The sequence below is a fragment of the Corynebacterium sp. CCUG 65737 genome (assembly GCF_024454115.1).
Lineage (GTDB): Bacteria > Actinomycetota > Actinomycetes > Mycobacteriales > Mycobacteriaceae > Corynebacterium > Corynebacterium genitalium.
Genome location: NZ_JAGPZB010000015.1, coordinates 1 through 44979, shown reverse-complemented (window position 1 = coordinate 44979; position 44979 = coordinate 1). Strand labels below are relative to the sequence as shown.

Below are 44979 nucleotides of genomic sequence, written 5' to 3'. Positions count from 1 at the left end.
TCCTGCGGAGCGGATGGCGGAGCTGTTAGGTTTAGCTGAAAGCTAGGAAATGTTGCAACGACCCCTAGAATCCGCCCATTGGGGCTTACCGAAGTTCCGCGGGTGGGGTGAGCGGGGGTGGTGTTTGGTGGTGTTTGCACCCGGTATTCCTGTCAATTTTTCCGCGGTCGATCATGGCGCGGACCTCGGCCATCCCGCGTTTGTGCTCAGGTAAATATCAGCTCAGACTTCGTTTCCGCTTACATTCTGTGACATTGATCTTTTACACTTCGGCACCGCTCCGTCGCTGAAACGACGGGCGGGTGGATGCGACATGACGCTTCACCGAGGTACCGACAGAAAAGGAACGTCAATGAGACCCAAGAAAACAGCGGCCGTCGCGGTAGTGCCTGTAAGCCTCGTGCTGTTAGCCGCAGCGCAAATACCGGTTGCAGGGGCGCAAGATGCGCGCATCACCGATGCTCCGAGAATTGACACGCAGGTGCAGGACGATGAGGCTCCGACGCGCTTCATCGTCGAGTTCACAGAGGAGCCAAGTGCTCCTGAGGAGCGCGCCAGCATTCTCAATTCAGCGACGGACGACCCGCTTCCCGAGGTCACTGAAGTTCGTGAGCGTGAAGACGGCACGAGTGTCGTGGCGGCTGACAAGCGCATGAGCGATGAAGAAGTCCAGGAGTTCATCAAGGACACCCAGAATAGCGGGAAGGTCGCGCACATTGAAGAGGATGTGCGGATGTTTCCCATGGCTGTCAATGATCCTCGCATGGGGCAACAGTGGGCGTTGAACGGAATGGCAGGCCCGAGCATCGAAAGCGCGTGGGAGAATGCTCCGAAGCGGGGCGACGGGCAGACGATCGCTGTTCTGGACACCGGCATCACCTCGCACCCTGATTTGGATGAGAACGTGGCCGGGGGATATGACTTCATTTCTTCTTCCAAGCAGGCTCGCGACGGGGATGGCTGGGACCCTGACCCCCGTGATGAGGGCGACTGGGGGGAAGCGGGTATCTGCGGTGGCGGTGGCGGCAGGCCGTCACCATCTTCCTGGCACGGCACTCACGTTGCAGGTACGTCCGCCGCAGTGACGGACAACGGCGAAGGGGTAGCCAGCGTTGCGCCGAATGCAACGCTACAGCCGGTGCGCGTCATGGGACCGTGCGGTGGCTACAGTTCCGACATCTTCGATGCGATGGATTGGGCCTCTGGTGGCACAGTGAGGGGAGCTGAAGACAACCCGAATCCCGCTAGCATTATCAACATGTCGCTGGGTGGCCCGGGCACGTGCTCCCGCTACTACCAGGAAGTCATCGACAGGGTACGCAGCCGCGGCACCGTCGTCGTTGTCGCCGCTGGCAATGAGAACCAGAACGCGGCCAATGTTTCGCCAGCTAGCTGTAGTGGAGTAGTGACGGTGGCCGCTTCAGGCCAGCGGGACGAGAAAGCAAGCTACTCCAACTATGGGGAGCCGGTTGACATCACAGCTCCTGGCGGCGACGCACGCCAAGGCGGCGGGATCCTGTCTACCTATAACTCCGGGAGCAAACAGCCGGAGCAGCCGAACTACGGCTCGCTGCAAGGCACGTCCATGGCGACGCCGTTTGTTTCCGGTGTCGCTGCACTGATCCGTGGAGAGAACCCAGACATGAGCCCGGAGGAGGTTGCAACTCGACTACGGGACACGGCGCGCCCGATCAAGGGCTCGTGCGCAGGCTGCGGCAGCGGCATCGTCGATCCCGCTGCTGCCGCCGCTGGGCAAAGTGGCGAGCCCCCGGCGGTCCCGAAACCCGGTGATTAATCACTGACCTCCGGTGGTGCGCCGAGCGCGCCCTGCTTGTCGACGCCCCGTGCGCCACGGTTCGCAACCTGGCCGCGGGGCGCTCGGCTTACGGAACCTACCTGAGAAGGCTGTTGTGAGTGTAGGTTGAACCCCAGCAGCGAGGTCAGGAGGGTATCGGTATGGCGGTGAGAGTGGGCGGTGCGCCGTCGGAAAGCGCGTGGCGCTTCTTCGACCGTACGCTGAACACGTCGTGGGGAACGTCTGCAAAGCCGCCCAGCGAAGATAAACCGAAGCGCAAGCCGAATCCCGTGGTGAGAGCGATGAAGGATTTCGCGATGCAGCTGATTGGTCTCCACCTGGGGTACTTGCTCCCGGTTGCCGTGGTTCTCACGTTCGGATTGCCGGCGGTGCTGGTCATCGTTTTCTTCCTGAACATTGAGCGGATGAATTCCGGTGTCGGTGGTCTGGTCATGTTCGCAATCTTGATAGCGCTGGGAATCGCGTGGTTCTTCGTCATGAAACGCATCGTGTCTGATCCCGACTTTCCTCATTCGATCTCGAGGAAGGCGCGCGGCGTGCTGACCAATCCGCTTGTGAAGCAAGCGCAGCGCGGCACGTTCAACGGCATCAACGAAGTTCCGCACGCCTTGCCTTACGCGCGAGCGTTGTTTGAACGGCAGCAGCGCGGGCTCGAACTAGAGAACATGCTGCCTTTTGACGTGCAGATCGCTCACGACATCGAGTTGAACCCCGGCCGGAGTTCGAATCTCATTCGCGTCGCGGAAACTGAGGTGCGCGCAGTCAACCCCATTGCGTTTACTCGCGTCGATTCCGCAGCCTCGGCCACGAACCCGGACCCGAACGACCGTTTCCTCCGGGCACTGGCCGACGAAGCCCGATCGACGAGGACCCTTCCCGTTGGGCATATCATTTCCACCCGTGGAGGCGTTGTTGTGGCAGACGTCAAGTACTGGCGCGGCACACTGACTCAGACATCGAAGCACACCTTGGTGGATCATGCCCTCGGTCTCGAGGAGCTGTCGCGCCACCGGTCGGTGACCGCGCTCGCCGAAGCAGGACGGTTCATCAACGGCGGTGACGTAGCTTTGATCCTCGTCATCGTTGTCGGAGGCAAGGTCGAGGGCGGACAGCTGGAGACACGAATGAAGGGGTTTCCGGTTGTCGTCGCTGAGTGGGAGGAAGCAATGTCGGTTCTCCACCACCTCGACGCGCAGAAGAATGTCGAACCGGTCTCTATCGACACCATTCTCGAGAACAGCCCAGTTGCTTAAGCAGGGTGGGTGCGCTGCCATGAAGTAGCTACGCGCTAGGTAGCGGCGTTCACTCGGTACTCTTGGGGGTGTGGCAGAAGTTGTCGAGCTCGACTTCCCGTTCACCGGTTGGTGGCGCGCACGTAATAGCCCCGCCCGCCGGGTGCCCAGTCACGGCTCGCACATGCTGGGGACTACGTACTCAATTGACTTCATCGGTCTGTCCGAAGGTGGTCGCACCGCGCCGTGGAGCTGGTCCACTCCTTTCGGATTGGAGGATCCGGAGTCGTTCCCGTCATTCGGGCGCGACGTGCTCGCTCCCGTTGGCGGGGAGGTGGTGGAGGCATGGGACGGAATTGCAGACCATGAAGCGCGCCGGTCGCCGTTCCGGCTGCTGCCGTACGTGCTTGGCCAGCGGAAACGCTTGCGCACCGGCGGCATCCGGGCAATCACCGGAAATGCCGTGGTGGTGCGGTGCGCAGCAACCGGGTACTACGTTGCTCTTGTGCACCTGAAGCAGGGGAGCGTGACGGTAACAGTCGGGGATAGTCTCCGTGCCGGCGAAGTGATCGGCCAGTGCGGAAATTCGGGGAACAGCACCCAACCACACGTTCACGTGCAGGTGACTGACTCACTGGACTGGATGCACTGCACAGGCATCCCAATGGCTTTTCGTGCGAGCCCGGATGAGACGGCGTGGATGCCGGGGGAGAACGAGATTTTCCATGTTGCCGAAACGCACCGGTGATACGCGGTGGCGGGTACCACGATGACACGGATGCACGCGAAAGCGCTTAGCATCGAAGTCACATTGCACCCGATTCCGGAGGCTGTCGCCTAATGGCTCTCGACTTTTCTGAACCGTTCACCGAACGCACCCCGCGCGTGGTCAACGCCGCCAAGCTGAACCGGGCAGCCGGCCGGAAGAAGGCTGGTCGGTTCCTTGCAGAAGGAGAGAATTCGGTGGAGGCCGCCGTTGCCACGGGCGCGGCAACAGACCTCTTCGTCACTGAAGCCGCTGCCGATCGCTTTTATGACGTAGTGACCACCGCCGCCTACATGGACGTGTTCACTCACGCCATCACGGACAAGGCCGCCCAGTCTCTCACTGACACAGTGCACACAACCGGCATTTTCGCCGTGTGCAAGCCGGTGACCTGGACGCTCGGCTCTGTGCTCACAGGTCGCCCCAAACTCGTCGCGGTGTGCGTGGGCACGAATGATCCGGGCAATGCGGGAACCATCATCAGGCTTGTCGACGCGCTCGGTGCCGACGCCGTCATTTTCGCCGGTGACACAGTCGACCCAGAGTCCCCGAAGGTAGTCCGTTCTTCTGCCGGCTCGCTCTTCCACGTGCCGGTGGCGCGTGAGCGCGACGTGAACGGTGCGATTGGTCAACTCCGAGCAGCGGGTCTGAAACTGGCGGCGACCACAATGGGCGGAGAAGTCTCGCTCGACGACCCCGGCAATGCGCTTGATCAGCCGACTGCCTGGCTGTTCGGCAACGAGGCGCACGGGCTTCCCGACGATGTACTGGCTGCCGCTGACTATCGCGTCTCCATCCCGATTAAGGGCTCGGCCGAGTCGCTGAATCTTTCCACGGCGGCGTCCATCTGCCTGTGGGAATCCGCCAAGATGCTGGGGGATTGAACCTTTAGCCGAGGCACGGTGGAACGGGGCTAGCGCCCGGGCAAGAATGACAGTATGCTGTCATGTATGACCAAGCTGCTAGCTTGCTACGCCACAGACACCATGGCCGACTGGGAGTTTGCCTACCTCACGACGCTGGTTGCTCGGGCGCAGCAAGCGAAACGGGGGACCTGCGAGATCCAATTCGTGGGAGACAGGGTGGAAGACGTTCACACTCTCGGCGGTTTGAACCTCAAGCCAGATGTTGATCTCGACGAGCTTGATCTCAACCAGTTGAGTGTCCTGGTCATTCCAGGAGGGGACACCTATGGCTCGGGTCATGAACCACTCTTAGAGATTGTCCGAGAATGCGAAAGGCAAGGAGTGCCGGTTGCCGCCATCTGCGGCGGCACTCTCGCACTCGCGCGGGCTGGAGTGCTCGATCATCGCAAACACACCTCAAACGCCGCGGAGTTTCTGGTCGGGACCGGTTATCTAGGGGCCGACAACTACTCGGACGCGCCCACGGTAAGCGACAGGGGAGTGATCACAGCGTCTGGCATCTATCCCGTGCAGTTCACGGCCGCTGTTCTGCGTGAGATTGATTTGCTCTCAAACGTCCTCATCGACTCATGGGAGAAGCTCTACTTGGGTGACCCTGAGGCGTTCCAAGAGTTTATGGAGGCTCTAGGTGCCTGGCAGAACGCCTGAGGGGGACGCTCTCACAGACCTCGTTCTGCCCCTCTTTGAGGTCGCCGCTGAACTGGAGAGCGCAGCTATGTCGATCACGGATGGTACGAGTCTGTCGCCAGCGATGTGGAAAGTTCTGGGCTTGGTCATCGATGAGCCATTGACGGTCGCGGAGATCGCCCGCCGATTAGGAAACGCGCGGCAGAGCGTGCAAAGACTGGCTAACGTTGCCGTCGAGACGGGGGCAGCACAGTGGCAAAGCAATCCCGCGCACAGACGTTCGCCTTTGCTCGCACTCACTCCAGTAGGCAAAGCCAACCTTGCTGAACTCCGGCCGCGCCAACACAGGTGGGCGAATGCGGTTGGCGGCAAGATGGGCGAGGAGGACTTGCAATGCCTCTCGAGCCACGCCGAGAAGCTTCTTAGTGCCTTGCGGGATGTGAGCATTGATAGGGCCCAGCTCACGGTAGCCGAATAACTGGGCCTTGCCGCGGGGAAACCGAGGTGCGCAGGTATGCTGGTGACCGTTTTGAAAACGTATGTCTGGAAAGGCGCGGGTGAACGGTAGCGTGGCTGATCAGAGCACTCCCACACCGGAAATCGAATTGACCGAAGAGAGCTTGAATGCCGCTGCAGATGCAGCCATCGCCGCCTTTGAGGCTGCGGAGGATCTCACCGCCCTCGAGGCCGCTAAGCGCGAGCACCTTGGTGAGCAGTCGCCGATCATGCAGTCACGCAAGGCGCTGGGCACGCTACCCAAGGACCAGCGTAAAGATGCCGGACGGTTCGTGAACATGGCCCGCGGCCGGGCTGAGAAACGCTACAGCGAACTGCACTCTGAACGTGAGGCGGAGTACCGCGAGCAGCAGCTGCGCGAGGAGAAGGTCGATGTCACCCTGCCGACGTCCCGTGCACAGGCCGGTGCAATGCACCCAATTACGACTCTCAGCGAGAACATTGCAGACATCTTCATCGGCATGGGTTGGGAGGTTGCCGAGGGGCCGGAGGTTGAAGCTGAGTACTTCAACTTCGACGCGCTCAACTTCATCCCGGACCACCCGGCGCGCACGCTGCAGGACACGTTCTACGTCGGCAGCGAAGGTTCTCGCCAGGTCATGCGCACGCACACCTCACCGGTACAGGTGCGCACGATGCTCGAGCGTGATCTGCCGATTTATATCGCATGCCCGGGCCGTGTGTTCCGTACGGATGAGCTCGATGCGACGCACACGCCGGTCTTTCACCAGGTGGAGGGGCTCGCCGTCGATAAGGGCCTGACCATGGCGCACCTGCGTGGCACCTTGGACCACCTGGCCAAAGTCCTGTTCGGGCCGGAGACGAAGACGCGCATCCGCACCAACTACTTCCCGTTCACGGAGCCGTCCGCGGAGGTGGATGTGTGGTTCCCGAACAAGAAGGGCGGCGCCGGCTGGATCGAGTGGGGCGGCTGCGGCATGGTCAACCCGAACGTGCTGCGTGCGGTCGGCGTTGACCCGGAGGTGTATTCCGGTTTCGCGTTCGGGATGGGTATTGAGCGCACGCTGCAGTTCCGCAATGGACTGACCGATATGCGCGACATGGTTGAAGGCGATGTGCGGTTCACCCAGCCGTTCGGTGTGCAGGCTTAAGGGATAAGGGGAGGAAAAGAAAGATGCTGATTTCCCAGAACTGGTTGACGTCCCTGCTGAACAACGCCGGCAACCCCGGCTGGACCGTGAGCGCTGAGGAGCTCGACGCCGGCTTCGTCCGCGTGGGGTTTGAGACGGAAGGCTTCGAGCCGCTGCCGGAGACCACCGGCCCGCTCGTGGTCGGCCGCGTGAAAGAGATCGAAGAACTCACGGAGTTCAAGAAGCCCATCCGTTACTGCCAGGTCGACGTTGGCCGGGCCAATGGCACTGGCGAACTGCAGGGCATCATCTGCGGCGCCCGCAACTTCAAGGAGGGCGACCTCGTGGTCGTCTCGCTCCCAGGTGCCGTGCTGCCGGGCGGCTTCGAGATCGCCGCGCGTGAGACCTACGGTCACATCTCCAACGGCATGATGGCCTCGGAGGCGGAGCTCGGCTTCACCGCCAAGAGCGACGGCATCATCGTCCTTGAGGAAGGTGCCGGCACCCCGGGCCAGGACGCCCGTGAGGTGCTCGGCGGCCCGGATACGGTCTTCGACGTCAATATCACCCCGGACCGCGGATATGCGCTGTCTGCACGTGGTCTCGGCCGCGAGGTCGCTTCCGCATTCGACCTCGAGTACAAGGACCTTGCCGCAGATCCGTCTATCGCGGGCATCGATGTCAGCGATGTTCCGGCCCCGGCCGGCGATCTCATCCCGATCACTCTTGAGGAGTCCACGAAGGCGCAGCGCTTCGGCCTGCGCATGGTCGAGGGTATTGACCCGAAAGCTCAGGCGCCGTTCTGGCTCAAGCGCGTGCTCATGCTCGGTGGTGTCCGTTCCGTCAACGCCGCGACCGACGTGACCAACTTTGTCATGCTGCTCACCGGCCAGCCAATGCACGCCTTCGACGCTGACAAGATCGCCGGCGGTCTGCGCGTCCACAACGCTCAGGGTGGGGAAGAGTTCGAGACGCTTGATCACGTCAAACGCACCCTCACTGCGAACGATGTGGTCATCTCCGACGACAACGGCATCCAGTCCCTGGCGGCGATCATGGGCGGCACGACATCGGAGATCTCCGACGAGACCACCAATGTCTACTTCGAGGCGGCATCGTGGGACGCGCTCACCGTCGCACGCAGCGCACGCCACCACAAGCTCAGCTCTGAAGCTTCTCGACGTTTCGAGCGCGGCGTTGACCCCGCCATCATCGAAATCTCCCTCGACATTGCCTGCGCACTGCTGGCAGACATCGCTGGCGGAACCATCTCCGACAAGCGCACCCTCGTCGGCGACGTCAAAGACCGCGCGCCGATCGAGATGCGAGTGAGCCGCCCGTCCGAGCTCATCGGTGTCGACTACTCCAAGGAGACAGTCGTACGCCGCCTCGAAGAAGTGGGGTGCGCTGTAACGGGCGACGACGAGACTTTGCGCGTCACCCCACCGACGTGGCGCACTGACCTCAACGAGCCGGTCGAGCTGATCGAGGAGATTGTTCGTCTCGAGGGCTTGGACGATATTCCGCTCGAGCTGCCGACCCCGCGCGGTGGTCGCGGCCTGTCCCCGGTGCAGCGCCGCCGCCGCGCCGTCACGCACGCGCTAGCGTACTCCGGCTATGTGGAGATCATTCCGACGCCGTTCATGCCCAACACGGTTTTGGACACCTGGGGACTCGAGAGTGGCGACAAGCGCCGCAAGACCGTGCAGGTCCAGAACCCGCTTGATGCCGACTACGCCGTACTGGCCACGACGCTGCTGCCGACGATGCTCGAGGCCGTCGGCCGCAACGTCGCTCGGGGCCGCACGGACCTGGCCCTGTACTCGGTCGCGCAGACCGTGTTCAAGACCGCCGACGAATCTCCGATGCCGAGCGTGCTGGAGCGTCCGACTCCGGAGGTGCTTGAGGAGCTCATCGGTTCCCTGCCAGAGCAGCATCTGCACGCCGCTACCGTGGCGATCGGCAACAAGGAGCTTGAGGGCCCCTGGGGCAAGGGTCGTACGTATACGTGGGCGGATGCGATCGAGTCGGCTCAGATCGTCGCTAAGTCCTGCGGTGTGGAACTGGACATCGAGTCTGCCGAACACCTGCCGTGGCACCCCGGACGTTGTGCGCAGCTTTCCGTCGATGGCAGCGTTGTCGGCTACGCGGGTGAACTCCACCCGCAAATTCTCGAAGCCCTCGGTCTGCCCGAGCGCACCTGTGCGATGGAGATCGATCTGACCGCGCTACCGATAAGCGAGAACCTGCCGGCTCCGGTTCTCTCGGCGTTCCCAGCACTGCACCAGGACATTGCGCTCGTTGTCGATGATGACATCCCGGCTGAAACTGTGCGTCGCACGCTCGTCGAGACGGCAGGCGAGCTGCTGGAAACCGTTGAGCTTTTCGACGTCTACCGCTCCGACGCCCTCGGCGACGGTAAGAAGTCGCTCGCATTCGGTTTGGTGTTCCGTGCCTCTGACCGCACTTTGACGGACGAGGAAGCTAATGAGGCTCGCCTGGCTGCTGCGGAAGCGGCTGCTCAACGTCTCGGAGCCCAGATGCGCGCATAAAATGAATATGGTGGAATAGTTTGCAAGTGTCTGGTCAGATGCGTAGCATGACCGCTATGACAGACAACCAGGGCACTGCAACCGGTACTGACACCGTCACCGTGGCTGTTGCCGGCGCCACCGGGTATGCGGGCGGGGAGATCCTCCGCCTGCTGCTCGGACACCCGCGCTATGCCGACGGGACGTTGAAGATCGGGGCGTTGACGGGCAATTCCAATGCAGGTCAGGGCGTCGATACGCTCATGCCGCACCTGCCGCAGCTCGCGGACCGCGTCATTGAGCCGACGTCGCCGGAAACATTGGCCGGCCATGACGTTGTCTTTCTCGGCCTTCCGCACGGATTCTCTGCAGAGATTGGCTCTGCTCTGCCGGAGGAGACCCTCGTGCTTGACTGCGCTGCGGACTTTCGCCTGCGCAATGCCGACGATTGGACAAAATACTACGGCGGCGAACATGCAGGCTCATGGCCGTACGGCATTCCGGAGATCCCGGGTCGCCGCGAGGAGATCGCCGCGGCCAAACGCATTGCGGTCCCGGGCTGCTTCCCGACGGGCGCTACCCTCGCCGCTTTGCCTGCCGTTGCACATGAACTCGTGGAGCCGCGGCTCAACGTCGTCTCCATCACCGGTGTTTCCGGTGCCGGCAAGAAGGCGAATGTTGACCTGCTGGGGGCAGAAACCATGGGATCGCTGAAGGCCTACAACACCGCCGGCAAGCACCGCCACACTCCCGAGATGGTGCAGAACCTGAGCGAGGTCACGGAGAAGGACGTGAAAGTCAGCTTCACGCCGGTGTTGGCACCACTGCCGCGCGGGATTCTCACCACGGTCACTGCTCCTTTGACGGAAGGGATGACCGAGGATGAGGCGCGGGGCGTGTACGCGGAGTACTACGCGGGCGAGCCATTCATCCACCTCCTGCCGAAGGGCGTACAGCCCCAGACACAGAACGTGGTCGGGTCCAACATGTGCCACGTCCAGGTGGAGGTCGATCAGGATGCGGGAATGCTGCTGGCTACCTCGGCGATTGACAACCTGACCAAGGGCACGGGCGGTGCCGCCGTGCAGTGCATGAACATCGCGCTGGCTGAGATGGGGTTCAACGAAACGGACGGACTGCCCCGGGCGGCAGTCGCGCCCTAAGCAGGTGAAGGAGAGACAATGAGCGCATCTGAGAAAACGGGTGTGACAGCACCCGCAGGCTTTAGCGCCGCGGCAACGACGGCCGGAATCAAGCCGTCCGGAAAACCCGACCTGGCGCTGGTGGTCAACCATGGCCCGCGCTTTGACGCCGCCGCAGTGACGACCCGCAACAAAGTCGTCGCATCACCGGTGAAGGTCACTCGTGACGCGATGACGACGGGCTCACTGGCCGCCGTGGTGTTCAACTCCGGTAATGCCAACGCCTGCAATGGCCGTCAAGGCGATGTGGACGCAGTGGAGATGCAGTCGCTGGCAGCCCAGTCGATCGGCGTAGCACCCGAGGATGTCGCGGTGTGCTCCACGGGCCTGATCGGTGAACTCATGCCCATGGACAAGGTCCGCGCAGGCATCGAAACACTCGGTGGCCAGCTCGGCGACAACGGTCATGAGGCTGCTGTGGCCATTCTGACGACTGACACAGTGGAGAAGCAAGCGCTTGTAGAGCGCGACGGGTGGAGCATCGGCGGCATGGCCAAGGGCGTGGGCATGATGGCCCCGTCGCTGGCGACCATGCTGGTGTGCTTGACTACCGATGCTGATGTGTCTGCGGGGGAGTTGGATCAGGTGCTCAAGGAAGCGTCGAAAAGCACCTTCAATACGCTCGACATTGATGGAGCGACCTCGACCAATGACACTGTCATCCTCATGGCGTCGGGAGCTTCTGGTGTCCAGCCCGACAAGAGCGAATTCGCCGGGGCTATCGGTGAGATCTGCGCTTTTCTGGCTGACCAACTCCAGGCGGACGCTGAGGGTGTGACCAAGCGCGTAGCCGTCACTGTCGAGGGCACTGCCGACGATGAGCAGGCTCTCAACGCCGCACGCACGATCGGACGCGACAACCTGTTCAAGTGCGCCATGTTCGGCTCCGATCCGAACTGGGGCCGCGTGCTCGCCGCGGTGGGCATGGCGGATGCGGAAATGGACCCGGACAACATCAGCGTCTACTTCAACGGCCAGCCGGTCTGCGAGGGCAGCACTGGTGCACCTGGTGCGCGCGAAGTCGACCTCAGCGGCATTGACGTTGACGTGCGCGTTGATCTCGGGACTGGCGGACCCGGAACGGCCACGGTGCGCACCACTGATCTGTCCTACGCCTACGTGGAAATCAACTCGGAGTACTCGACGTAAATGGAACCTTCACAGCTCTCCCGGGCTCTCTCCAATCAGGACCGGGCACACGTGCTCGCCGAAGCTCTGCCGTGGCTGCAGCACTTCCGCGACAAGATCGTCGTGGTCAAGTACGGCGGCAACGCCATGATCGACGAGGACCTGAAGTCCGCCTTCGCCGCTGACATGGTCTTCCTGCGCACCGTGGGTGCGAAGCCCGTCGTCGTGCACGGTGGCGGGCCGCAGATCACCGACATGCTGGGGCGTCTGCAGCTCGACGGCGGCGAGTTCGTCGGCGGGTTCCGCGTGACTACACCAGAGATTCTCGATGTGGTGCGCATGGTGCTCTTCGGCCAGGTCGGCCGCGACCTGCTGGGCCGCATCAACTCGCACGGGCCGTACGCGGTGGGCACCTCGGGCGAGGATGCCGGACTGTTCACGGCGGAGAAGCGTCTTGTCGAGGTCGACGGGGAACTGACCGACATCGGTCTCGTCGGTGAGATTGTCGATGTTGACCCGTCTGCAGTGATGGACATTATCGACGCTGGCCGCATTCCGGTGGTCTCCGGCATTGCCCCCGGAGCGGACGGAAACGTCTACAACATCAACGCCGATTCTGCTGCCGGCGCACTCGCTGCCGCGCTCGATGCTGAGCGCCTCGTTGTACTCACCAACGTCGAGGGCCTCTACACCGACTGGCCGAACAAGGACTCGCTCGTGTCCAAGATCGAGCTCGAGCAGCTCGACGAAATCATGCCGTCGCTCGACTCCGGAATGATCCCCAAAATGGAAGCCTGTGTGACCGCTGTGCGTGGGGGCGTCAGCGCCGCCCACGTCATTGACGGACGGATCCCGCATTCCGTGCTGCTGGAGCTGTTCACCATGGGAGGCATTGGCACCATGGTGCTTCCGGACGAATACGACACCGCAAACTATCCCGACGGAACCGTGTTCAGGAAGGATGATCTGCAGTGAGCAACCAGCAAGCTCTCGGGCAGTGGACCGAGGCGCTGATGAATACCTACGGCACCCCGCAACTGCCGCTGGTCAGCGGCCGCGGCGCCACAGTCCGCGATGCCGAGGGCAACAGTTACATCGACATGCTCGCCGGCATCGCAGTGAACTCACTAGGTCACGCCCACCCGAGACTGGTGGAGGCCGTCGACAGCCAGGTCCGCACGCTCGGCCACATCTCCAACTTCTTCGCCTCCGAACCAGCACTGAGCGTGGCTCAGTCGCTCAAGGAGCGTTTCGGTGATCCATCCGCGAAGGTCTTCTTCTGCAACTCCGGTGCAGAGGCGAATGAGACTGCGTTCAAACTCACCCGCTTGACCGGCCGCACGCGCGTGCTGGCGGCGCTCGATGGCTTCCACGGCCGCACTATGGGCTCGCTGTCTTTGACCGGCCAGCCATGCAAGCAAGCGCCCTTCGAGCCGCTCGTGCCTGGGGTGGAGTTCTACCGTTACGGCGACATTGACCACCTGCGCGAACTCGTCGAGCAGAACGCTGGGAACACTGCCGCCGTCTTCCTTGAGCCGATCCAGGGTGAGACCGGTGTCATCCCAGCGCCGGAGGGATTCCTAGAAGCGGTCCGCCAGCTGTGCGATACCCACGGCATCCTCATGGTCGTCGATGAAGTGCAAACCGGTGTCGGACGCACCGGTGCCTTCTTCGCCCACGCAGCCTCCGGGGTGCAGCCGGACATTGTCACCATGGCCAAGGGGCTGGCCGGCGGGCTACCGATCGGCGCTGTCATCGCGCGCGGTGATGTGGCCGATATGTTCACGCCCGGTTCCCACGGGACCACCTTCGGAGGCAATCCGATCTCCTGCGCGGCTGCCCAGGCAGTGCTGGAGATCGTCGATGATCAGTTCTGTGCTCAGGTGAGGCAGAAGGGGGAGGGGTTGGCCCGTGACGTCGATAAGCTTGACGGCGTTGACCACGTGCGTGGCCGCGGGTTGATGCTCGGCGTCGTGCTGGACAGGCCCGTGGCGAAAGAGGCCGTGCAGATTGGGCTGCAGCACGGTGTTATTCTCAACGCCCCCACTGAGTCTGTGCTGCGCTTGACTCCGCCGCTGGTGATCACCGGCGACGAGCTGCGCGCAGCAACGGACGCGATCGCAACTACGCTGGAGGAAGCACTGTCCCGCTTTGCCAGCTCCAACGGAGGACACCAGTGACCACACCACGCCACTTCCTAGCCGACGACGATGTGACCCCCGCTGAGCAGGCGGAGGTTCTGGCTCTCGCGGCCGAGATGAAGCGCGACCGCTATTCCCGCCGCCCGCTCGAGGGACCAAAGTCTGTTGCTGTTCTTTTCGATAAAACGTCGACGCGCACCCGTTTTTCCTTCATGGCGGGCATCGCTGAGCTCGGTGGTTTCCCGATTGTGGCCGAGACCGGCAACTCGCAGATGGGCAAAGGTGAGACTTTCCAGGACACTGGCGCGACCTTGTCGCGTTACGTCTCCGCGATCGTGTGGCGCACGTACGCGCACTTGAACTTCACGGAGATGGCAGAGGGGGCGAGTGTGCCGATCATCAATTCGCTTTCCGACGATCTTCACCCCTGCCAAATCTTGGCCGACCTGCAAACAGTCATCGAGAACCTATGCCCGGAGGAAGGCCCGGCGGGCCTGCGGGGTAAGCATGCCGTTTACCTAGGTGATGGCGACAACAACATGGCGAATTCCTACATGATCGGCTTCGCCACCGCTGGGATGGACATCACCGTCATCTCCCCGGAGGGATTCCAGCCGCGCACGGAATTCGTGGAACGCGCACGGGCCCGCGCTGCAGAGACAGGTGCAACGGTCGCCGTCACGTCCGATGTGGCGGCCGTGGATGGTGCTGATGTGGTCATCACCGACACGTGGGTGTCCATGGGCATGGAAGAAGACGGCAAGGACCGCCGTACTCCGTTCCTGCCGTACCAAGTGGATGCAGCGATGATGGGCCGTGCCAGCGACGGCGCGATCTTCCTGCACTGCCTTCCGGCGTACCGCGGCAGTGAAGTCACGGCTGAAGTCATCGACGGCCCGCAGTCGCGCGTGTTCGACGAGGCAGAAAACCGCCTGCACGCGCAGAAAGCGCTGCTTGCTTGGCTGTTGGAGAACCAGTAGATGAGCGCACCGAATTCACGTACCGCGCGCCAGGCGAAGATCCTGGCGATTCTCGATCACACCCGGGTGTCTTCGCAAGTGCAGCTGTCCGAGCTGCTCCTGGATGAGGGCATCGATATCACCCAGGCCACTTTGTCGCGAGACCTCGACGAACTTGGGGCGCGTAAAGTGCGACCGTCGGGCGGCGGGCGTTCCTACTATGCAGTCGGGGAGGAGGCCCAGTCGTTCCAGGCCTCGCCAAAGGGGCCGCGCGACAAACTCCGCCGGATGCTCGCGGAACTGGTGGTGTCTGTCGACTACACCGGCAACATTGCAGTGCTGCGCACGCCGGCGGGTGCTGCGCAGTATTTGGCCAGCTATATCGACCGGGTCGCGTTGGAGAAAGTCGTGGGCACCATCGCTGGCGATGACACCATCTTCGTGCTGGCACGCGAACCACTCTCCGGCAGGCAACTCGCCGAGGAATTCATGGGCGACCGGGTCGACGGCGCCGAGGACGCTGAAGAGTAGACTTTCTTCGGCTTAGATCTCAAACAGAACCAATTACACAGATAAGCAAAACAAGGAGCTTTGACACCAATGACTAACCGTGTTGTTCTCGCGTACTCCGGTGGACTGGACACCTCTGTGGCCATCCCGTACCTGGCAGAGATGACTGGTGGTGAAGTCGTCGCCGTTTCCCTCGACCTGGGGCAGGGTGGAGAAGACATGGAGTCCGTGCGTCAGCGCGCGCTCGACTGCGGTGCTGTCGAGTCCATTGTGGTGGATGCCCGCGACGAGTTCGCTGAGGAATACTGCCTGCCCACCATCAAGGCGAACGCGCTGTACATGAAGCAGTACCCGCTGGTGTCGGCGATTTCGCGCCCGCTCATTGTGAAGCACCTCGTGGAGGCCGCGCAGGAGCACGGTGGCACACACGTCGCCCACGGCTGTACCGGTAAGGGCAACGACCAGGTCCGCTTCGAGGTCGGCTTTGTCAACCAGGACCCGGACCTGGAGATCATTGCTCCGGCCCGCGACTACGCATGGACCCGCGACAAGGCCATCGAGTACGCAGAGGGCAAGGACCTGCCGATCGAACAATCCGCTGCGTCTCCGTTCTCCATTGACCAGAACGTGTGGGGCCGCGCCGTGGAAACCGGCTTCCTGGAGGACCTGTGGAACCCGCCGACCAAGGATCTGTACTCCTACACTGAGGACCCGGCGCTGGGTAATGCTCCGGACGAGGTCATCATCTCCTTCGAATCCGGTAAGCCGGTGGCTATCGACGGCCGCAAGGTGAGCGTCCTTGAGGCCATCGAGGAGATGAACCGCCGCGCCGGTGCACAAGGTATCGGTCGCTTGGACATGGTGGAGGACCGCCTGGTGGGCATCAAGTCCCGCGAGGTGTACGAGGCACCGGGTGCAGTCGCACTGATCACCGCGCACCAGGCGCTCGAAGACGTCACCGTCGAGCGCGAGCTCGCGCGTTACAAGAGGCTTATCGACGCTCGCTGGTCCGAAGAAGTCTACGACGGCCTCTGGTTTGCACCGCTGAAGCGCTCCCTCGACGCCTTCATCGAGTCCACCCAGGAGCACGTCACCGGCGACATTCGCATGGCTCTGCACGCTGGCACCGCCACGGTCAACGGCCGTCGTTCCAACCACTCCCTGTACGACTTCAACCTGGCTACCTACGACACCGGCGACACCTTCGACCAGTCCCACGCCAAGGGTTTCGTGAAGCTGCACGGCCTGTCTTCTGAGATTGCCAACAAGCGCGACAGGGCAGCCGCTAACGCAACTGCCCAGGAGTCCTAATGGAAAAGCACGGAACCAACCAGGGCGCACTGTGGGGCGGTCGCTTCTCCGGCGGGCCATCGGAAGCGATGTTCGCGCTGTCTGTGTCCACTCACTTCGACTGGATCCTCGCCCCGTATGACGTGCTCGCGTCGAAGGCCCACGCGAAGGTCCTCAACCGGGCGGGACTGCTGACCGATAGCGACCTCGAGGCCATGCTCGCTGGCCTCGATCAGCTTGGCCGTGATGTTGCTGATGGTTCCTTCGGCCCTGAGCCGACCGACGAGGACGTGCATGGCGCGATGGAGCGCGGTCTCATTGATCGCGTCGGCCCCGAACTCGGCGGCCGCCTGCGCGCTGGCCGATCCCGTAATGACCAGGTTGCTGCGATGTTCCGCATGTGGCTTCGTGATGCGGTGCGTGCTGTCGCACAGGACACGACTGACCTGATCGAAGCTCTGTCCACCCAGGCAGCCGCCCACCCTGACGCCGTCATGCCCGGCAAGACCCACTTCCAGGCGGCGCAACCGATCCTGTTGGCCCATTCTCTGCTGGCGCATGCGCAGCCACTGCTGCGCGACATCGAGCGCATCCGCGACCTGGACAAGCGTCTGGCCGTGTCCCCGTACGGCTCCGGCGCTCTGGCTGGTTCGTCGCTGCAGCTCGACCCCGAAGCGATCGCGGAGGAACTCGGGTTCGACTCTGCGGCCGATAACTCCCTCGACGGTACGTCGTCACGCGACTTCGTTTCGGAGGCCGCCTATGTGCTCGCGCAGATCGGTGTAGACATCTCCCGTCTAGCCGAAGAGATCATTGCGTGGTCGACGCCGGAATTCGGCTACGTCACGCTTGCTGACGCGTGGTCAACCGGGTCATCCATCATGCCCCAGAAGAAGAACCCGGATGTTGCGGAGCTGGCCCGCGGTAAATCCGGCCGGTTGATCGGCAACGTGACCGGCCTGCTGGCCACATTCAAAGCGCAGCCGCTTGCCTACAACCGCGACCTGCAGGAGGACAAGGAGCCGATCATCGACTCGATCGACCAGCTCCGCATCCTGTTGCCGGCGATGACCGGGTTGGTGTCCACCCTGACTTTCCACGAGGACCGGATGCGTGAGCTCGCCCCGGCTGGGTTCACGTTGGCCACGGATCTTGCGGAGTGGATGGTCCGCCAAGGCGTGCCGTTCCGTGAAGCGCACGAAGCCTCCGGCGCATGCGTTCGGATCGCCGAGTCTCGCGGGGTGGATTTGATCGATCTGACGGATGAAGAGCTGGCAAGCGTCGATAAGCGACTCACTCCGCAGGTGCGCGACGTGCTCACGATCGATGGTGCTGTGGCATCCCGCGCGACGCGCGGCGGCACCGCCGGAGTGCGTGTCGCGGAGCAGCGTGAACGTGTGGACGCCGCGAACGCCGATGCCCGTCGTTGGGCACAAACCCCGGTGCGTTCTTAAACGTCAAGTGAATCAAATGAATTCTGTATTCATAATTCCTACCTAGCACCGTGGTTCACAGGCGCTTGACGCGTCCTATACATAAACTGTGGCCATGACCACACAACAAGGCGCACAAGAGGGGTTGCGGAAACCACCTCGAGGGTGCGCCATTTTCATTGGTGTCTTGCTGGCCATCATTGCCCTTGTCGCGGTCTTCATCGGACGCGGGGGCTTGGGTGAGGGGTCGTTCATCTCCGGGCGCGGGTCGAAAGAAGTCACCGGTGTGATCGGTTCGGAAAAGCGCGAGTACTTCGAGGACCCGGAGGTCGTTGACCGTCTGACAGAGCTCGGGTTCACGGTGAATTTCACCACCGCCGGTTCCCGCCGCATCGCCAATGAAACGAATTTGGCGCAGCAGGATTTCGTTTTCCCGTCGTCAGGCCCGGCAGCCCAGAAGATCACTGACCAGGACTCCAATTACTCCGTGGAGTACCCGTTCTTCTCGCCGATGGCGGTAGCAACGTTCAAACCAATCGCTCGCATCCTTGAGAAGGAGGGCGTGGCCACGGAAGCTGCCGGAAAGTACACCCTTGACGTCGGCGAGTTCATCACCCTGACGCAGCAGGGGAAGCGCTGGCGTGATTTCGGGAACACGTTCCCGTCGCAACGCAATGTACAGGTGGCCACCACCGACATCCGCACCTCGAACTCTGCAGCGATGTGGCTGGCAATCCTGGCATGGGAGTTTGGGGAGAGCAACCCCGACAAAGCAGATGACATTGGCTGGCTGACCAACCAGATCGCTCCATTCTTCACCGGCCAGGGTTACACCCAGTCGTCGTCCGCCGGCCCGTTCGCCGACTACCTCAGCCAAGGCATGGGAGCGGTGCCCATGGTGTTGGTCTACGAGGCGCAATTTTTAGGCGAACAGATGAAGGAGAGCTCCCGCATCAAAGACGACATGGTCCTGATGCACCTCGAACCGACCGTACTGGCCAACCACGGCATCGTGGGAATCTCGCCAGAAGGCAAGGAGCTGGCCCAAGCGCTGGCCTCGGACCAAGAACTGCAGCAGCTAGCCGCTAGGCACGGTTTCCGGCCGGCCACCGGAGACTATCTCACCACCGCTATGGAGGGCCACGGCCTTGGCTCCCCGGCGCACTACGACAACTCAGTCGACCCGCCCAGCTTCGACAGAATGGAGAAGCTCATCGAGGGTGTGGGCAACCGGTACGGATCCGTCCCCCCACGTAACCGGGAGGAACAGGAGAAATGAAGAAACTTCTAGCGACGCTTGCGGCACTGCTCGCCGGAACCGCCCTCGTAGCATGCAGCGACGATAACGGAGGCGGGGGAGGAGGCTTCGGCGGCCTTGGCGGGGGCTCCAAAGGCCCACTGACTATCGTGGCCGCGACTGAGTTGCAAGACCTGGAGCCGCTGGTGCAGCAGGCGTCGGAGGACCTCGGCTTCGACATCACCCTGCAATTCCCGGACGGTACCCTGCAGAACTCCCAGGAGCTCAAAGCGGGTAACTTCGACGGTCAGGTGGATGCGACGTGGTTTGCCACTAACCGCTACGTCAATCTCATTGATGCCCAGGGCAAGCTGGCCGATGAAACGAAGATTGCCACCAGTCCCGTTGCTTTCGGTGTGCAGCGGGACAAAGCGCAGGAGCTCGGCTGGGACACGAAACAGCCGACGTGGTCGGACTTCGCCGATGCCGCACGCGAGGGCAAGTTCTCCTTCGGTATGACCGACCCGTCGGCCTCCAACTCTGGTTTCTCCGCGCTGGTGTCTGTGGCGACTGCGATGGCGGATACTGGTTCCGCGCTGACCCAGGAAGACATCCAAAAGGTCGGCACACGGTTGACTGAGCTGTTCCAGGCGCAGTCGTTGGTTTCTGGCTCATCGGGCTGGCTCAAGGATGCATTTCTGGAGAGCCCGGAGCGCGCCGACGCGATCATCAACTACGAATCCACTTTGCATGCCATGCGCAACGAGGGTGCAGATATCGAGGTCATTGTTCCGGCCGACGGCGTTATTTCCGCTGATTATCCGCTGTCCACACTCGCTCAACCGAAAAACGAGAACGCGGCCGAACAGGTCCGCCAGCTCGCAGATTGGCTGCTCGAGCACGAAGAACAAATTGCGGACAGCTACCGCCGCCCCGTCAACAACGCTGAGCTGATGCCCGCTGAGATGAGCGATCAGACCGTCATTGAGCTCGCATTCCCAGCCAGCTACGGCACTGTCGAAGCGCTGCTGGACCGCTACAACAACGACTACCGCCAGCGCGGAACCGCGACCTTCGTCCTGGATACTTCTGGCTCCATGGAAGGTGAGCGCATCGCGTCGCTGCAGCAGATCATGACGTCGCTTATCGACGGCTCCGCTGCCACCTCCACGGGCGACGTGGCCCTGCGCGATGGCGAATTGGTGACGTTCCAGTCCTTCTCCACGGCACCACACGAGCCATTGCTGGGCGAGTTCCTGCGCGACGACCGCATCACCAAAGCCAAGTACCAAGGCTACGTGGATGGCCTTGTGGCAGACGGCCAGACCGCGATCTACGACACGTTGTTCGATGCGCTAAGCAATTCGGATCCGGAGGCGGGCATCAGCTCGATCGTGCTCTTGTCTGATGGTGAAGTCACGCACGGCATGGACTACTACGCCTTTGAGAAGCAGTACCAGGGGCTTTCTCCGGAGCAGCGCTCCATCCCGGTCTTCGTGATTCTTTACGGGGAGGCCAATGCGAGCGAAATGAACAACCTGGCAGAATTGACGGGCGGTGCCGTCTTCGACGCGTTGAACGGCGACTTGGATGCAGCTTTCAAGGAGATTCGTGGCTACCAGTAGTACGCCCAGCCCCTACCAGTCAGGGACACCTGCAACGACAGGAGTGGGGGAGGGGAACTTCTTCACCTCCCGCAAGAACAAAGTCGGGATGAGCTTGGCGGCCCTCGTCATCATTCTGCACGTGATCCTGATCATGGCCACCGGAGTCGGCCTGGGGTTCTTGTGGCCTGTTGTGGCCGTGGCTGCATGGGGTGCTGGCGTTGCTCTGACCCCGCCGTCGGCGCCGAAAGCGATTGCGGCGCCCGCGCCGACGGAACCCATCAACGTTCAGTTGAACCGCGACGTGCGCAACACTCTGCGGGAACTCGTGCGTGCAAAACCGCCGGAGCGGGTGCTCAACCAAGCGTCCGAGCTGGAAGACAACATGCGCTTCATTCTGGATGAGTGGGATGAGTTGCAATCCACCCCGGAGCACCAACAAACGGTATGGAACATCGTGAAGATCTACTTGCCGGAAGTGGTGAACACCTACGTCAACGCCCCGCAGTATCACAGCGCTGAGGCGGCTGCGGTCATGGAGGATTCACTGTCAACGCTGACCGGCGCGCTCGAGCGGATCAAGCTAGGCGTGGTCGACCACAGTCTGCGGACGATGGATTCCCAGGCCCGCACACTGCGCGAGACCTTCGGCAATCTTCCGGGGCTGGACCAGACCTAGCCCGAGCCCGAGAATGCCCGAGAATGCGCAGGGGTACGATTGACCAATATGACGGCCGATAAACCCACGCTCGACCCCCAGCTCCTCGAGGTGCTCGCGTGCCCGCAAGACAAGGGTCCGCTCGACTACGACCACGAGGAGCAACTGTTAATCAACCCGCGGATGGGCATTGCCTACCGCATTGATGACGGTATTCCGGTGCTGCTTATCGACGAAGCTCAGCCGCACCCCGCAGACAACGAGGTTTGAAAGGAACTGCTTTATGGCGAACATTATTGATGAACTCCAGTGGCGTGGATTGGTCAACCAGTCCACGGATCTCGAGGCACTCAAGGACCAGACAGCGAACCCGATCACGCTGTACGCGGGCTTCGATCCGACCGGTCCGTCCCTGCACGCGGGCCACTTGGTCCCCCTGCTCATGCTGCGCAGGTTCCAGGAAGCCGGACACCGGCCGATCGTTCTCGCTGGCGGTGCAACGGGTTTGGTTGGCGATCCGCGTGAGGTCGGTGAGCGGTCTATGAACACCGCCGACACTGTCGAGGATTGGGCGCAGCGAATCACCGGCCAACTGCAGCGTTTCGTCTCCTTTGAAGGCGACAATGCCGCCGTACTGGTTAACAACGCCGAGTGGACCAACGACATGTCGGTGATCTCGTTCCTGCGCGACATCGGCAAGCACTTCTCTTTGTCGACGATGCTGTCGCGCGAGACGGTCAAGCGCCGTCTTGAGGGAGACGGTATCTCCTATACGGAGTTTTCTTACATGCTGCTGCAGGCGAACGACTTCGTGCAGCTGCGGCGCCGTCATGATTGCATCCTGCAGATCGGCGGGTCGGACCAGTGGGGCAACCTGGTCGCGGGCGTCGACCTGAATCGCCGTGTCGACGGCGCATCGGTCCATGCTTTGACCGTGCCGCTGGTCACGGACTCGGAGGGCCAGAAGTTCGGTAAGTCCACCGGTGGCGGGTCACTCTGGCTCGATCCCGAGATGACCAGCCCGTACCGCTGGTACCAGTACTTTGTGAACACGGCGGACGCCGATGTGATCCGCTACCTGCGCTGGTTCACGTTCCTCACCCAGGATGAGCTCGCCGAGCTGGAAACTGAGGTGGAGGAGCGCCCGTTCAGGCGCGAGGCCCAGAAGCGTCTCGCCCAGGAGATGACCGACCTTGTTCATGGGCCGGAGGCGACGAAGGCTGTCGAACTGGCGTCTCAGGCCCTGTTCGGCCGTGCGGAGCTGTCTGAGCTGGATGAGCAGACTCTCGCCGCCGCTGTCTCTGAGACGGATGTCTTTGAGGTTGAGGCTGGTGCGCCGCGCACCATTGTTGATCTGCTGGTGGGCACTGGCCTGGTGGACTCGAAGGGTGCCGCTCGCCGGGCTATCAAGGAAGGTGGTGCTTACGCCAACAACGAGCGTATTGAATCTGAGGAGTGGGAACCTACCGCGGAAGATCTGCTGCACGGTTCATGGGTTGTTTTGCGCCGCGGCAAGAAGAACTTTGCCGGCGTGAAGGTGCACGGTTAGAGGAGGACTGAGATGAGCAAAGACGGCCAACCGAGAACGCATGCCAACCGGGGGCGCCGGGACGGACGTGAGGACAAGAAGGTCCGGCACGACCGCTCCAACCCGTACCGCCAGGGCTTCCGCGAGGAGCGCATGGCGCAGAAGGAAAATGAGCCGTCCATTCCGGACGACATCGACCCGTCTGACCTCGACCCATCTGTTCTGCAAGACCTCCGTGTGCTGGCGAAGGACAACGCTGACAAAGTGGCTAAGCACATGATCATGTCTGCTACGTGGATGGCGGATGATCCCCGGCTCGCTTTGGCGCATGCCCGCGCCGCGAAGAACCGTGCAGGTCGCGTTGGTGTCGTGCGTGAAGCAGCAGGCATTGCTGCGTACCACGCTGGGGAGTGGAAGGAAGCGCTGTCTGAGTTGCGAGCAGCACGCAGGATGAGCGGCGGCCCTGGTCTGCTTGCTGTCATGGCCGACTGTGAACGCGGTCTGGGCCGCCCCGACAAGGCGATCGAGATCGGGCGTAGCCAGGAAGCACAGCAGCTCGATCCTGAGTCGCAGGTCGAACTGGCGATCGTTGTTGCGGGGGCGCGCCACGACCTCGGCCAACACGAGGCTGCGCTGGCGACGCTGCAGCAGCTCAATCCCACCATCGATGAGAAGAAGGTGGGGGACTTCGCCCACACCCGTCTTTCCTACGCCTATGCGGATGCTCTTGCCCAGGTCGGCAGGACTGATGAGGCCCGGACGTGGTTCGAGCACGTCAAGAAGGTCGATAGTGATGAGATGACGGATGTCGCACAGCGGTTGAAGGAGTTCAGCTAAGCAATGCTTATCAGCGGTTACGACGCTCTGCTTCTCGACCTCGACGGAACAGTCTGGCACGGTGATGCGCCGATCCCGGGCGCAGTCGATGCGATCAACGCTGCAATCACCTCTGGGCGCCGCGCCGCATACATTACGAACAACGCTTCCAAGGCGCCACGCGACGTCGCAAGCAAGCTGCAGTCCATCGGGCTCAAAGCGACTGAAAAGGACGTGATGACGTCCGCGCAAGCCGCAGTCCAACTCGCGCAGCAGCACGCGGCTCCGGGCGCGGCAGTGCTCGTGGTCGGTGCCGACTCATTCCGTGACCTTGTCCGTGAAGCTGGTTTCACTGTGGTGGACTCCGCTGACGACGCACCGGTGGTCGTACTCCACGGGCACTCGCCTGACAACGGATGGCGGCACCTGTCGGAGGCAGCGCTGGCTATTCAGGCCGGGGCGACGTATCTGGCGAGCAACCTGGACTCGACGTTGCCGATGGACCGGGGGTTCATGGTGGGCAACGGGTCCATGGTCGCAGCTGTCACGAACGCCACCGGTGTCACCCCGCGGGCTGCGGGCAAACCCGGTCCTGCCATGTTCACCCTCACGCGTGACAACCTCGGTGTGAAAGCACCGCTTGTCATTGGTGACCGCCTCGACACGGACATCGCCGGTGGTGTCGCTGCGGGCATGGACACGTTGCACGTGCTCACAGGCGTTTCCGGCCCACGCGCACTCATTTCTGCGCCGGCCGAGCAGCGCCCGGCCTTCATTGCCGAGGACATGTCTGTGCTTGTCGACGCTTCGGTGGAGCCCGACCAGCTACGTCCATGCGCCCAAGGCGGATTCACCGCGGCGGTGGAACGGGACGATGACACTGGGGAACCGGTGGTTGTGCTGGACGGGGGAGATGAGACGTCGACAAGCATGCAGGCTCTGCGCACAGTGTTGAAGGCGGCCTGGAGCCTTGGTGCTGGTGAGGTGCCCGATGTGGAAGCGACATCAGCTGCTGCGCGCCGTGCCGTGGGAAGCTGGTGGTGATAGTGGGTACTCCCGAGCAGCTGACCGAGCGCTTCGAAACGGCGATGGCTCAAGCGCCGGAGGACCTCGCCGGTGAACTAGCCCAGTACGAGGCCGCGTACACGGTCCTCGCCGATGCATTGCAGGACCAGTCCTAATGGGGCAGGGTCCAGGGCGCCGTCGCCTTGACGCAGAGTTGGTGCGCCGCAAGATTGCGCGGTCCCGTGAGCAAGCCGTCGAGTGGATCAAAGCGGGCCGAGTCGAGGTCGGCGGGTTCACCGCGACAAAGCCCGCGACGGTCGTCGAACCTGACGTGTCCATCAAAGTCGCTGAAGCCGACGGTGATGATTGGGCGTCTCGCGGCGCCCACAAGCTGCTCGGTGCCCTTGAGGCATTCGAGCCGCAGGGCCTGTCCATCGCAGGAAAGCGCGCTCTTGATGCTGGCGCCTCCACAGGCGGTTTCACCGATGTCCTGCTGCGCCGCGGTGTTCGCGAGGTCGTGGCTGTTGACGTCGGGTATGGCCAGCTGGTCTGGCGGCTGCAGGACGACGACCGTGTCACTGTGCTGGACCGGACTAACATCCGGCATCTCACCCCTGAACTCATGGGCGGGACAGCGGAGCTGATGGTCGGCGACCTGTCTTTCATCTCGCTCGAGCTGGTGCTGCCTGCTATCGCACAATGCATGGCTGATGGTGCGGATCTGCTGCCCATGGTCAAGCCGCAGTTCGAGGTGGGCAAGGACCGCCTGGGTAGCGGCGGGGTGGTTCGTTCAGCGGAGTTACGCGCGGAAGTCACCCTCGATGTCGCCCGTTTTGCGCTGTCATTGGGGTTGAGTTGCCGCGGTGCGGTGGCGTCACCGCTGCCCGGGCCGAGCGGGAACGTAGAATACTTCCTATGGCTCGTTCACGATGGCGGTGAAAGCGCACCCGATGATGGGGAGCTGACTGCCATGATCACGCGTGCAGTAGAGGAAGGACCGAAGAACTAATGGCACAAAGCGACACCGACCGCTGCGTACTCTTGGTCCCGCACACCCGGCGCGAGGGCAACATTGCTTCTGCGGCGCGTGCGACAGAGCTGCTCATGCAGGCGGGCATCACCGTTCGTCTTGTCGGGGAGGATGAGCTGCCGTTCACGGACAACTATCCGGTTCTCGGCCAGATCGAGCAGGTCGCCCCGAACGATGAGGCGGCTGCCGGATGTGAACTCGTGCTCGTGCTCGGCGGTGACGGCACCTTCCTGCGGGCAGCTGGTATGGCCCGTGCACAGGATGTCCCCGTTTTGGGCATCAATTTGGGCCACATCGGCTTCCTCGCCGAATGGGAGGAAGACAGCCTGGAAACTGCGATCCGGCGCGTGATCGACCGCGAGTACACCGTCGATGACCGCATGACGATCGACGTGACGGTGCACGACTCCAACAACGACCAGATCGGCCAGGGGTGGGCGCTCAATGAGGCAAGCCTGGAAAACCTCGACCGCCGTGGTGTGCTGGACGCGATTCTGGAAGTCGACTTCCGTCCGGTGAGTTCTTTCGGGTGCGATGGCGTGCTCATTTCCACGCCCACGGGTTCGACTGCCTATGCGTTCTCCGCAGGTGGCCCGATCTTGTGGCCGGAGCTCGACGCGATCCTTGTTGTGCCGAACAACGCCCACGCGCTGTTCACCAAACCCCTAGTCGTCTCGCCGCGTTCCAGGGTGGCTGTCGAGTCGCTCATCACCACGACCCCTGCAGACGTGGTGCTCGACGGCTTCCGGCACCTGGACATGCCGCCGGGGTCCCGCCTTGACGTCGTGCGCGGTGTAAAGCCCGTGCGCTTGGTGCGTTTGGACGATTCACCGTTCACTGACCGCCTCGTGCATAAGCTTCAGCTGCCGATCAATGGCTGGCGTGGCCCGGTGCTGAAAGAAGACAAGACGTACGGCGACAACGTGACGCGACGCTAATGCTTCTCGATCTCACTATTGACAACTTGGGCGTCATCCCGCACTCCCATGTCGAATTCGCCCCGGGTTTGACCGTTCTCACTGGTGAAACCGGTGCCGGTAAGACCATGGTGGTTACCGGGCTTCGCTTGCTCACGGGTGGTCGCGCCGACGCTTCGAAGGTGCGCACGGGTGCGGACCATGCGAGTGTGCAGGGATCCTTCAGCACGGAGGGGCTTGTCGACGGCGCCAGCCACGCCGTCGCCACCCTCGCCGAGGACGCGGGCGCTGAGCCTGATGAGAACGGCGATTACCTAGCCGCCCGTTCGGTCAAAGCGACAGGTCGTTCCCGCGCGCATCTGGGCGGCCGCACCGTTCCGGCCGCCACCCTGGCTGACTTCACTGCGCACGTTCTCACCATTCACGGACAGAACGACCAACTCCGTTTGCTCTCACCGGCAGAACAGCTCAGCGCCCTTGACTCTTTCGATCCAGCAATTGCTCCTCTGCGTGAGGCGTATGGGGAATCCTTCTCTGCGTGGCGGGCCGCGGTCAAGGACTTGAAGGAACGCACGGAGAAGCGCCGTGAACTCGCTCAGGAGGTGGACCGCCTGGAGTTCGCCATCGGAGAGATCGACGAAGTCGACCCCCAGGAGGGGGAAGATGCCGAGCTAGTGGAGACCATTAACCGGCTGCAGGACGTCGACGCACTGCGTGAGGCTGCGGAGGAAGCAGTCGTGGCCATTGACGGCGCCGAGGCTGCCGGTGGTTTCGGCGGCAGCGCCGACGGTGACGCCTCCGCATCATCGCTCGTCGGTGCAGCTGGTGCCGCGCTGACTGGTGCGAGCGACGGTCAGCTACGTGAGCTTGGCAACCAACTGGGTGATGTCGCCGCGATACTTTCGGATGTTTCCGGCGAGCTGAACGCGTACTTGTCCAACCTTCCCAGCGACCCGGAAGAGCTCGACCGCCTTCTCCAGCGCCAGCAAGAGCTCAAGGCGCTGACCCGTAAGTACGCTCCCGACGCAGCCGGCATTATTGCGTGGCGCGCGAAAGCAGCGAAGCGTTTGGAGTCCATCGATACGTCCGCGGAGGCGATCGAGGAGCTGAAGAAGGCCGTGGCGTCCCACGAAAAGTCCATGACAGCTGCGGCATCCAAGTTGACGGCAGCGCGGAAGAAGGCTGCGAAGGCGTTCGAGAAAGCGGTCACGGGTGAGCTGCGTGGCCTGGCGATGCCGAAAGCGCGCATTGTCGTCGCCGTGGACTCAGCCAAGGATCCGCAGGACTTCACGCGCGACGGGGCAGACGTCGTGGAGTTGCGGCTTGCACCCAATGACGCGTTGGAACCACAGCCGCTGGCATCGAGCGCATCCGGTGGTGAGCTCTCGCGCGTCATGTTGGCCCTCGAAGTCATTTTGTCTGAACGGCGCAGTGGTGCCACGCTGGTCTTTGACGAGGTTGACGCTGGCGTCGGTGGCCGTGCGGCCGTTGAGATTGGGCGTAGGTTGGCGCGGTTGGCGATGAATAATCAGGTCATCGTCGTCACGCACTTGCCGCAAGTCGCGGCGTACGCCGACTCGCATCTGCATGTGTCCAAGAATGTGGGCGATGAGTCGGTGACTTCTGGCGTGCAGCTGCTCGGCGACGATGACCGCGTCGATGAGCTCGCTCGGATGCTTGCCGGTATGGACGATTCCGCGACCGGTCGAGCGCACGCCGCGGAGCTATTGAGCAAGGCCAAAGCCGACGTGGAGGGCTTTTCCCCGCGCGCCTAACCCGATTTGAGTGCTTGAAACGGCAAGATCTGGGGTTATGAGCTCAATCTTCAACCCCGCCTCCACGAGCACCCCGAGCACTCCCAGCGCAGCAGAGAGTGCTGATCTCACCGGTGCGTTGCGCGACTGCACCCCACAGGGCAAGGGTCTGCGCAAGCTGTCCGAGGGCGACATTGCGATTGTCGACGCCCCGGACATGTCCCGCCGTGAAGCTCAGCTGCTCGTGGAAAAGCGCCCCGCCGCAGTGGTGAACATTGCCCCCTTCTCGTCCGGCAATATCCCGAACTACGGGCCGCAGCTGCTGCTCGACGCCGATATCCGCTTGCTTGAGGGGGCTGGCGCTGCCACCCGCGAAGCGTTCCGCGACGGCAAGAAGGCGACGTTGACTGCTGACGGCGAGATCATCGTCGGCAAGAAAGTCATCGCTCAGGCCGAGCCGCTCGATCAGGCGGCCGTTGAGTCATCCTTCGACAACTCGCAGCGCGAACTCGTCGACCACATGGAAGCCTACTTCGGCAACACCACCGAGTTCATTCACACCGAATCGCCCTTGCTTGTCGACGGCGTAGGCGTCCCCGAACTCGGCGACGTGATGGACGGCAAGAAGGTGCTCGTGGTCAGCCCGACGCTGGACACCCGCGAGAAGATTTCCAATCTGCGTCACTTCATCCGCGAGTTCCAGCCCGTTGTCATCGGTGTCGGCGCTGCGTCTGACACGCTTCTCGACCTCGGCTACTCCTGCGATTTCATTGTCGGTGATCCGGCGGACATCTCGTCCGACAACCTGCGCGGTGATGCCCGCGTGATCCTCCCCGCTGACCCAGATGGCCACGCCGCGGGTCTCGAGCGCATCCAGGATCTCGGTGTCGGTGCCGTGACGTTCCCCGCTGCCACTGATTCGCCGACCGATCTCGCGATTCTCTTGGCGGTCTACCATAACGCAGAGATCATCGTCACGGCCGGCGACTCAGTGGACCTCGACAGGATCTTCGCCGGTGCGGACCACGCTGCGCCACCTGCCATGCTGGCTCGTCTCAAGGCAGGGGACCGCATCGTCGATTCGCAGGTGATTGAGAACCTCTACCGCCCGTCGTCTAGTGGCGGTGTCGCTTGGGCGTGGGCAATCCTCGGCCTGTTGGTGGCTATCGCAACGATCGTCGTCATCGTCGGTGTCATGGGTAACGGCACGTTTGTGGACAACCTCATCGACTCGTGGAACAACTTCGCCCTGGCCGTTCAGAACCTGTTCAAGAACTAGAGGAGAGGAGGGAAACAAACATGCCGAAACAGAATTCCGGGGGTGCTGGCTGGTTCACCAGCGGTGTTACGTGGGGCATTGCCGGGGGCATCGCTCTCGGTGCTCTCGTGGTGGCTCCGGCGATGGCGCCGATCGCGAACAACTCCTTCAACAACATCGGGGGTTCTTCGACCCCTGAAGGCGAGCAAAAGGATAAGGGCCGAGCTGACAATCGTGAAGCGAACGCGGCGAATGCGCTGCTGGCGCAGTCGTCGACACGCATTGTCGAGGGCACGCTGACCGGTCGCCCGTACCTCATCATCCGCACTCCGGACGCGAATGATGATGATGTGAGCACCACGAGCTGGCTTGCTGAAATGGCAGGCGGTACCAAGGCTGGCCAGATCACGCTGACGGACAAGTTCCTCTCCCAGGATGGTGCGGACGAGCTGCGCTCGATCATCGCCAACACTCTCCCTGCCGGCGCTCAGCTGTCGGTGGATAACCAAGCGCCGGGCATTCACGCAGGCGAATCCCTTGGTGCGGCGCTCATGTTCGATCAGGCCACGGGTGCACCGCTGGCTACCGTTGAAGATCGTGCGATGGTTCTGCAGACTCTGCGCGAGGCGGGCTTCATCGAGTACGAAGACGGCACCATCACACCGGCTCAAGGCATCATCGTTGCCACCGGTGAGGCCGAGGGCGGCGAGGAGTTCGCCTCGAATGTCCTTGCAGATCTTGTCCGCGGTCTGGACTCCCGCGGGGATTCTGTTGTCCTCGCCGGGCGCCGGGGCGCCGCAGAGGACAAGGGCCCCATCGCGGTGGTCCGCGACGACCCGAAGGCGAACGAGAGCATCTCCACCGTGGACTCGCTGGAATCCGAAACAGGCCGAATCTCGGCCGTGCTGGCCCTGGCAGAGCAGATCAACGGCGGCTCCGGTTCGTACGGTTCAGCAGACAATGCCCAGGCACCAGCCCCGGAGCGTGGATAGTGCGCCACGAATTCACGGTCACGGATTCTGAGTTGCTTGTTGACGCTCCCATTCTCGCCCTGCGCCGCGATACGGTCACTATGCCCGGTGGAAACACGGCAAAGCGGGAGATTGTCGAGCACTTCGGGGCGGTAGCGGTCGTCGCGCTCGACGATCAACAGCGCATCGCCATGGTCGAGCAGTACCGTCACTCCGTCGGCGCTCGGCTGTGGGAGCTGCCCGCAGGCATTCTCGACTTTGCAGGCGAGGATGAGCTGGACACCGCTAAGCGCGAGCTGGTGGAAGAAGCCGGCCTTGAAGCCGCGGAGTGGTCGCTGCTCGTTGACCTGGTCACCTCGCCCGGTTTCGCCGAGGAAGCCGTCCGCATTTTCTTGGCCGCTGAGCTCTCCCACGTGGAGCGTCCCGAGGCCGAGGATGAGGAAGCTGATATGGACTTTGCGTGGGTGCCGCTGGGCGATGCCCGTGCGGCCGTCATGGACGGGCGCATCACCAACTCGATCGCTATCGCTGGTGTGCTCGCCGCGTCCGAGGTCGTTGCGGGCCGTGCAACAGCGCGCAGCACCGATGTCCCGTTCGCTCTCCGACCAACCCACATGGCAGATAGGCGCCAAAAGCAGGGCATTGTGCCCGATATGAAGAAGAAGCAGTGAGCGCCGAAGCACTCGGCAAGCTGTGGCTCGATCACCTCGCGGTGGAGCGCGGCCTGTCAGCCAACACGCTGAGCAATTACCGGCGTGACGTTGACCGCTACGTCACATGGCTGGAATCAGCAGGAAAAACAGACCTGAATAACGTGACCGCGTCCGACCTCGGGGACTATGTAGCGGATCTGCGTCGTGGGGGACTGGCGTCGTCCTCCGCTGGTCGGGCGCTCGTCGTTGCGCGCGGGCTGCATAAGTTCGCCACCGTGGAAGGCGCCGTCGCCGCCGACGTTGCTGCCGGGGTGTCACCGCCGAAAACAGGGGAGAAGCTTCCGGACACGCTCAGCATTGAGGAAGTGGGCTTGCTTCTCGACGCATGCCCCACTCACACCCCAGCAGACCTCCGGGACAAAGCGTTACTCGAAGTCCTTTACGCCACTGGTGCCCGTGTTTCTGAAGTGCTCGGTCTCGTGGTTGACGATGTGGTCGGTCTCGATGACGGGACGTTCATCAAAGTCACCGGCAAGGGAAATAAGCAGCGCATCGTTCCCGTCGGCAGCGCTGCCCGTGAAGCGGTGGAGGCGTACCTTGTCCGCGGCCGCCCCGCAATGTCGAAGGGCAAGACCCATGCACTGTTTCTGAATAAGCGCGGCGGTGCCCTATCGCGGCAAAGCGCGTGGACGGTGATCAAGGATGCGGCGGGGCGAGCGGGCGTCGATAAGCATATTTCTCCGCACACTCTGCGCCACTCGTTTGCAACGCACCTGCTGGAAGGCGGGGCAGATGTGCGTACGGTGCAGGAGTTGCTCGGGCACGCTTCTGTGACGACGACTCAGATTTACACCCACGTCACCCCGGAGAATTTGCGCGAAGTATGGCGCACGGCGCACCCCCGATCCTAAACGTGGAAAATGACATCTGTGTAAGATAGCCACCATGACGGAGGATGGACTCTTCGATACGCCGGGTATCGGCCTGACGGGCCGCCCTATCCGCGAACTGCCGCAGCCGGAGCGGCTAGATAAGCACGGCCCCGCCACGATCATCTCCATGGTCAACCAGAAAGGCGGCGTGGGCAAGACCACGTCATCCATCAACCTCGGGGCTTGCCTCGCCGAACATGGGCGAAAAGTCCTCCTCGTCGACCTTGACCCGCAGGGCGCGCTCTCTGCGGGTCTGGGGATTACCCAGGACGAAGACCAGGTCACCGTCTACGACTTGATGTTGGACAACACCGCGTCCATCCATGCCTCCATCAAGCACACGAACGTGTCCGGCCTGGACATGGTTCCGGCGAATATCGATCTCTCCGCGGCGGAGATCCAGCTGGTGAACGAAGTCGGTCGCGAGCAAACGCTTGGCCGTGCACTGCGTCCGGTGCGCGGTGAGTATGACTACATCATCATCGACTGCCAGCCGTCCTTGGGGCTGCTTACTGTGAACGCATTGGCGTGCTCGCAGGGCGTGATCATCCCGATGGAGTGCGAGTACTTCTCCCTGCGTGGGCTCGCGCTGCTGACGGACACCGTGGAGAAGGTGCGCGACCGCATTAACTTCGACCTCGACATCGTCGGAATTCTGGTCACAATGTTCGACCGCCGCACCACCCACTCCCGCGAGGTCATGGACCGCGTGGTGGAAGTCTTCGGCGACCGGGTCTTCGACACCGTGATCACCCGCACCGTCCGCTTTCCGGAGACTTCCGTGGCAGGCGAGCCAATCATCACGTGGGCACCGAATTCACCGGGCGCGGAGCAGTACCGCAGTCTTGCGCTCGAGGTCATTGATCGGACAACATGACCGCGAATATTCAAGAGGGCTACCAGCCGGAGATCACCGGCTTCACCTTGGTCCTCAACAACTTCGAGGGCCCGTACGACCTGCTGCTCAACCTCATTGGGGCACGCAAGTTCGATGTCACTGAGGTCGCTCTGGCCGAGGTCACTGATGAGTTCATCGATTATGTGCGTCAACTGGGGGAGACCGCTGAGCTCGACGAGATCACAGAGTTTCTTGTCACCGCCTCCACGCTGCTGAGCCTGAAAGCACAGCGCCTGTTGCCAAAGAGTGGGGAAGAAGACGAGGACGACCTTGAGCTGCTGTCGACCCGAGACCTTCTCTTCGCACGCCTGCTGCAGTACCGCGCCTACCAAAAGGCCGCTGATCAGTTTGAGCGCTGGCAACGCGAAGCTCGCCGCCGCTACCCGCGCGCGGTGGGCATGGAAGAGCAGTTCCTCGACCTCTTGCCGCCGGTGCAGCTGGGGCACACTGCAGGCAGTTTCGCGGAACTGGCTGCGTCAGTCTTCCGGCCTAAACCACCGGAGGAAGTGCGGGTCGACCACCTCCACGCCCCGCCTGTCTCCGTGCCAGAACAGGCAGGCAAGCTGCTGGACACCCTCAAGGTTGCGGGTCCGGACACGTGGCTGACGTTCGCAGCTCTCACCCGGGACTGCACTCGGTCGATGGAAGTAGTTGGCCGGTTCCTCGCCGTGCTGGAGCTCTACAAAGCGCACGCCATTGACACCCAGCAAGAAGAGGCGCTGGGTCCGTTGGACATTGCGTGGACCGGTAAGGACGTTGACCCTGCCGTCATCGCTGCGCAGAACTGGGAGTAGACGTGAACTCATCGCCTGAGCTGCCCATGGTCTCCCAGCTGAGATCGCAGATCGAGTCCATCATCTTGGTCGTGGAAACTCCAGCAACAGCAGAAGATTTGGCTGGTGCGCTGTCTGTCCCGGTGAGCGATGTGCGGGGTGAGCTCGAGGCCTGGGCGGCGGAACTCAACGACCGCGGATCCGGCATGGACCTGCGAGAGACGTTGGAGGGGTGGCGGCTGTATACCCGTCCAGCTAACGCCGAGGTTGTTGAGGCATTCCTGCTCGACGGCACACAGACGAAGCTCTCCCGTGCCGCCATGGAGACGCTCGCCGTTGTCGCTTACCGCCAGCCGGTCACGCGAGCACAAGTGGCAGCAATCCGCGGCGTGAATGTGGACGGTGTCATGCGTACTTTGACGCTGCGCGGGCTCATCGCCGAGGTTGATCCAGATGAATCCTCAGGTGCTCACCGCTACATCACCACCGAGCTTTTCCTCGAGCAGATTGGAATAGACTCGCTGGACCGCCTGCCCGATCTTGCGCCGCTGCTGCCGGATGTGGACGCGATCGAAGAGTCTTGGTAATGGCCCTAACACACTGGTAGCTTGGGTAACCATGACTCCTCCCGCTCGCCGAGAAGGCACACCGGACAAGTTCTATCTCTCCAACGCGAAGCCCGCCAAGCACCAGAACGTCAGCTTGAGCAAGCGCCGAGAGGCCGCTGAGAAAGAACCCCACCCACTCGAAGACAACTGGTGGGACCATCGCGACGACTCAGTTGCCCCCGAAGGCAAAGCCATCAGCGACGATGCAGAAACCGCAGCACGGAAAAAGCGTGGCGACGGCATCCGTCTGCAAAAGGTCCTCGCCCAGGCTGGTGTGGCGTCCCGCCGCCACTCCGAGGTGATGATCGATGAGGGCCGCGTTGAAGTCAACGGCAAGATCGTGCGCCAGCAGGGTGTGCGCGTGGACCCGAACGTTGACATCATTCGCGTCGACGGTGTGCGCGTGAACGTCAATGAAGACCAGCAGTACTTCGCGCTGAACAAGCCGCGCGGCGTGCACACGACCATGGAAGACGAGTTGGGCCGTCCGTGCGTGGGTGATTTCGTCGCGGACCGTGTGGCAGCGGGCCAGCGTCTCTTCCACGTCGGCCGTCTTGATGCCGACACGGAAGGCTTGCTGCTGCTCACCAACGACGGTGAGCTGTCCAACCGTCTCATGCACCCCAAGTACGGCGTGGAGAAGACCTACCTGGCCACAGTTCTCGGCGAGGCCAAGCCTGCGCTTGTGCGCGAGCTCAAGAAGGGCATTGAGCTTGAGGATGGGGTGGCGAAGGCTGACTACGCTCAGATCGTCGATACGCACCAGGGCCAGTCGCTGATCCGCCTGGTCATTCACGAAGGCCGCAAGCACGTCGTGCGCCGCATGCTCAAGGAGGCCGGCTACCCGGTCCAGCGGCTGGTGCGCACGAAGATTCACACGGTGCAGCTTGGCGAGCTCAAGCCCGGCGCGATGCGCGCCCTCAACGATTCCGAGCTGACTGCGCTGTACAAGGCGGTGGAGATGTAATGAGCCAGATTTCCAATATGCCCAACGGGGGCCTCATTCTCGCTGTCGATGGCCCTTCCGGTACCGGCAAGTCCACGACGTGCCGCACGTTGGCGAAGCAGCTCGACGCGAAGTACGTCGATACAGGCGCGATGTACCGAGTGGCGACGCTCGCTGTCCTTCGCGCTGGTGTCGATCCCTCCGATACAGATGCGGTCATCGAAGCCACGCGCGATCTTCCGTTGGAGGTCAGCGACGATCCGGATTCCACCGAGGTGCTTTTCGACGGTGAAAACGTTGCCCGCGAGATCCGTGAACGCGAGGTCACGCAAAACGTTTCTGCTGTGTCCGCCATTCCTGAAGTGCGCGTCAACCTCGTCGAGCTGCAGCGCAAGCTGGCGCATGACGCGCACCGCGCCATTGTTGAAGGCCGCGATATTGGCACCGTCGTGCTTGTCGACGCCCCAGCCAAAGCCTTCCTTACCGCCTCACCCGAGGTGCGGGCCACACGGCGCTACAACCAGGACACCGCAGCCGGCCGCGACGTGGACTACGACACGGTTTTGGCCGATGTAATCCGCCGCGACGAGCTCGACTCTTCCCGCGCGACGAGTCCGCTGCGCCCCGCTGAAGATGCAGCCGTGATCGACACCTCGGAGATGAGCAAGGACGACGTGCTGGACAGCCTGATCGGGCTGATCGAAAGGAGCGCACAGTGACGCACCCACACGATGAAGACGAGATCGGGTTCTTCGAGAGTGATTTCGACGAGGCTGACTTCGATGAGTCGGAGTTCGGTGAAGCTGATTACGGTGAGCCTGAGTCCGATTCCGACTTTTCTGACGATGACCTGACCGAAGAAGAATGGGCGGAAGTAGAGGAAGCCTTCGGTATCACCGCCGATGGCCACCTCGAAGAAGCCTTGCCTACGGTGGCTATTGTCGGCCGGCCAAACGTGGGTAAGTCCACGTTGGTCAACCGGTTCCTTGGGCGCCGTGAAGCTGTTGTGGAGGATCACCCTGGTGTGACCCGTGACCGCGTGAGCTACCTGTCGGACTGGAACGGGCAGCGCTTCTGGGTGCAGGACACCGGTGGCTGGGATCCGGACGCGAAGGGCATTCACGCCTCCATCGCGCACCAGTCCGAAGCGGCAATGGCTGATGCTGACGTCATTGTCATGGTCGTCGACTCCCATGTCGGTGTCACCGAATCGGACGCTGTCATGGCGAACAACCTGCAGCGCTCCGAGGTCCCTGTGATCCTTGTGGCGAACAAGTTCGAGTCTGAGTCCCAGTGGGCGGACGTCGCCGAGTTCTATTCGCTCGGTCTTGGTGACCCATGGCCCGTATCGGCACTGCACGGCCGCGGCGGTGCCGACGTTCTCGATGAGATCGTCAAGTCGTTCCCGGAGGAGCCCAAGTCGGCGAACTCGGTCACGGAAGGACCGCGCAGGGTTGCGCTCGTCGGAAAGCCGAACGTCGGCAAGTCTTCGCTGCTGAACAAGCTGTCGCGGTCGGACCGTGCGGTCGTCGATAATGTCGCGGGCACCACCGTTGACCCCGTCGACGAGCTCATTCAACTTGACCAGAAGCTGTGGCGTTTCATCGACACCGCTGGTCTGCGCAAGAAGGTCAAGAACGCCGAGGGGCACGAGTATTACGCGTCGCTGCGCACGCGAGGCACGATCGATGCCGCCGAAGTGTGCGTTGTGCTTATCGACGCCTCCCAGGAGATCACCGAGCAAGACCAACGCGTCATCAGCATGGTGCTCGACGCCGGTAAAGCAATGGTCATCGCGTTCAACAAGTGGGACTTGATGGACGAGGACCGTCGGTACTACTTCGACCGCGAATTCGACATGCAGCTGGACCACCTGCCGTGGGTGTCCAAGATCAACATTTCTGCGGAGACGGGCCGTGGGCTGCACCGCCTGGAGAAGGAAATGACCACGGCGCTGGAGAACTGGGATAAGCGCATCTCCACCGGCCAGTTGAACAACTGGATGCGGGACGCGATCGCCGCGAACCCGCCGCCGATGAAGAACAACCGCCTGCCCAAGGTGCTCTTCGCCACCATGGTGTCTACGCGCCCGCCGACCATCGTTCTGTTCACCACGGGCTTCCTCGACGGCGGGTACCGCCGATACCTCGAGCGAAAGTTCCGTGAACAATTCGGCTATCACGGCACCCCGGTGCGCATTGCCGTCCGCGTGCGTGAACGCAAGCCCCGTAAATAAGGAGACGCCATGACCGGACAGTCACGCCGTATCACCCGCACCGTCACAGTCGATGGGGTCGACCACACCTACCAGTGCTCTGTTCCGGTCACCTTAGAGGGGGACAAGTTACCGGTCATTCTGGCGATTCACGGTAAGGGTGACAACGGGCATGACTTCCTCGTGGGCACGGGACTCGGTGCCGCCAAAGCGATTGTCGCTGCGCCGACCGGGCGTGGTCTGGCGTGGAGCCCCGCGCCCTACGCCGTGACGACGGTCGAGGAAGACACCGCACTAATTCACGCCATCCGTGACGACATCATCGCCACCTACTCCGTCGACCCGGAGCGGGTGTATCTGGCCGGGTTTTCCAATGGCGGAGGGTTTGTCGCCGTGCTTGCCGTGAATGATCCGTCAGCCTATGCCGGTGTCGCGACCGTCTCAGGGGCGATTCGTGTGGATATGGATCTGCTGGAGCAGGGCACTCCGATCGACTACCTGAACATTCACGGCACCTGGGACGACGTTGTTCCCTACATGGGCCAAGACCGTGGAGTTCTGGGCACCATCATGCCGGCTCCCGACGTGGTCGCCGCCTTTGAACGCCGAAATGGCGATACTGCTCGCACAGTGCACATCCCAGTGGAGGGCATGAGCCACGAATGGCCCTCAGGGATATGGGCCAGGGGCCGGGGCATCGACGTGACCGATGAGATCCTCGGCTTCTTCGATATCGAGAAGTTGGCGGAGCAGGAGTAAACGGTGCGACGCGCAGTCCGATCGACCGCGTTAGGCGTCTTCGCCGCCGTTTTGCTCGCATCCTGCGCTGGTCCGGAAAGCTCCCCGCCAGAGACGAGTAGTGCCTCGGTGCCAGCGGAGGTCTCGCAACGCACCGTCAACGCCGCAGGACGGGAGCGGACCTATACGGTCTCCACCCCGCACGATGCGGACGAGCCTTTACCGGTCATCATTGCTTTTCACGGGCGTGGTGGCACCGGTGAGAGTTTTCTCACGGGCACAGGGTTGGACGACGCACCAGCAATCGTGGCTGCACCTGACGGTGTTGGTGGCGCATGGGCCCCGGCACCCTATGCCGACACCACACTGAAGGACGAAACCGCATTCATTGAAGCGATCGTCGCCGACGTGAAAGCCACCTTTCCGGCTGAAAATTCGCAGGTCTATCTCGTGGGGTTCTCCAACGGTGGGGGACTGGCCACCGCTGCCGCGGCAGCTCACCCTGACCGCTATGCGGGCGTAGCCACAGTGGCTGCAGCCGTGCGCACAGATCCGGCACAGTTCACCACAGGTGAAGCTATCGACTACCTGAACATCCACGGCACCTCCGACATCAGGGTTCCCTACGACGGCGAACTTCGCGGCACTAGTGACCGCATTTACGGCGCCGATGACGTCGTGGCGGCCTTCCGCAAACGCAATGGCGATGCAGGCCGAGTCGAGCACCTTGCCGTTGACGGCATGGGGCATGGGTGGCCGGCGGGATCTGGGGCCGACAGCGTGGACGTCACCGAGGAAATTCTTTCCTTCTTTGGTCTGAGTGCTCTCCCGTAACTGTTCAACTTTTCGCCGAAAAGGCGGCGCATCATTCTTCCGCTGTGGAAAAGGGGTAGCCAGCAGGGCGGAAGAAGGCGTGGATGTCGTACTCCTCGTCGCAGTAGCTGTGGGGGTCGTCGGGATCGAAGTATGCATCGCGGCCCGTGCCGTCGTAGGTGTTGAAGAATTGGTTGTCGGGGACTACGAGCTCATCGTCTGGCACGGCCTTTGGCGGGAGCGGGTGGTAGTGGAAGACTTCGTCGAATTCTTCCTCGAGGTCCTGCAGATCAGCCTTGCACTGTTTGTAGAGGTCCCAGGCAGCTGTTTGCTCCTCCGGAATGTACGGATCGTAGGCTTGTGCGGTGGTCTCGTAGGCGTCGAGAACTGCGTGACTTTTCGCCAGAAAGTGCTCGGTTTGCTGTCTGAGGCGCTCGACATCGTCAACACTGCGCCGCCACCTGGGCGCTGTGGGGGTGGTGTAGGCGGCGAGCAAGCCATTGGGATCGGTCCAGTAGTAGGTGCCGTCTTCGAGAAGCCACACGATTGAGCCTGTCACCGGATCGGGGACATAGAATGCGCGGCGATCGGTTTTCAGGTTGTGGTGGTGCTGGCATAGGCAGAACAGATTGTCGGCCGTGGTCATGCCGCCTTCCTCGTAAGGCTGGCGGTGATCGAGCTGGCAAGCCTGTGCCGGGCGTGTGCAACCCGGGTACACGCACGTGCCGTCCCGGCCGCGGACGTAGGCGGCGACATCAGCTGGCGCGTCGTGCCCAGCGACGACCTTCTTCGACGCGACGTCTAGGTCCACCTCGGTCGCGCCGTAGGTGGCGGCGAAGTGGTGCAGCAAGGCTGTGGAGTTCGGCCCGGTGTGCCCGAACCCGGGAATGAACGCCGCGGCCTCTTGGTCGACCTCACCGTCAGCATTTTTGGGGGCGTAGGCGTAGATCGTCGCCATCGCAGCCGGAGTGACGTCACCGGTGGCAAGCTTGACCAACGCGTTGGCCTGCGTGGTTCCAAGTTCGCGCGCGGTCGCCTCAATGCTTGCTCGCATGGCTGCAATAGTGGCGTTGTCAGCGTTCAGGGTCATCCATGCTGTATCAGCGCCCGCAGCGCCAGGGCCGAAGTCGAGATCATTCGTGCTGGGAGGACCCTTCTTACGCTTCTTCCGCCGCTCAGGATCGAATGCGGCTGCGTTGTCGAACTCCGCGATCATCTTGTTCAACCGCAAGGTGATCGTGTTGCTCGTGGGCAACGGTTGCCGGGCCCGGGTGGGGGTGAATATGTCCACCAGCACGTCGTCGAAAGCTTCGTAGGCTTCGGCGGGTGCCTCGCAACCAAGGGCAGCGATTGCTCTTGCGATGGCGTCTAATCTGTCGACGTCTAGCCGCCAATGCTCTTTTTGGATCGCACGGAGACCCGGTAGCCGGCGCAGCGACTGGTAACCGTAAATGCCTTTCTCAACTTCGCCCTTGCGCATCCCGCTGCGTTGCATCAAGCGGGTCACTTCCAGGTCGTAGTCGCGGGATCCCACCAACACGTTCTCAGCGTCGGCGAATTCCATGAAGGCGTCGGCTTGACCTTGCCGGATGGACTTTCCGGCAGTTGCAGCGGGACAGTCCGGGTCTTCGGTGACGAAGAAAGGGGCCCGCTTCCCCTTCTTCGCTTGCCTACAAGTGTCCATAGTGTCCCCCTCGACGTCGTCGGTTCCGTCCAAATAGCTATGGGAACATTCTTGCAAACGGATGTACCAAACATAGTTAGAAACCGAACCCAAAATAGAACGCGAGTTCGAATGATGGGCAGATTGCCAGCGTCTGGCGAGGTCGTTCGAAAAGGCCGGGACGTCGTTAAGCTAGCGCCGCTCGTACACGAACGCGTCGGTGCGATAGGGGAGGGGAATGGGCTGACCTTCGTCGAACCCGAGGCGATCAAAGAGGTACCACCGGAGATTCTCGGTGACCTTCGCGCGCGTGGCCTCATTCGCCCGCAGCCAGTACGAACGCGTGCGTGCGAGTGCGAAGAGGTCGTCCGTGGTCACGGCTTCAAACCACCTCGTGCGCAGTTCGCGTGAAAGCGCCCATTGCTTATCGACGTCGGGATAAAACCCTTCCCTCTGAACATCCCCCGAGTGACTGATCCGGGAGAGCCGCAGAACCCACGGATGCGACACGTCGAGAGTGTTCCAACACAGGAGCAGTTTGCCTCCAGGCGCGACGACACGGTGGGCCTCTGCGCTGGCCGCCGCGGTGTCGACCCAGTGCCAGGTTTGGGCACAAGTGATGGCGTCAACGGAGGCGTCAGTAAGCGGGAGTGCTTCACCGACTGCTCGGAGAGTTTTCACCTCGGGCATGCGAGAGCGCAACGCCCTGAGCATGTCGTTGGAAGGATCAGCTGCGTAGATGGTGCGGCCAGGCTGCACCAGCAGCTCTGTGAGCTTGCCCGTCCCCGCGCCGAGATCGAGTACGCTGCCCGCCGTGCTTATGAGCTCGGGGATGGTAGTGGGGTAGGAGGGGCGTGTGGCGTCGTAAAGCTGCGCCCCGGACGCGAACGCTCTCGCTGTGTGTTGTCGCGATGCGGCGTCGCGGAACCCCGGCATATCTTTGGCGCTGGGTTTGAAGTTGCGTGGAGTGGGGCTGGCTTCCATTACGTGTCAACTTACCGGTCGACGCTTTGATTGCTAAGGTTGCCCACGAAAGCAGCGCCACGATTCCTAAGGATGCACCTTCACCGTGCGAAAACTCACACGATCAGCAGCGATAACCTGCTCTTTCCTGCTCTCTGCCGGGGCGCTTGCAGCATGCGGGGATGGCAATAAAGAGTCGATGCGCGCCGACAGCGTCGCCGAGCAAGTCACGCAGAAGGTTCGTGAGGAACTTGTGCAACCGGTGCGCGATTTCGAGGGTGAACCGTTCACTGAAACCCGGAAGATCAAAGCTGGCGGACTCGACCGGGAATTCATCCTCACCGTGCCGCCGGAAGTCGATGAGCGGTCTGATCTACCACTGATTTTCGCGTTTCATGGGTATACGAACAACGCGGAGGCAATGCGTCAGTTCACTCAGTTAGATAAAGCACATGCAGTGGTCGTGTACATGAACGGTGTGGGCAGCGCATGGGCGCCGGCGCCCTACGCGAAGACATCGGGGGAGCAGGATCTGGCGTACTTCGACGCGGTGCGGCAAGAGATGCTCGAGGAGTTCTCGATCGATCCCGCCAAAGTATTCGTCACCGGCCTGTCGAACGGCGGCGGGTTTGCCGCCTATGCCGCGTGCCACCGTTCCCATCAGATCACCGGCATTGCGACAGTGTCTGCCGCGTTCTACGACAAAGTCTTCGATGATTGTTCGCCAACCCCGGTCAAGCAGATCGACATGCACGGCACCAAAGACGGCATCATCGACTACTACGGGGGAGTGCGCCACAACGAGGCCATCCTCAGTATTCAAGACGTCATGGCTAACGCAGCTCGGCGAAACCACTGCGAACCCGAACCCGTCCGCGCAGAGATCCGCCGTCCCGGCGAAGAGCTCGTGTGGGAGGGCTGTGATGCGCAGCTGCGCCATTACCGCCTCGACGGCGGTAGGCACGTCTGGCCGGGCAGTAAGCAGGACGACAGCTTCGCCACCCAACCATCTGACGGATTCGGAACAGAGACGATTCTGGACTTCTTCGGTGTGGATTTCACCGGCGCGGTGGGGCCGAACCCTCAGTAACCGCACAATCAATTGCTCCGGCGGGTTTTTAGCTATCCTGGTGTCCACGATCTCGAAAGTAAGGAGCAAATAGTGAACCGTGAACTTGTTTTCATCGTGTACGCCTCGGACATCGACGCATCGGTCGCTTTCTATAGTGACCTCCTGGGTCTTGAGACCGACTTTGTCACGCCCCGCTACGTCACCTTCGCGCTGGGTGAGGGGGTGTTCTTAGCGCTATGGTCGGGAAATGCCAACTCGCTGGAAGGTGCAGCGAATCGCACTTCGGAGGTATGCCTGAACGTGCCTGCCGAAGAGGTCACCACCACGTTCGAACAGTGGAAGAACAAAGGGGTAACGATCCTCCGCGAGCCCTATGAGGAAGTGTTCGGCACGACGTTTGTAATCGAAGACCCCGACGGGAATCTTATTCGCGTCGCGCCTATTGACTAGGTCTGCTGACGAGGCCAACAGCTGCAAAGAGTAAAGGCCTCAGACAACTCATCTTTCGACCCCTCAGCGGTGAGCCCGATCTAACCCCACTCCTGATTTTCGCGTGCCGGATGAAAGCCACCGCAACTCGACGAATAGCCTTTGTTTTACTGGCGAAAGTTTCACACTGCCTAAAAACGTTGCGCACTCAAAGAAGTCGGGATTACGCTCGGCCACACCCTAACCATGGAAAGGTTCCCCATGAAAGCACTGACCTGGCAAGGGAAACGCACCGTGAGTGTCGAGGACGTCCCCGACCCCAAGATCATCGAACCCACCGACGCCATCATCCGCGTCACCTCCACCGCCATCTGCGGCTCTGACCTCCACCTCTACGAGGTCCTTGGACCCTTCATGGACAAGGGCGACGTGATCGGGCACGAGCCGATGGGCATTGTCGAGGAGGTCGGCAGTGCTGTGACCAACCTCAAGCCCGGCGACCGCGTCGTGGTCCCCTTCACCGTCTCCTGCGGTCACTGCTTCATGTGCGAGCGCGGCTTTCAGTCTCAGTGTGAGACCACGCAGGTGAAGGAGTACGACAAGTGAGCTACCCTGTTCGGTTACTCGCGCCTCTACGGCTCGCTGCCCGGCGGCCAGGCCGAGTACCTGCGCGTCCCGCACGCCGACTACGGCCCCATCAAGGTCCCCAGCGTCGGCGAGGACGAGCGCTACCTCTTCCTTTCTGACGTTCTGCCGACCGCCTGGCAGGGCGTCAAGTACGCAGGCGTCCCTGACGGCGGCACCCTCGCGGTGCTCGGCCTCGGCCCGATCGGGCAGATGGCCACCCGTATCGGTGCGCGCTTCGGCTACCGCGTCATCGGAGTCGACCCCGTCGCGGAGCGGCGCGCCATGGCGGCCCGGCACGGGTTCGAGGTCATCGAGGACGGCGAGGATGCCGTCGAGAAGCTGCAAGAGCTTTGCGACGGCCGCGGGCCCGACTCCGTCGTCGACGCCGTCGGCATCGAAGCCCACGGTTCTCCAGTCAGCGGCGTCTACGGCGGGATGAAGGACCCGATGCCGATGATGACGCTCTTTGACAAGCAGATCCAGATGCGGATGGGCCAGTGCAACGTGCGCAACTGGACCGATGACATCCTCCCGCTGGTCGACGACCCGTCCGACCCCCTCGGCGTGCTTGACCTGAAAACGCACACCGCGCCGCTTGACGACGCCCCTGCCATGTACGAGAAGTTGGGTTAAGGGTCAAAATGTGTGTCTGGCTCGGCGTGTCGTGGGGGTTAGATCTGGCCTTTTTGGATGCCGATTGAGT

The 44979-nt window shown here is 62.2% G+C and carries 43 protein-coding genes and 1 pseudogene; 42 read left to right on the top strand and 2 right to left on the bottom strand.

Annotated elements, in window-relative coordinates; genetic code table 11:
• Positions 1-352: 352 nt before the first annotated feature.
• From KBX17_RS10305 to KBX17_RS10115, 39 genes are all read left to right on the top strand, one after another.
• Positions 353-1795, top strand: coding sequence for a S8 family peptidase (locus tag KBX17_RS10305; protein WP_256019726.1), 1443 nt, complete (start codon positions 353-355; stop codon positions 1793-1795).
• Between the two features lie 161 nt (positions 1796-1956).
• Complete coding sequence (locus tag KBX17_RS10300; protein ID WP_256019724.1) at positions 1957-3069, top strand: hypothetical protein; 1113 nt, start codon at positions 1957-1959, stop codon at positions 3067-3069.
• 70 nt (positions 3070-3139) lie between these two features.
• Positions 3140-3796: a M23 family metallopeptidase gene (locus tag KBX17_RS10295; RefSeq protein ID WP_255997496.1), complete on the top strand. Its 657-nt coding sequence runs from the start codon at positions 3140-3142 to the stop codon at positions 3794-3796.
• A gap of 92 nt (positions 3797-3888) precedes the next feature.
• Positions 3889-4698 (top strand): RNA methyltransferase, encoded by an 810-nt coding sequence (locus tag KBX17_RS10290; protein ID WP_255994871.1) that lies wholly within the window; start codon positions 3889-3891, stop codon positions 4696-4698.
• 66 nt (positions 4699-4764) lie between these two features.
• The gene (locus KBX17_RS10285; protein ID WP_255997497.1) at positions 4765-5388 is read left to right on the top strand and encodes a DJ-1/PfpI family protein; all 624 of its coding nucleotides are present in this window, start codon (positions 4765-4767) and stop codon (positions 5386-5388) included.
• Between the two features lie 67 nt (positions 5389-5455).
• On the top strand, positions 5456-5845 hold the full coding sequence (locus KBX17_RS10280) for a MarR family winged helix-turn-helix transcriptional regulator (protein ID WP_370687604.1): 390 nt from the start codon (positions 5456-5458) through the stop codon (positions 5843-5845).
• A 61-nt stretch (positions 5846-5906) separates the two neighbouring features.
• Entirely contained in the window at positions 5907-6995 is a 1089-nt protein-coding gene (gene pheS / locus KBX17_RS10275) for a phenylalanine--tRNA ligase subunit alpha (protein WP_256019722.1), read from the top strand.
• 23 nt (positions 6996-7018) lie between these two features.
• Complete coding sequence (pheT, locus tag KBX17_RS10270) at positions 7019-9526, top strand: phenylalanine--tRNA ligase subunit beta (protein ID WP_256019721.1); 2508 nt, start codon at positions 7019-7021, stop codon at positions 9524-9526.
• Positions 9527-9582: 56 nt separating this feature from the next.
• Positions 9583-10668, top strand: coding sequence for an N-acetyl-gamma-glutamyl-phosphate reductase (gene argC / locus KBX17_RS10265; RefSeq protein WP_050748882.1), 1086 nt, complete (start codon positions 9583-9585; stop codon positions 10666-10668).
• Between the two features lie 18 nt (positions 10669-10686).
• The gene (argJ, locus tag KBX17_RS10260) at positions 10687-11856 is read left to right on the top strand and encodes a bifunctional glutamate N-acetyltransferase/amino-acid acetyltransferase ArgJ (protein ID WP_005290282.1); all 1170 of its coding nucleotides are present in this window, start codon (positions 10687-10689) and stop codon (positions 11854-11856) included.
• Complete coding sequence (gene argB / locus KBX17_RS10255) at positions 11857-12810, top strand: acetylglutamate kinase (RefSeq protein WP_005290279.1); 954 nt, start codon at positions 11857-11859, stop codon at positions 12808-12810.
• The gene (locus KBX17_RS10250) at positions 12807-14015 is read left to right on the top strand and encodes an acetylornithine transaminase (protein ID WP_256019719.1); all 1209 of its coding nucleotides are present in this window, start codon (positions 12807-12809) and stop codon (positions 14013-14015) included. The genes argB and KBX17_RS10250 overlap by 4 nt, the downstream gene beginning before the upstream one ends.
• The gene (gene argF, locus KBX17_RS10245; protein WP_256019718.1) at positions 14012-14956 is read left to right on the top strand and encodes an ornithine carbamoyltransferase; all 945 of its coding nucleotides are present in this window, start codon (positions 14012-14014) and stop codon (positions 14954-14956) included. Before KBX17_RS10250 ends, argF begins: the two co-directional genes overlap by 4 nt.
• On the top strand, positions 14957-15466 hold the full coding sequence (locus KBX17_RS10240; protein WP_255994877.1) for an arginine repressor: 510 nt from the start codon (positions 14957-14959) through the stop codon (positions 15464-15466).
• A 69-nt stretch (positions 15467-15535) separates the two neighbouring features.
• Positions 15536-16756, top strand: coding sequence for an argininosuccinate synthase (locus KBX17_RS10235; protein WP_256019716.1), 1221 nt, complete (start codon positions 15536-15538; stop codon positions 16754-16756).
• Positions 16756-18189: an argininosuccinate lyase gene (argH, locus tag KBX17_RS10230; protein WP_256019715.1), complete on the top strand. Its 1434-nt coding sequence runs from the start codon at positions 16756-16758 to the stop codon at positions 18187-18189. The genes KBX17_RS10235 and argH overlap by 1 nt, the downstream gene beginning before the upstream one ends.
• A 94-nt stretch (positions 18190-18283) precedes the next feature.
• Positions 18284-19447, top strand: a complete 1164-nt coding sequence (locus KBX17_RS10225) for a hypothetical protein (protein WP_005290268.1) — start codon at positions 18284-18286, stop codon at positions 19445-19447.
• Positions 19444-21030, top strand: a complete 1587-nt coding sequence (locus tag KBX17_RS10220) for a VWA domain-containing protein (protein ID WP_256019713.1) — start codon at positions 19444-19446, stop codon at positions 21028-21030. Before KBX17_RS10225 ends, KBX17_RS10220 begins: the two co-directional genes overlap by 4 nt.
• A complete protein-coding gene (locus KBX17_RS10215; protein WP_256019711.1) occupies positions 21017-21688 on the top strand; it encodes a hypothetical protein in 672 nt (223 codons plus the stop codon). The genes KBX17_RS10220 and KBX17_RS10215 overlap by 14 nt, the downstream gene beginning before the upstream one ends.
• Before the next feature lie 48 nt (positions 21689-21736).
• A complete protein-coding gene (locus KBX17_RS10210) occupies positions 21737-21937 on the top strand; it encodes a Trm112 family protein (protein ID WP_256002703.1) in 201 nt (66 codons plus the stop codon).
• Between the two features lie 13 nt (positions 21938-21950).
• Positions 21951-23216 (top strand): tyrosine--tRNA ligase, encoded by a 1266-nt coding sequence (gene tyrS, locus KBX17_RS10205; RefSeq protein ID WP_256019710.1) that lies wholly within the window; start codon positions 21951-21953, stop codon positions 23214-23216.
• A 12-nt stretch (positions 23217-23228) separates the two neighbouring features.
• Entirely contained in the window at positions 23229-24032 is an 804-nt protein-coding gene (locus KBX17_RS10200; RefSeq protein WP_256019708.1) for a tetratricopeptide repeat protein, read from the top strand.
• 3 nt (positions 24033-24035) lie between these two features.
• Positions 24036-25055, top strand: a complete 1020-nt coding sequence (locus KBX17_RS10195; RefSeq protein ID WP_256019707.1) for an HAD-IIA family hydrolase — start codon at positions 24036-24038, stop codon at positions 25053-25055.
• A 2-nt stretch (positions 25056-25057) separates the two neighbouring features.
• Entirely contained in the window at positions 25058-25192 is a 135-nt protein-coding gene (locus tag KBX17_RS10190; RefSeq protein ID WP_256019705.1) for a hypothetical protein, read from the top strand.
• Positions 25192-26025, top strand: coding sequence for a TlyA family RNA methyltransferase (locus KBX17_RS10185; RefSeq protein ID WP_256019704.1), 834 nt, complete (start codon positions 25192-25194; stop codon positions 26023-26025). The genes KBX17_RS10190 and KBX17_RS10185 overlap by 1 nt, the downstream gene beginning before the upstream one ends.
• Positions 26025-26984 (top strand): NAD kinase, encoded by a 960-nt coding sequence (locus KBX17_RS10180; protein WP_256019702.1) that lies wholly within the window; start codon positions 26025-26027, stop codon positions 26982-26984. The genes KBX17_RS10185 and KBX17_RS10180 overlap by 1 nt, the downstream gene beginning before the upstream one ends.
• Positions 26984-28738: a DNA repair protein RecN gene (recN, locus tag KBX17_RS10175; RefSeq protein WP_256019701.1), complete on the top strand. Its 1755-nt coding sequence runs from the start codon at positions 26984-26986 to the stop codon at positions 28736-28738. The genes KBX17_RS10180 and recN overlap by 1 nt, the downstream gene beginning before the upstream one ends.
• Before the next feature lie 37 nt (positions 28739-28775).
• On the top strand, positions 28776-29996 hold the full coding sequence (gene steA, locus KBX17_RS10170; protein ID WP_256019699.1) for a putative cytokinetic ring protein SteA: 1221 nt from the start codon (positions 28776-28778) through the stop codon (positions 29994-29996).
• Positions 29997-30016: 20 nt separating this feature from the next.
• On the top strand, positions 30017-30967 hold the full coding sequence (locus KBX17_RS10165) for a copper transporter (RefSeq protein ID WP_256019697.1): 951 nt from the start codon (positions 30017-30019) through the stop codon (positions 30965-30967).
• Positions 30967-31617: an NUDIX hydrolase gene (locus KBX17_RS10160; RefSeq protein ID WP_256019696.1), complete on the top strand. Its 651-nt coding sequence runs from the start codon at positions 30967-30969 to the stop codon at positions 31615-31617. Before KBX17_RS10165 ends, KBX17_RS10160 begins: the two co-directional genes overlap by 1 nt.
• Positions 31614-32510 carry a site-specific tyrosine recombinase XerD gene (xerD, locus tag KBX17_RS10155; protein ID WP_256019694.1) on the top strand — a complete coding sequence of 299 codons (897 nt, stop codon included), beginning with the start codon at positions 31614-31616 and terminating at the stop codon, positions 32508-32510. Before KBX17_RS10160 ends, xerD begins: the two co-directional genes overlap by 4 nt.
• Before the next feature lie 34 nt (positions 32511-32544).
• Positions 32545-33408 (top strand): ParA family protein, encoded by an 864-nt coding sequence (locus KBX17_RS10150; protein ID WP_256019693.1) that lies wholly within the window; start codon positions 32545-32547, stop codon positions 33406-33408.
• Positions 33405-34223, top strand: coding sequence for a ScpA family protein (locus tag KBX17_RS10145; protein WP_256019691.1), 819 nt, complete (start codon positions 33405-33407; stop codon positions 34221-34223). The genes KBX17_RS10150 and KBX17_RS10145 overlap by 4 nt, the downstream gene beginning before the upstream one ends.
• A gap of 26 nt (positions 34224-34249) precedes the next feature.
• Positions 34250-34789 (top strand): SMC-Scp complex subunit ScpB, encoded by a 540-nt coding sequence (locus KBX17_RS10140; protein ID WP_050748812.1) that lies wholly within the window; start codon positions 34250-34252, stop codon positions 34787-34789.
• 31 nt (positions 34790-34820) lie between these two features.
• Positions 34821-35777, top strand: a complete 957-nt coding sequence (locus KBX17_RS10135) for a pseudouridine synthase (protein WP_256019690.1) — start codon at positions 34821-34823, stop codon at positions 35775-35777.
• Positions 35777-36475, top strand: a complete 699-nt coding sequence (gene cmk / locus KBX17_RS10130; protein WP_256019688.1) for a (d)CMP kinase — start codon at positions 35777-35779, stop codon at positions 36473-36475. Before KBX17_RS10135 ends, cmk begins: the two co-directional genes overlap by 1 nt.
• On the top strand, positions 36472-37992 hold the full coding sequence (der, locus tag KBX17_RS10125; RefSeq protein WP_256019687.1) for a ribosome biogenesis GTPase Der: 1521 nt from the start codon (positions 36472-36474) through the stop codon (positions 37990-37992). Before cmk ends, der begins: the two co-directional genes overlap by 4 nt.
• Before the next feature lie 9 nt (positions 37993-38001).
• A complete protein-coding gene (locus KBX17_RS10120) occupies positions 38002-38730 on the top strand; it encodes a PHB depolymerase family esterase (protein WP_005290224.1) in 729 nt (242 codons plus the stop codon).
• Positions 38731-38733: 3 nt separating this feature from the next.
• Positions 38734-39543: a PHB depolymerase family esterase gene (locus KBX17_RS10115; protein WP_083770297.1), complete on the top strand. Its 810-nt coding sequence runs from the start codon at positions 38734-38736 to the stop codon at positions 39541-39543.
• Positions 39544-39574: 31 nt separating this feature from the next.
• Here the strand turns inward: KBX17_RS10115 and KBX17_RS10110 are convergent, their stop codons facing one another.
• Together KBX17_RS10110 and KBX17_RS10105 are read right to left on the bottom strand one after the other, a co-directional pair.
• Positions 39575-41206, bottom strand: a complete 1632-nt coding sequence (locus KBX17_RS10110; RefSeq protein WP_256019685.1) for an HNH endonuclease signature motif containing protein — start codon at positions 41204-41206, stop codon at positions 39575-39577.
• Between the two features lie 171 nt (positions 41207-41377).
• Positions 41378-42169: a class I SAM-dependent methyltransferase gene (locus KBX17_RS10105; protein WP_256019684.1), complete on the bottom strand. Its 792-nt coding sequence runs from the start codon at positions 42167-42169 to the stop codon at positions 41378-41380.
• Between the two features lie 178 nt (positions 42170-42347).
• Here KBX17_RS10105 and KBX17_RS10100 point away from each other — a divergent pair, with 178 nt between their 5' ends.
• From KBX17_RS10100 to KBX17_RS10090, 3 genes and pseudogenes are all read left to right on the top strand, one after another.
• On the top strand, positions 42348-43238 hold the full coding sequence (locus KBX17_RS10100; protein ID WP_256019682.1) for a PHB depolymerase family esterase: 891 nt from the start codon (positions 42348-42350) through the stop codon (positions 43236-43238).
• A 72-nt stretch (positions 43239-43310) separates the two neighbouring features.
• Positions 43311-43670: a VOC family protein gene (locus KBX17_RS10095; RefSeq protein ID WP_040423721.1), complete on the top strand. Its 360-nt coding sequence runs from the start codon at positions 43311-43313 to the stop codon at positions 43668-43670.
• A 240-nt stretch (positions 43671-43910) separates the two neighbouring features.
• Positions 43911-44909 (top strand): annotated as a pseudogene (locus tag KBX17_RS10090) (alcohol dehydrogenase catalytic domain-containing protein).
• The last annotated feature ends 70 nt before the right edge of the window (positions 44910-44979 follow it).

Bases quoted from the DNA above. Each gene is read 5' to 3' on its own strand.
- KBX17_RS10195 (WP_256019707.1), top strand. From the start codon at position 24,036: ATGCTTATCAGCGGTTACGACGCTCTGCTTCTCGACCTCGACGGAACA.
- KBX17_RS10105 (WP_256019684.1), bottom strand. From the start codon at position 42,169: ATGGAAGCCAGCCCCACTCCACGCAACTTCAAACCCAGCGCCAAAGAT.
- pheS (WP_256019722.1), top strand. From the start codon at position 5,907: ATGTCTGGAAAGGCGCGGGTGAACGGTAGCGTGGCTGATCAGAGCACT.
- KBX17_RS10280 (WP_370687604.1), top strand. From the start codon at position 5,456: ATGTCGATCACGGATGGTACGAGTCTGTCGCCAGCGATGTGGAAAGTT.
- argC (WP_050748882.1), top strand. From the start codon at position 9,583: ATGACAGACAACCAGGGCACTGCAACCGGTACTGACACCGTCACCGTG.
- KBX17_RS10150 (WP_256019693.1), top strand. From the start codon at position 32,545: ATGACGGAGGATGGACTCTTCGATACGCCGGGTATCGGCCTGACGGGC.
- argB (WP_005290279.1), top strand. From the start codon at position 11,857: ATGGAACCTTCACAGCTCTCCCGGGCTCTCTCCAATCAGGACCGGGCA.
- KBX17_RS10135 (WP_256019690.1), top strand. From the start codon at position 34,821: ATGACTCCTCCCGCTCGCCGAGAAGGCACACCGGACAAGTTCTATCTC.
- KBX17_RS10305 (WP_256019726.1), top strand. From the start codon at position 353: ATGAGACCCAAGAAAACAGCGGCCGTCGCGGTAGTGCCTGTAAGCCTC.
- KBX17_RS10185 (WP_256019704.1), top strand. From the start codon at position 25,192: ATGGGGCAGGGTCCAGGGCGCCGTCGCCTTGACGCAGAGTTGGTGCGC.
- tyrS (WP_256019710.1), top strand. From the start codon at position 21,951: ATGGCGAACATTATTGATGAACTCCAGTGGCGTGGATTGGTCAACCAG.
- pheT (WP_256019721.1), top strand. From the start codon at position 7,019: ATGCTGATTTCCCAGAACTGGTTGACGTCCCTGCTGAACAACGCCGGC.
- steA (WP_256019699.1), top strand. From the start codon at position 28,776: ATGAGCTCAATCTTCAACCCCGCCTCCACGAGCACCCCGAGCACTCCC.
- KBX17_RS10225 (WP_005290268.1), top strand. From the start codon at position 18,284: ATGACCACACAACAAGGCGCACAAGAGGGGTTGCGGAAACCACCTCGA.
- KBX17_RS10145 (WP_256019691.1), top strand. From the start codon at position 33,405: ATGACCGCGAATATTCAAGAGGGCTACCAGCCGGAGATCACCGGCTTC.
- KBX17_RS10235 (WP_256019716.1), top strand. From the start codon at position 15,536: ATGACTAACCGTGTTGTTCTCGCGTACTCCGGTGGACTGGACACCTCT.
- KBX17_RS10200 (WP_256019708.1), top strand. From the start codon at position 23,229: ATGAGCAAAGACGGCCAACCGAGAACGCATGCCAACCGGGGGCGCCGG.
- argJ (WP_005290282.1), top strand. From the start codon at position 10,687: ATGAGCGCATCTGAGAAAACGGGTGTGACAGCACCCGCAGGCTTTAGC.
- recN (WP_256019701.1), top strand. From the start codon at position 26,984: ATGCTTCTCGATCTCACTATTGACAACTTGGGCGTCATCCCGCACTCC.
- KBX17_RS10220 (WP_256019713.1), top strand. From the start codon at position 19,444: ATGAAGAAACTTCTAGCGACGCTTGCGGCACTGCTCGCCGGAACCGCC.
- KBX17_RS10110 (WP_256019685.1), bottom strand. From the start codon at position 41,206: ATGGACACTTGTAGGCAAGCGAAGAAGGGGAAGCGGGCCCCTTTCTTC.
- KBX17_RS10285 (WP_255997497.1), top strand. From the start codon at position 4,765: ATGACCAAGCTGCTAGCTTGCTACGCCACAGACACCATGGCCGACTGG.
- cmk (WP_256019688.1), top strand. From the start codon at position 35,777: ATGAGCCAGATTTCCAATATGCCCAACGGGGGCCTCATTCTCGCTGTC.
- KBX17_RS10140 (WP_050748812.1), top strand. From the start codon at position 34,250: ATGGTCTCCCAGCTGAGATCGCAGATCGAGTCCATCATCTTGGTCGTG.
- KBX17_RS10165 (WP_256019697.1), top strand. From the start codon at position 30,017: ATGCCGAAACAGAATTCCGGGGGTGCTGGCTGGTTCACCAGCGGTGTT.
- KBX17_RS10240 (WP_255994877.1), top strand. From the start codon at position 14,957: ATGAGCGCACCGAATTCACGTACCGCGCGCCAGGCGAAGATCCTGGCG.
- KBX17_RS10210 (WP_256002703.1), top strand. From the start codon at position 21,737: ATGACGGCCGATAAACCCACGCTCGACCCCCAGCTCCTCGAGGTGCTC.
- KBX17_RS10290 (WP_255994871.1), top strand. From the start codon at position 3,889: ATGGCTCTCGACTTTTCTGAACCGTTCACCGAACGCACCCCGCGCGTG.
- KBX17_RS10300 (WP_256019724.1), top strand. From the start codon at position 1,957: ATGGCGGTGAGAGTGGGCGGTGCGCCGTCGGAAAGCGCGTGGCGCTTC.
- KBX17_RS10100 (WP_256019682.1), top strand. From the start codon at position 42,348: ATGCGCGCCGACAGCGTCGCCGAGCAAGTCACGCAGAAGGTTCGTGAG.
- KBX17_RS10180 (WP_256019702.1), top strand. From the start codon at position 26,025: ATGGCACAAAGCGACACCGACCGCTGCGTACTCTTGGTCCCGCACACC.
- argH (WP_256019715.1), top strand. From the start codon at position 16,756: ATGGAAAAGCACGGAACCAACCAGGGCGCACTGTGGGGCGGTCGCTTC.
- KBX17_RS10120 (WP_005290224.1), top strand. From the start codon at position 38,002: ATGACCGGACAGTCACGCCGTATCACCCGCACCGTCACAGTCGATGGG.